The sequence below is a fragment of the Micromonospora sp. U56 genome, from assembly GCF_018070095.1.
Lineage (GTDB): Bacteria > Actinomycetota > Actinomycetes > Mycobacteriales > Micromonosporaceae > Micromonospora > Micromonospora purpureochromogenes.
This window is the reverse complement of the sequence record NZ_JAGPYL010000041.1, coordinates 1-46,525: the sequence shown is the minus strand read 5'-3', so window position 1 is coordinate 46,525 and position 46,525 is coordinate 1. Positions and strand designations below refer to the sequence as shown.

General features: G+C 73.6%; 35 protein-coding genes and 3 pseudogenes. 11 read left to right on the top strand and 27 right to left on the bottom strand.

The window, feature by feature from the left end; translation table 11 throughout:
* Positions 1-129: 129 nt before the first annotated feature.
* The gene (locus tag KBX37_RS16005; RefSeq protein WP_210776745.1) at positions 130-846 is read right to left on the bottom strand and encodes a VIT1/CCC1 transporter family protein; all 717 of its coding nucleotides are present in this window, start codon (positions 844-846) and stop codon (positions 130-132) included.
* Positions 843-1,700 (bottom strand): type I methionyl aminopeptidase, encoded by an 858-nt coding sequence (map, locus tag KBX37_RS16000; RefSeq protein WP_210776744.1) that lies wholly within the window; start codon positions 1,698-1,700, stop codon positions 843-845. The genes KBX37_RS16005 and map overlap by 4 nt, the downstream gene beginning before the upstream one ends.
* A 95-nt stretch (positions 1,701-1,795) precedes the next feature.
* Between map and KBX37_RS15995 the strand changes: the two genes are divergently transcribed.
* Positions 1,796-2,110 (top strand): STAS domain-containing protein, encoded by a 315-nt coding sequence (locus KBX37_RS15995; RefSeq protein ID WP_210776743.1) that lies wholly within the window; start codon positions 1,796-1,798, stop codon positions 2,108-2,110.
* Positions 2,111-2,137: 27 nt separating this feature from the next.
* Here the strand turns inward: KBX37_RS15995 and KBX37_RS15990 are convergent, their stop codons facing one another.
* The 6 genes from KBX37_RS15990 to KBX37_RS15965 all read right to left on the bottom strand — a co-directional run bounded on the left by KBX37_RS15990 (position 2,138) and on the right by KBX37_RS15965 (position 10,984).
* Positions 2,138-5,806 (bottom strand): SpoIIE family protein phosphatase, encoded by a 3,669-nt coding sequence (locus KBX37_RS15990; RefSeq protein ID WP_210776742.1) that lies wholly within the window; start codon positions 5,804-5,806, stop codon positions 2,138-2,140.
* Between the two features lie 187 nt (positions 5,807-5,993).
* On the bottom strand, positions 5,994-6,539 hold the full coding sequence (locus KBX37_RS15985) for a pyridoxamine 5'-phosphate oxidase family protein (protein WP_210776741.1): 546 nt from the start codon (positions 6,537-6,539) through the stop codon (positions 5,994-5,996).
* Positions 6,540-6,587: 48 nt separating this feature from the next.
* Positions 6,588-7,280: a gamma-glutamyl-gamma-aminobutyrate hydrolase family protein gene (locus tag KBX37_RS15980; RefSeq protein WP_210776740.1), complete on the bottom strand. Its 693-nt coding sequence runs from the start codon at positions 7,278-7,280 to the stop codon at positions 6,588-6,590.
* A gap of 111 nt (positions 7,281-7,391) precedes the next feature.
* A complete protein-coding gene (locus KBX37_RS15975) occupies positions 7,392-8,159 on the bottom strand; it encodes a 3-oxoacyl-ACP reductase (protein WP_210776739.1) in 768 nt (255 codons plus the stop codon).
* Between the two features lie 5 nt (positions 8,160-8,164).
* Positions 8,165-9,520 (bottom strand): aldehyde dehydrogenase, encoded by a 1,356-nt coding sequence (locus KBX37_RS15970; protein WP_210776738.1) that lies wholly within the window; start codon positions 9,518-9,520, stop codon positions 8,165-8,167.
* A gap of 99 nt (positions 9,521-9,619) precedes the next feature.
* Positions 9,620-10,984, bottom strand: a complete 1,365-nt coding sequence (locus KBX37_RS15965; RefSeq protein WP_210776737.1) for a glutamine synthetase family protein — start codon at positions 10,982-10,984, stop codon at positions 9,620-9,622.
* Between the two features lie 224 nt (positions 10,985-11,208).
* On the opposite strand from KBX37_RS15965, the pseudogene KBX37_RS15960 reads away from it, so the two are divergent.
* Positions 11,209-12,222, top strand: a pseudogene (locus tag KBX37_RS15960) (sorbosone dehydrogenase family protein); the annotation flags it as partial.
* 219 nt (positions 12,223-12,441) lie between these two features.
* On the opposite strand, the pseudogene KBX37_RS15955 reads toward KBX37_RS15960, so the two are convergent.
* Both KBX37_RS15955 and KBX37_RS15950 read right to left on the bottom strand, forming a co-directional pair.
* Positions 12,442-13,905: pseudogene (locus tag KBX37_RS15955) on the bottom strand (amino acid permease); the annotation flags it as partial.
* A 383-nt stretch (positions 13,906-14,288) separates the two neighbouring features.
* Positions 14,289-14,483, bottom strand: coding sequence for a hypothetical protein (locus KBX37_RS15950; RefSeq protein WP_210776736.1), 195 nt, complete (start codon positions 14,481-14,483; stop codon positions 14,289-14,291).
* A 192-nt stretch (positions 14,484-14,675) separates the two neighbouring features.
* Between KBX37_RS15950 and KBX37_RS15945 the strand changes: the two genes are divergently transcribed.
* Together KBX37_RS15945 and KBX37_RS15940 are read left to right on the top strand one after the other, a co-directional pair.
* Positions 14,676-15,941 carry an acyl-CoA thioesterase/bile acid-CoA:amino acid N-acyltransferase family protein gene (locus KBX37_RS15945; protein WP_307849086.1) on the top strand — a complete coding sequence of 422 codons (1,266 nt, stop codon included), beginning with the start codon at positions 14,676-14,678 and terminating at the stop codon, positions 15,939-15,941.
* 416 nt (positions 15,942-16,357) lie between these two features.
* Positions 16,358-17,269, top strand: coding sequence for a phosphotransferase (locus KBX37_RS15940; RefSeq protein ID WP_210776734.1), 912 nt, complete (start codon positions 16,358-16,360; stop codon positions 17,267-17,269).
* Between the two features lie 148 nt (positions 17,270-17,417).
* Here KBX37_RS15940 and KBX37_RS15935 read toward each other — a convergent pair whose 3' ends face one another.
* The 5 genes from KBX37_RS15935 to pcaF form a co-directional block, all read right to left on the bottom strand.
* A complete protein-coding gene (locus KBX37_RS15935; RefSeq protein ID WP_247658158.1) occupies positions 17,418-17,783 on the bottom strand; it encodes a hypothetical protein in 366 nt (121 codons plus the stop codon).
* A gap of 103 nt (positions 17,784-17,886) precedes the next feature.
* The gene (locus tag KBX37_RS15930; RefSeq protein ID WP_154943530.1) at positions 17,887-18,387 is read right to left on the bottom strand and encodes a DUF456 domain-containing protein; all 501 of its coding nucleotides are present in this window, start codon (positions 18,385-18,387) and stop codon (positions 17,887-17,889) included.
* Positions 18,388-18,463: 76 nt separating this feature from the next.
* Positions 18,464-20,632 (bottom strand): bifunctional diguanylate cyclase/phosphodiesterase, encoded by a 2,169-nt coding sequence (locus tag KBX37_RS15925; protein ID WP_210776733.1) that lies wholly within the window; start codon positions 20,630-20,632, stop codon positions 18,464-18,466.
* Positions 20,633-20,639: 7 nt separating this feature from the next.
* Entirely contained in the window at positions 20,640-21,458 is an 819-nt protein-coding gene (locus tag KBX37_RS15920; RefSeq protein WP_210776748.1) for an SAM-dependent methyltransferase, read from the bottom strand.
* 259 nt (positions 21,459-21,717) lie between these two features.
* Positions 21,718-22,923: a 3-oxoadipyl-CoA thiolase gene (gene pcaF, locus KBX37_RS15915; protein ID WP_210776732.1), complete on the bottom strand. Its 1,206-nt coding sequence runs from the start codon at positions 22,921-22,923 to the stop codon at positions 21,718-21,720.
* Positions 22,924-23,023: 100 nt separating this feature from the next.
* Between pcaF and KBX37_RS15910 the strand changes: the two are divergent.
* The 4 genes and pseudogenes from KBX37_RS15910 to KBX37_RS15895 all read left to right on the top strand — a co-directional run bounded on the left by KBX37_RS15910 (position 23,024) and on the right by KBX37_RS15895 (position 27,306).
* A pseudogene (locus KBX37_RS15910) lies at positions 23,024-24,072 on the top strand (glutathione S-transferase family protein).
* Positions 24,069-24,653 (top strand): DUF998 domain-containing protein, encoded by a 585-nt coding sequence (locus KBX37_RS15905; protein ID WP_374103755.1) that lies wholly within the window; start codon positions 24,069-24,071, stop codon positions 24,651-24,653. Before KBX37_RS15910 ends, KBX37_RS15905 begins: the two are co-directional and overlap by 4 nt.
* Before the next feature lie 205 nt (positions 24,654-24,858).
* A complete protein-coding gene (locus KBX37_RS15900; RefSeq protein ID WP_210776747.1) occupies positions 24,859-26,157 on the top strand; it encodes a dicarboxylate/amino acid:cation symporter in 1,299 nt (432 codons plus the stop codon).
* Positions 26,158-26,238: 81 nt separating this feature from the next.
* Positions 26,239-27,306, top strand: a complete 1,068-nt coding sequence (locus KBX37_RS15895) for an NADH:flavin oxidoreductase/NADH oxidase (RefSeq protein ID WP_210776730.1) — start codon at positions 26,239-26,241, stop codon at positions 27,304-27,306.
* A 111-nt stretch (positions 27,307-27,417) separates the two neighbouring features.
* Here the strand turns inward: KBX37_RS15895 and KBX37_RS15890 are convergent, their stop codons facing one another.
* The 6 genes from KBX37_RS15890 to KBX37_RS15865 all read right to left on the bottom strand — a co-directional run bounded on the left by KBX37_RS15890 (position 27,418) and on the right by KBX37_RS15865 (position 37,051).
* Positions 27,418-30,921 (bottom strand): ABC transporter ATP-binding protein, encoded by a 3,504-nt coding sequence (locus KBX37_RS15890; protein ID WP_210776729.1) that lies wholly within the window; start codon positions 30,919-30,921, stop codon positions 27,418-27,420.
* 122 nt (positions 30,922-31,043) lie between these two features.
* Entirely contained in the window at positions 31,044-31,637 is a 594-nt protein-coding gene (locus tag KBX37_RS15885) for a TetR/AcrR family transcriptional regulator (protein ID WP_179803608.1), read from the bottom strand.
* Positions 31,638-31,709: 72 nt separating this feature from the next.
* On the bottom strand, positions 31,710-33,860 hold the full coding sequence (locus KBX37_RS15880; RefSeq protein ID WP_210776728.1) for a YhgE/Pip domain-containing protein: 2,151 nt from the start codon (positions 33,858-33,860) through the stop codon (positions 31,710-31,712).
* A complete protein-coding gene (locus KBX37_RS15875) occupies positions 33,857-34,819 on the bottom strand; it encodes an ABC transporter ATP-binding protein (protein WP_247658156.1) in 963 nt (320 codons plus the stop codon). Before KBX37_RS15875 ends, KBX37_RS15880 begins: the two co-directional genes overlap by 4 nt.
* A 122-nt stretch (positions 34,820-34,941) precedes the next feature.
* Positions 34,942-35,781, bottom strand: a complete 840-nt coding sequence (locus KBX37_RS15870) for a DUF4081 domain-containing GNAT family N-acetyltransferase (RefSeq protein WP_210776727.1) — start codon at positions 35,779-35,781, stop codon at positions 34,942-34,944.
* Positions 35,782-35,827: 46 nt separating this feature from the next.
* On the bottom strand, positions 35,828-37,051 hold the full coding sequence (locus KBX37_RS15865; protein WP_210776726.1) for an MFS transporter: 1,224 nt from the start codon (positions 37,049-37,051) through the stop codon (positions 35,828-35,830).
* Positions 37,052-37,172: 121 nt separating this feature from the next.
* Between KBX37_RS15865 and KBX37_RS15860 the strand changes: the two genes are divergently transcribed.
* Positions 37,173-37,751 (top strand): PadR family transcriptional regulator, encoded by a 579-nt coding sequence (locus KBX37_RS15860; protein ID WP_210776725.1) that lies wholly within the window; start codon positions 37,173-37,175, stop codon positions 37,749-37,751.
* 148 nt (positions 37,752-37,899) lie between these two features.
* Here the strand turns inward: KBX37_RS15860 and ispG are convergent, their stop codons facing one another.
* The 5 genes from ispG to KBX37_RS15835 form a co-directional block, all read right to left on the bottom strand.
* Positions 37,900-39,072, bottom strand: a complete 1,173-nt coding sequence (gene ispG, locus KBX37_RS15855; RefSeq protein WP_210776724.1) for a flavodoxin-dependent (E)-4-hydroxy-3-methylbut-2-enyl-diphosphate synthase — start codon at positions 39,070-39,072, stop codon at positions 37,900-37,902.
* Positions 39,073-39,081: 9 nt separating this feature from the next.
* Positions 39,082-40,320, bottom strand: a complete 1,239-nt coding sequence (locus KBX37_RS15850) for an RIP metalloprotease (protein WP_210776723.1) — start codon at positions 40,318-40,320, stop codon at positions 39,082-39,084.
* The gene (dxr, locus tag KBX37_RS15845) at positions 40,320-41,531 is read right to left on the bottom strand and encodes a 1-deoxy-D-xylulose-5-phosphate reductoisomerase (protein ID WP_210776722.1); all 1,212 of its coding nucleotides are present in this window, start codon (positions 41,529-41,531) and stop codon (positions 40,320-40,322) included. Before dxr ends, KBX37_RS15850 begins: the two co-directional genes overlap by 1 nt.
* A gap of 465 nt (positions 41,532-41,996) precedes the next feature.
* A complete protein-coding gene (locus KBX37_RS15840; RefSeq protein WP_210776721.1) occupies positions 41,997-42,506 on the bottom strand; it encodes a YcxB family protein in 510 nt (169 codons plus the stop codon).
* 50 nt (positions 42,507-42,556) lie between these two features.
* Positions 42,557-43,102, bottom strand: coding sequence for a GNAT family N-acetyltransferase (locus tag KBX37_RS15835; protein ID WP_210776720.1), 546 nt, complete (start codon positions 43,100-43,102; stop codon positions 42,557-42,559).
* 51 nt (positions 43,103-43,153) lie between these two features.
* On the opposite strand from KBX37_RS15835, the gene KBX37_RS15830 reads away from it, so the two are divergent.
* Together KBX37_RS15830 and KBX37_RS15825 are read left to right on the top strand one after the other, a co-directional pair.
* Entirely contained in the window at positions 43,154-43,984 is an 831-nt protein-coding gene (locus KBX37_RS15830) for a YhjD/YihY/BrkB family envelope integrity protein (RefSeq protein WP_210776719.1), read from the top strand.
* Positions 43,985-44,060: 76 nt separating this feature from the next.
* Entirely contained in the window at positions 44,061-45,662 is a 1,602-nt protein-coding gene (locus tag KBX37_RS15825) for an NAD(P)/FAD-dependent oxidoreductase (protein ID WP_210776718.1), read from the top strand.
* On the opposite strand, the gene KBX37_RS15820 is transcribed toward KBX37_RS15825, so the two are convergent.
* Positions 45,643-46,290 (bottom strand): TMEM175 family protein, encoded by a 648-nt coding sequence (locus tag KBX37_RS15820; protein ID WP_210776746.1) that lies wholly within the window; start codon positions 46,288-46,290, stop codon positions 45,643-45,645. The genes KBX37_RS15825 and KBX37_RS15820 overlap by 20 nt on opposite strands.
* Positions 46,291-46,525: the final 235 nt, after the last annotated feature.

The following is a 46,525-nucleotide window of genomic DNA, read 5'->3' as shown; positions in this document are numbered from 1 at the left end:
GCGCCATCTCCAAACACCGCGCCAAGGGCGCCATCGACCGCACCAACTACCACCACACCATCGCCATCAAGATCCTCAACACGACGGCGTTGACAACCAACCCACCCCCTTAACTGAACGGCATTGGGGTTAGTTGAGGCCGCCCTGGATGCCGATGAGGGCGCCGACGAGGTAGGTGGCCGCGGCGGCGGCGGTGCCGAGCAGGAGTTGGCGCAGGCCGCTGGTCCACCAGGGGCGGTAGGTGAACCGGGCGACGATCGCCCCGGCCACGAAGAGCCCCACCGCGCCGACGCCGAGCGCCAGCCAGAGGCTGGTGAAACCGAGCAGGTAGGTCAGCAGCGGCACCAGCGCCCCGACCGAGAAGCAGAGGAACGACGACGTCGCCGCCGACCAGGGGCTGGGCTGCTCGTCCGGGTCGACGCCCAACTCCTCCCGGACGTGCACCCGCAGCGCCTCCTCCGGGTTGCGCCGGACCGCCTCGGCGACCTGGGTGGCGAGGTCGCGGGGCAGGCCCCGGGCGACCCACGCGTCGGCCAGCTCGCGGGCCTCCGCCTCGGGGTGCCGCTCCAGCTCGCGCCGTTCCTTGGCCACCTCGGCGGCGACCTGCTCGTTGGCCGAGCGGACGCTGGTGTACTCCCCCAGCCCCATCGAGATGGCGCCGGCGACCAGGCCGGCGGTGCCGGTGAGCACGATGCTGCGCGGCGAGACGCCACCGCCACCGACGCCCGCGATCAGGGCGATGTTGGTGACCAGCCCGTCCATCGCGCCGAAGACGGCCGGGCGCAGCCAGCCGCCGGACACGTCCGCGTGGTGCGCCTCGCGCAACGCGGCTGGAGTCTCGGTCACGGCAGGGTCAGGATCTCGTAACCGTCGTCGGTGACGACGATGGTGTGCTCGAACTGGGCCGTCCACCTGCGGTCCTTGGTGACCACCGTCCAGCCGTCGTCCCACATGTCGTACTGGTAGGTGCCGAGGGTGATCATCGGCTCGACGGTGAACGTCATCCCCGGTTCCATGATGTCGGTCGGGCGCGGGCTGTCGTAGTGCGGCACGTAGAGGCCGCTGTGGAAGGCCTCGCCGATGCCGTGACCGGTGAAGTCCCGCACCACGCCGTAGCCGAACCGCTTGGCGTACGACTCGATGACCCGGCCGATCACGTTGATCTGGCGGCCGGGCTTGACCGCCTTGATGCCGCGCATCATCGCCTCGTGGGTGCGCTCGACCAGCAGCCGGGCCTCCTCGCCGACCTCCCCGACGCAGAACGTCGCGTCGGTGTCGCCGTGCACCCCGTCGAGGTACGCCGTGACGTCGACGTTGATGATGTCGCCGTCCTGGAGCACGGTCGAGTCGGGGATGCCGTGGCAGATCACCTCGTTGAGGCTGGTGCAGCAGGACTTCGGGAAGCCCTTGTAGCCCAGGGTCGACGGGTAGGCGCCGTGGTCGACGAGGAACTCGTGCACCACCCGGTCGATCTCGTCGGTGGTCACCCCCGGCTTGCAGTGCTCGCCGGCGAGCTGGGTCGCCTGGGCGGCGAGCCGACCGGCGACCCGCATCTTCTCGATGATCTCCGGGGTCTGCACGTGCGAGCCACGCCACTCCTGCGGACGCTTCTTGCCCACGTACTCCGGACGGACGATGTGGCCAGGAACCGCTCGCCACGGGGAGAGCGTGCCTGGGGTCAGCGGCGCACGGACGGTCATGGCGACAGCCTATCGCCGAGCCCTGCGGTGACCCCCGCCACGGCCGGGCCGCGACGGTTGTTGCCGTGCGCATACGGCTGTGCCATTGTGGCTGCGTGGATCAAGGAGGAGCACCTCCCGTCTTCTCCGCGAGCGCGGAGCTCGACGGCGACCACCTCCACGTCGTGGTGACCGGCGAGGTCGACATGGCGACCGCCGACACCATGCTCCAGGCCGCCCTGCGCGAGCCCGCCGCGCGGGTCACGCTGGACCTGCGGGCCGTGACGTTCTTCGACTCGGCCGCCATCCACGCCGTCGTCCAGCTCGCCCAGCGCGTTCCCGGCCGGCTGGCCGTGCTGCCGTCCCGGCAGGTCGCCCGGGTGCTGGAGATCTCCGGCCTCGGCGAGCAGGACTGGCTGCGCCGAGACTGACCGGCGCCGGATGCCCTGGGGCCGGCCTCAGTCCCGCAGCCGCCGGGTCAGTCGCAATTCCGTCCCGTCCGCGCCCCGGCTGACCGTCAGCTCGCCCAGCGCCTGGATCAGCGCCAGCCCGCGGCCGCGGAAGCCCGCCCCGGTCGACTCGCGCCACTGGCCGCTGTCGCGCACCGTCGCCACCACCGTCCGGTCGGCGATGGCCACCTCGACGCTGATCGTCGGGTGGGTGGGCGCCACCGGGTGCTCGATCGCGTTCGCGGCGGCCTCGGAGACCGCCACGGTCAGGTCGAACACGTCGGTCTCGCCGACCCGGTGGGCGACCAGGAAGTCCTCCAGCCGCCTGCGCAGCACGCTGAGCCGGGTCGGGTCGGCCGGCAGCCGCAGCGCGAACCGGTTGAGCTCGACGGCCTCCAGCGCCAGCACCGCGACGTCGTCGTGCCGGGTCCGCTCGGCGACCCGCTCCACCACGGCGTCGACCAGGTCGGCGACGTGCTCGCCCCGGACGGCGGCGTCCCGGCGGAGCTGGGCCAACGCCTCGTCGATGCCCACCTGCCGGTCCTCGACCAGCCCGTCGGTGTAGAGCAGCAGCCGGCCGCCGGGGGCCAGTTCGCCCTCGACGGTGCGGTACGTGGTGCCGGCGATGGCGCCGATGGGCGGACCGAGCGCCGCCTCGTGCAGGAACGCCACGTCGTCTCCTCGGATCAGCAGGGGGGACGGGTGGCCGGCGCTGGCGTACCGCAGCCGGCCGGTGCGCGGGGAGAACCAGAGGCACACGACGGTGGCAAAGGACTGGCGCTCGGTCGAGCCAACCAGCCGGTTCAGCCGGGTCAGCGACTCCCCCGGGTCGTAGCCCTCCAACAGGTACGCCCGCAGCCCGTTGCGCAGCTGGCCCATCGCGGCGGCGGCCTGGACGCCCTTGCCGACCACGTCGCCGATGACCAGCACGACCTCGTCGTCGGCGACCCCGATCACGTCGTACCAGTCTCCGCCGACCTCCACGTCGGCACTGCCGGGCAGGTAGCGGCTGGCCACCACCGCGCCGGGCAGCTGGGGCAGTGTCCGGGGAAGCAGGCTGTGCTGGAGGGTGGTGGCGATGCGGTGCTCGGCCTCGTAGAGCTGGGCGTTCTCCAGGCGTACCCCGACCAGGCGGGCCAGTTCGGTGAGCGCGGCCTGCTCGGTGCCGTTGCCCTCGCAGTGCCACACCCGCAGCTCGCCGAGCTGCGCGCCGACGGTGCCGGTCAGCGGCAGCACGTGCGACGGCTCGGCCGGCACGGTCCCGCCGGCGTCGACCTCGTGGCGGGCGCCGGCGGTGGTGACGAGCACCCGGGCCGCCTCGGCGAGGCTGAGCGCGTGCCGGGCGGCGACCTGCACCACCTCGGCGGTGGACCGGGCCGTGTTGACCGCCACCGCCGCGTCCGCCAGCGCCCGGAGCCGGCGGATGATCTCGCCGCGCAGCTGGCCCAGCTCGACGTTGGCCCGGACCCGGGCGATCAGCTCCTGCCCGGAGAAGGGCTTGGTCAGGTAGTCGTCGGCGCCGACGGAGAGCCCGGCGACCGCCTCGGCGGAGCCGGCCCGGGCGGAGAGCAGCACGATCGGCACGTGCCGGGTCCGCGGGTTCGCCCGCAGCGCCGTGACCAGGCCGAAGCCGTCCAGCCGGGGCATCATCACGTCGGTCAGCACCAGGTCGAAGGAGCCCTCCATCGCCTGTTCGAGCGCTGCCACGCCATCGGGCACCGCCACCACGTCGTACGACGGGCCGAGCAGTCGGGTGACGTGTTCGCGCAGGTCGGCGTTGTCGTCGGCGAGCAGGATCCGGCCGGTGCCGGCGGTCACCGCCCGGTCGTCCGGCTTCGGCGGGTGCGCGACGTCGCCGCCGTCGCCCCAGATCGCGGTCTCCGCGACGTAGAGCCGGGCCTGCTGCGGCGCGGCCAGTGGGGCCGGCGCGCCGCTGGCGACCCGGTCGGCGGGGAGGTGCGCGGAGCCGAACGGGACCGTCACGGTGAACGTGCTGCCCTCGTCCACCCGGCTGCTCACCACCACCCGGCCGCCGTGCATCTCGACCAGCTCGCGGACCAGCGCCAGGCCGATCCCGGTGCCCTCATGGGTACGCGAGCGCACGCCGGGCACCCGGTGGAAGCGCTCGAAGACGTGCGGCAGCTCCTCGCGCACGATGCCGACGCCGGTGTCGCTGACCTCCAGCCGGGCGACGCCGTCGACCGCCCGGATCCGCACCCGGATCTCGCCGTCGAAGGTGAACTTCAGCGCGTTCGACACCAGGTTGAGGACGATCTTCTCCCACATGTCCCGGTCGACGAAGACCGGCCCGGGCAGCGGCGGGCAGTCGACCACCAGGCTCAGCCCGGCCCGCGCGGCGGCGGAGCGGAAGGTGCTCACCAGCCGGGAGGTGTAGTCGGCCAGGTCGGTGGGCTGGTAGTGGGCGGCCAGCCGGCCGGACTCCAGCCGAGAGAAGTCGAGCACCGTGTTGACCAGCTTGAGCAGGCGCAGCGCGTTGCGGTGCATCACCGTCAGCCGGTCGGTGTACGCCGGGGGCAGCGCCGGATCGGCGAGCATCTCCTCCAGCGGCCCGAGGACCAGGGTCAGCGGGGTGCGGAACTCGTGGCTGACGTTGGCGAAGAAGTTGGTCTTGGCCCGGTCGAGCGCGGCCAGCTCGGCAGCGCGGGCCCGCTCCTGGGCGTACGCCCGCTGCTGCCCGACGGCCCGGGAGATCTGCGCCGCCACCAGGTCAAAGAAGTTGCGGTACTCGTCGCCGAGGAACAGCCGCCGGGAGACGCCGACGACCAGCACCCCGGCCGGCTCGTTGGTGGCGGTCAGCGGCAGCGCCAGGGCCCGGTCGGCGGCCTCCGGCGGCACCGTGCCGAACAGGTCGGCCACGTCGATCTCCGCGGCGACGCCCTCCTCGGCGACCCGCAGCAGCGCGGGCGGCGCCTCGCCCGGGACGTTCCCGGGGCCGGTGCCGCTGCACCCGCCCAGCGCGAGCTGACCGGTGTCGTCGTGGAGCCGGAGGCGGGCGAAGGGGATGTCGGAGCGGTACCCGTCGAGCACCTCGGCGGCGATCCGGCCCACCTCCGCCACGGTGCGCGCCTCGCCGAGCCGGGAGCCCAGCTCGGCCAGCGCCCGGAGCCGGCGCTCGCCGAGCACCCGGCCGGTGGTCTCGTTCACGAAGCAGAAGACGCCGTCGACCCGCCCGTCGGCCGCCCGGATCGGGTCGTACGAGACGTCGAAGTAGACCTCCTCGACGAAGCCCTGCCGGTCGATGACGAAGGGGTGGTCCTCTCCGTGGTACGGCTCACCCGTGCGCAGCACGCCGTCCAGCACCGGGCCGAGCACGTCCCAGGTCTCGGTCCAGTGCTCGCGGGCCGGCTGACCGATGACGCCCGGGTGCTTGGTGCCGATGGTGGGCAGGTAGGCGTCGTTGTAGAAGGTCCGGTGGTCCGCACCCCAGAACATGGCGATCTGGGCGCGGGAGGCGAGCATCATGCTGACCGCGTGGCGCAGCGCCGCGGGCCAGGTGTCGGGGGTGCCGAGGGGGGTGCGGGACCAGTCGTACCCGGCCAGCCTCCGGCCCATCTCGCCACCGGCCGCGAACGCCTCGGCGAGCTGCGGAGGGAGTGAGCCGTCGCCGGACCGACCCGACGAGTTCCGCTCGCCCTCGCCCACCTGGGCCGAGCTCATGCATCCTCCCGCTCCGGCCGTGCCCCGCGACGCCTCGGCGTTCACCGGCCGTGCCCCGCCTTCTACCCAGACGGATCGGCAACGTAACGCATCGGTCCCGGTGGACGCTGGTTACCTGGGTCTCATCCTGCCGTCACCGGCGGCGGACCGCTCATCCGGAGCGGGCCCGGCCGGCCGGGCCGGCGGGTCAGAAGACCGGCAGGCCGTCGATGCTGGCGGCGTTCTTCCTGCTCCGGTAGGCCGCCAGGTCCTCGTCCGTGCGACGGGAACCCCACTCGATCAACAGGTCGCGTTCGCCGCGGTAGTCCATCAGCGGCACCGCGTACCCGCAGGAGTCGCTGACCCGGTCGACGGCGACCGTCACCACGCTGCGGACGGCGTGTGGGTCGGGCGGGTCCGGGAAGCCGGCGAGCAGGGCCGGGAAGCCCGGGTCGGTGAGCGGCGTGGCGACGCCCCGGCCGTGCAACCGGACGATCTTGGGCGGGCCGGTGAACGCGCAGAACATGACGGTGACCCGCCCGTTCTCCCGCAGGTGGGCCAGGGTCTCCGCGCCGCTGCCGTGGTAGTCCAGCCAGGCCACGGTCAGCGGGTCGACGACGAGGAAGGTGCCGCGCATCCCCTTGGGCGAGACGTTGACGTGCCCGTCCGACGGGGCGGAGGCCACGAAGAACACCGGCTGCGCCTCGATGAACTCCCGCAGCCGCCCGCCGATCTCCGGATACACCTTCCCCATGCCGGCCATCCTCGCACCCGTCGCCGAAGAGTGGGACGCCCGTTCCCATCAGTTGGAACGGGCGGCCCGGACCAGGGCGGTGACCGGGCGCGGGTCGGCCTCGTTCTCCGGGTGCCACTGCACCCCGAGCAGGAAGCGCCGGCGCGGATCCTCGACCGCCTCGACGACCCCGTCGTCCGCCCAGCCGGTGGCGACCAACCGCCCCGGGTCGGCGACCCCCTGATGGTGGTAGGAGTTGACCCGGTCCACCCCGGCCATCACCGCCCCGGCCAGGCTGCCCGGCGCGACCCGGACCGGGTGCGCGCCGTACCGGCCCGGGGCCGGGCGGTGCCGGTCGTGGCCGACCACGTCCGGCAGGTGCTGGTGCAGCACCCCGCCGTGGGCGACCACCAACAGCTGCAGGCCCCGACAGATCCCCAGCACCGGCAGGTCGGCGGCCAGCGCGCCGGCGAGCAACGCCAGCTCGCCGGCGTCCCGGTCCGGCCGGGGCTCGGTACGCGGGTCGGGCGGCTGGTCGTACCGCTCCGGGGCGACGTCGGCGCCGCCGGCCAGGACCAGCCCGTCGAGCACCCGGACCACGTCGGCGTCCACGTCGTCCGGGGGCAGCACCACGGCCCGGCCGCCGGCCGCGCTGACCGCCCGGACGTACGCCTGCGGCACCAGGGTCGCCGGCACGTCCCGCCACACCGCCCAGGCGGCGGGCTCCACGTACGCGCTGATCCCGATCAGCGGGCGGCTCACCGGGCCGGCACCGTTCGCGACCGCGGGGCTCGACCCGGCTCACTCCTCGCGCTCACCGGGCCAGCACCGTTCGCGACTGCGGGGCACGCAGACCCGGCTCACTCCTCGCGCTCACAGGGGGGTGACGTACGCGCCGGTGATACCGCCGTCCACCACGAACTGCGCGGCGGTCATGAACGACGCGTCGTCGCTGGCCAGGAAGGCGACCGCGGCGGCGATCTCCTCCGGGGCGCCGAACCGCCCCATCGGCACGTGCACCAGCCGGCGGGCGGCCCGCTCCGGATCGGCGGCGAAGAGCTCCAGCAGCAGCGGGGTGGCGACCGGGCCGGGGCAGAGCGCGTTGACCCGGATCCCCTCCCGGGCGAACTGCACGCCCAGTTCCCGGGTCATCGCCAGCACCCCGCCCTTGCTCGCCGTGTACGCGATCTGCGAGGTGGCCGCCCCCATCAGCGCGACGAAGGAGGCGGTGTTGATGATCGAGCCCCTGCCCTGCCGGCGCATGTGCGGGATGACGTACTTGCAGCAGAGGTAGACGCTGGTGGTGTTGACCCGCAGCACCCGCTCCCAGGCGTCCAGGCCGGTCTCCAGGATGGAGTCGTCGTCGGGCGGGGAGATGCCCGCGTTGTTGAACGCCACGTCGACCCGGCCGTGCCGCTGCACCACGCCGTCGAAGAGGTCCCGGACGGACGCCTCGTCGGCCACGTCGCAGGCGACGAACTCGCCGCCGACCTCGTCGGCCGCCCGCTTGCCGGCCTCGGCGTCGATGTCGACGCAGACCACCCGCGCGCCCTCGGCGGCGAAGCGCCGCACCGTGGCCAGCCCGATCCCGCTGCCCGCCCCGGTCACCACGGCCACCCGGTCCTGAAGTCGTCCCTGCACGCTGGTCACTCCTCTGTGCTGATGAACACGTTCTTGACGTCGGTGAAGGCGTGCAGCGCGTCCGGGCCCAGCTCACGGCCGAGGCCGGAGCGCTTCATCCCGCCGAACGGGGTCCAGTAGCGCACCGAGGAGTGCGAGTTGACGCTCAGGTTGCCCGCCTCGACGGCGCGGGCCACCCGCAGCGCCCGGCCGACGTCCCGGGTCCAGACCGACCCGGACAGGCCGTACTCGGTGTCGTTGGCCAGCCGCACGGCGTCGGCCTCGTCGTCGAACGGGAGCACCGACACCACCGGCCCGAAGACCTCCTCCCGCCAGTGCCGGTCGGCCGGCGACTCGGCGAGCAGCACGGTCGGGGCGTGCCAGTAGCCGGGGCCGTCGGGGCACGAGCCGGTGAAGGCGACCTTCGCGCCGTCGACGTACCCGGCGACCCGGTCCCGGTGCGCGGCCGAGATCAGCGGCCCCATCTCGGTGCTCTCGGCGGCCGGGTCGGCCACCCGGAAGGCGCGCACGGCCGGTTCGAGGAGTTCGAGGAAGCGGTCGTACACGCTGCGCTGGACCAGGATGCGGGAGCGGGCGCAGCAGTCCTGGCCGGCGTTGTCGAAGACCGCGTACGGCGCGGTGGCCGCCGCCTTCGCCAGGTCCGCGTCGGCGAAGACCAGGTTGGCGCTCTTGCCGCCCAGCTCCAGGGTCACCCGCTTCACCTGTTCGGCGCAGCCGGCCATGATCCGGGTGCCGACCTCGGTGGAGCCGGTGAAGCAGACCTTGCGCACGGCCGGGTGGGTGACGAACCGCTCCCCCACCACGCCGCCCTGCCCCGGCAGGACGGTGAACACCCCCTCGGGCAGGCCCGCCTCGACCGCCAGCTCGCCCAGCCGCAGCGCGGTCAGCGGGGTCAGCTCGGCGGGCTTGAGCACCACCGTGTTGCCGGCGGCGAGCGCCGGGGCGAAGCCCCAGCCGGCGATCGGCATGGGGAAGTTCCACGGCACGATCACCCCGACCACGCCGAGCGGCTCGTGGAAGGTGACGTCCAGCCCGCCCGGCACCGGGATCTGCCGGCCGGTCAACCGCTCCGGGGCGCCGGCGTAGTAGTCGAGCACGTCCCGGACGTTGCCCGCCTCCCAGCGGGCGTTGCCGATGGTGTGCCCGGCGTTGTGCACCTCCAGCCGGGCCAGCTCCTCCAGGTGCGCGTCGACCACGGCGGCGAACCGGCGCAGCAGCCGCGCCCGGTCGCCCGGCGCCATGCCCCGCCACCTCTCGTACGCCCGCGCGGCCCGCCCGATCGCCGCGTCCCCCTCCGCCGGCGAGCTGGCCGGCACCTTTCGCAGGATCTCCCCGGTCGCCGGGTTACGCACGTCGGTCACCCGTCCCACCCTGCCCTCTCCGCGGTGTCTGCGCAGCTGTCGTCCCGGCGCGTCGCGCCCGTCCCGCGCCGGCCCGACGGGCGGCCGAGGCGGGCGGCCTCAGAGGCGTTCGAAGCCACGGACGAGTTCCCAGTCCGTCACGGCGGCGTCGAAGGCGGCCAGTTCGACCTTCGCCTGGTTGGCGTAGTGGGCGACCACCTCGTCCCCGAAGGCGTCCTTCGCGACGGCCGAGGACTCCCACCGGGTGAGGGCGTCGCGGAGGGTGGCGGGGACCCGCTCGGCGGCCGGGTCGTCGTACGCGTTGCCGCTGCACTCCTCGCCCAACTCCAGCTCCCGTTCGATGCCGTGCACCGCCCCGGCCACCAGGGCGGCGATCGCCAGGTACGGGTTGACGTCCGCGCCGGGCACCCGGTTCTCCACCCGCATCCCCTGCCCGTGCCCCACCAGCCGCAGCGCGCAGGTGCGGTTGTCGGTGCCCCAGCGCAGCGCGGTCGGGGCGAACGAGCCGGGCTGGTAGCGCTTGTAGGAGTTGACGTTCGGGGCGAAGAAGAGGCTCAGCTCGCGCATGGTGTCGAGCAGCCCGGCCAGCACTCGCTGCCCGGTCACCGACAGGTGCGCGGGCCCGTCGCCGAGCATCGCGGAGCGGCCGTCGGCGTCGCGCAGCGAGAAGTGGATGTGGCAGGAGTTGCCCTCGCGGGCGTTCGGCTTGGCCATGAAGGTGATCGACATGCCCTCCTGGGCGGCGATCTCCTTGGCCCCGTTCTTGTAGATGACGTGGTGGTCGGCGCAGGCCACCACCTCGTCGTACCGGAAGGCGATCTCGTGCTGGCCGAGGTTGCACTCGCCCTTGGCGCTCTCCGGGGTCAGCCCCGCGCCGGCCATCTCGGTGCGGATGCGGCGCAGCAGCGGCTCCACCCGGGCGGTGCCGAGCAGCGAGTAGTCCACGTTGTACTGGTTGGCCGGGGTCAGCTCGCGGTAGCCGCGCCGCCAGGCGTCCTCGTACGAGTCGCGGAAGAGCACGAACTCCAGCTCGGTGCCGGCGTACGCGGTCAGCCCGTGCGCGGCCAGCCGGTCGAGCTGGCGGCGCAGGATCTGCCGGGGCGAGGCGACCACCGGGCCGGAGCCGTCCAGCCACTCCAGGTCGGCCAGCAGCATCGCGGTGCCCGGCTGCCAGGGCACCCGGCGCAGGGTGGCCAGGTCCGGCCGCATGGCGAAGTCGCCGTAGCCGCGTTCCCAGCTCGACATGGCGTACCCGTCGACGGTGTTCATGTCGACGTCGACCGCGAGCAGGTAGTTGCAGCCCTCGCTGCCGTGCCGGACCACCTCGTCCAGGAAGAAGGGGGCGTGGAACCGCTTGCCCTGCAACCGGCCCTGCATGTCGGTCAGGGCCAGCACCACCGTGTCGATCTCGCCGCCCCGGATGGCGACCCGCAGTTCTTCCAGCGTGAGCGGAGCTTTCCTCATCGGCGAGCCTCCATCACCAAGGTCTACCGGCCTGGCGGATCACCGTCAATGCCCCGGGCCGGCCCCCCCGGCAAACCAGGTCGACCGGCCGATCGGGCCGGACCGGCTGATCCCCGCCATCCGGGGCACACCTGCTCCCCAGCCGGCGCGGGTGACCCGCAACTATTCCCAGGTCAGGGGCGTTCTGCTCAGCAGCGGGCCGTCATCATCCAGGCCTACCGGCAATGCCCCGGCGCGGTCGGGGACGAAACCGAGGAGTTCACATGCGTCGGATCGTCGCCGCCGTCGCCGCCGTCGTGCTCGCCGTCGGGCTGGGCGGCACGGACGCCCGGGCGGATCGGCAGCCGCCGGTCGGGACCGGACGGCCGCCGGTCCCGGCCGGCTTCGATTTCACGAACCCGCAGGTGGTCGCCGCCGGCCTGGCGGCGCCCTGGGGGCTCGACTTCCTGCCCGACGGCAGCGCGCTGGTGGCCCAGCGCGACCTGGGCACCGTCGTGCGGGTCCGGCCCGGTGCCCCGCCACGTCAGGTCGCCCGGATCGCCGGCGTGGTCGCCGGTGGGGAGGCGGGCCTGCTCGGGCTGGCCGTCTCCCCCACGTTCCGGCGGGACCGGCTGGTCTACGTCTGCTACACCACCGCCTCCGACATCCGGATCGCGCGGTTCCGGCTCCACGCGCCACAGTCCCTCCAGGTGATCCTCAGCGGTGTCACCCGGGCGGCCGCCCATGACGGCGGCCGGATCGCGTTCGGCCCCGACGGCATGCTCTACGCCGGCATCGGTGACGCCGTCGTCCCCGCCAACGCGCAGAACCTGGCCAGCCGGAACGGCAAGATCCTGCGGATGCGGCCGGACGGCGGGGTGCCGGCGGACAACCCGTTCCCCGGTTCGCTGGTCTACAGCTACGGTCACCGCAACGTGCAGGGTCTCGCCTGGGACCGGCGGGGGCGGCTGTTCGCCACCGAGTTCGGCCAGAGCACCTGGGACGAGGTGAACCGGATCGTGCCGGGCGCCAACTACGGCTGGCCGGTCGTCGAGGGCAGCAGCGGCGATCCCCGGTTCCGCGACCCGGTCGTCGTCTGGTCACCCGCGGAGGCGTCACCGAGCGGGGCGGCCTTCGCCGCTGGCACGCTGTTCGTCGCGGCGCTGCGGGGAGCGCGGCTCTGGGCCGTACCCGTTGACGCCGCCGGTCGGGTCGGCACGCCGACCGCCGTGCTGCAGGGGGCCTACGGCCGCCTGCGTACCGTCGAGGTGGCCCCGGACGGCGCGCTCTGGGTGACCACCAGCAACCGGGACGGCCGGGGCAGCCCGGCGGCGGACGACGACCGCGTCCTCCGCTTCCCGGCCGGGGCGCGGCAGCCGCAACCCCCGGCGCTCCTCGTCGGCCCGCGCGGCGTCGGTGGCCGCTCGCGGCGCCGGCAGGTCGACGGTACGGCGGGGGCCGGTGAACCACTTCCGGGCCGAGGCGTACCACCAGACGGCGACCAGCAGCAGCAACCCGCCCACGGCGAGCGGCGCGTAGTTCACCGCCGACCAGCTGAAGTCGGCGTTGCCGGGCACCCCGGCGGGGACGATCGGCAGCACGAAGTAGACCGAGATGACGGCGATCTCGATCACCGCGATCCAGCCGAGCAGCTTGTACTTCGGGCCCAGCGTCCACGGCCCGGGCTGGAACCGGTCCCCCATTCGCAGCCGCAGCGCGATCGGGATGACGAACGACAGGTAGAGCCCGAGCACCGCCACCGAGACCACGGCGTAGAAGGCGACCGGGATGCCGGACGGGCTCTCGTAGAGGGCGGGCAGGGTGAGCACCAGCCCGGCCAGGGTGGCGCCGATGATCGCGTTGACCGGGGTGCCGTTGCGGTCCACCTTCGACCAGAACCGCCAGCCGGGCACCGCGCGGTCCCGGCTGAACGCGTACGTCATCCGGCTCATCGAGGTCACGCAGCTCATCCCGCAGAAGAACTGGCCGATGGTGGAGATGATGATGACGGCCTTGAAGAAGAACGGCGTCAGCGCGGTCTCGAAGATCGCCCCGGAGAACCCGCCGGCCTCGTTGATCGCGTCGACGTCGGTGGCGGCGAAGAGGAAGGCCAGCAGCAGGATCCAGCCACCGACCGCGGAATAGAAGATCGACCGCCAGAGTCCCTTGGCGGCGGCCTGCGACGCGCCCCGGGTCTCCTCGGAGACGTGCGCGCAGGCGTCGAAGCCGGTGATCGTGTACTGGGTGAGCAGGAAGCCCAGTGGGAGCACGTAGAACCAGAAGGTCAGCCCGCCGGTGTCGCCGTCGCCGAAGCCGGAGTTGTTGAACCGCTCGGTGAAGACGAACTTGAAGCTCTGGTGGTCGTCCGGCACCAGCAGCAGGATCGCCACCACGGCCGCCGCGCCGGCCACGTGCCACCAGACGGAGACGTTCTGGAGCACGTCGATGATCCGGTGCCCGAAGATGTTGATCAACCCGTGCAGCACCAGGATGACCACGAACAGCAGGAACGCCTGGCGCAGCGTCCCCGCCCAGCCGTCGAAGAGCGCCGACAGGGTCAGGTTGAGGAAGGTCGCGCAGCCGTAGTCCACCGAGGCGGTGACGGCGACCAGCCCGATCAGGTTGAGCCAGCCGGTGAACCAGCCGTGCACCGGGCGGCCCATCTTCGCCGCCCACCAGTAGATGCCGCCCGCCGTCGGGTACGCCGAGACCAGCTCGGCCAGGCAGAAGCCGATGATCAGGATGAACAGCGAGATCAGCGGCCAGCCCCAGGAGATGGCGACCGGGCCGCCGTTGTTCCACGCCTGGCCGAAGGTGGTGAAGCAGCCGGCCAGGATCGAAATGATCGAGAACGAGATGGCGAAGTTGGAGAAGCCGCTCCACTTGCGGCGCAACTCCTGCTGGTAACCGAGTTCGGCGAGCCGTCGGGCGTCGTCGTCCATCGGTTGCTCGGCGGTCGGCGAGGGCGTCGTGGCCACTTCGCACCTCCCTGAGGTGATCCCCGGTACGAGTGCGCCCGAGTCTCGTCCCGTGGGATCACCGCGGTCAATCCGTCGCAGGTTCCGAACTCGCAAATTGCATTGCCGACCGGGGTGGCCCGGCGGCATGCTTGAGCCCGTGACCAGGCCCGATCGCGACGGGCCTTCCGCCGGGCGCTCGGCAACGCCCGGTCCGCGGCGGCGCGGGGCGCTCACCTCTCTCTCACTCGTACGGCGATCCGCCGTACCCGACGGGTACCCCGCGCCGCCGCCCCTTCGTCCGGGCGGTTCCGCTTTGGCAAGAAGGGAGCGACCCCATGATCAACGCGGGCTCCGTGGCGCCCCACCTATGGCGTCGTTCCTTCCGATCCAAGGCGAACCCACGCTACGAAGGCGACGTTCTTCTTGAACGACTTTTTCCATGAACGATTCAGTCTCCGCAGCGGCAGGCGGCCGTCCGCCAACAGGACTTCGGCTTCACCGGCATCGGCATCGGCATCGGCATCGTCCACGAGGCACGTCGGACAGGTGGCGCTGAGCACGCGGAGGGCTCCCATGGTTGTTTTAGCCTCCGGCGAGACGAGGCCGGGCAATGCCGTGGGGGCGCTCGGTCTCGTGGCCGCCGCGCGACTCGCCGCCGTAGCCGTGGTGGTGCGAGGAGAGTCGGCGCTGCGGCGACGCTGGCGGCTGGGCAAGGCGTTCGCGCGAGACGGCTTAGCTTTACCCTTTACGGCGTGACCCTTTACGGCGTGGGCGTTCGCCATTGGCTCGTCGGCCTGACCGCCGCCGTGGTCGTGTCTGGTGGTGCCGCGGCGTGCTCAGCGCGGCATTCGACGCACGCCACGATCAGAGTGGACGCCGAGACTGCCCTGGCTGATCAGCCCGTTCGTGTATGGGTGTCGGGCCTGCTGGCCCGGGAGACCGTCACCGTCGCGTCGCAGGCCGCCGACGCCCAGGGCCGGCACTGGCGCGGGGAGGCGACCTTCACGGCGAACGGCGACGGCGCCGTCGACCTCGATCAGTCCGCGCCCGTGTCGGGCTCGTACGGCGGCGCCGACGGCATGGGTCTGTTCTGGTCGATGCGGCCGCCTACCGGCGATCCGGACCAGGCATGGTTCAGTCCCGGGTCCCCTGAGGTGGCCGGGGCGTTCGAGGTCCGGTTGACCGTGACCGCGGCCGGCCGGGAGATCGCGGCGCGCACCTTGACCCGGCAGTGGACCGCGACCGGTGTGACCCACCGCACCCTGACGCTCGGCGCTGACGGAGCGGCCGGAGTCCTGTTCCTGCCGCCCCGGGGTGCCGTGAGCCGTCCCGGCGTGCTGCTCCTCGGCGGGTCCGAGGGCGGTGTGGGGCGGAAGTACGACGCGGCGCTGCTCGCCTCGCACGGCCACCCGGCGCTGGCGCTGGGCTACTTCGGCGTACCCGGTCTGCCCGAAACCCTGCGCGAAATACCGCTGGAGTACTTCGTGACGGCGGCGCGGCTCCTGCGCGCGCAGCCGGGGGCCGATCCCGGTGGGGTGGTTGTCAACGGCTACTCCCGCGGCTCTGAGGCGGCGCTGCTGCTGGCCGAGTCCTACCCCGACCTCGTCCGCGGCGCCATCTTGTACGCGCCCAATGACACCGTCTGGCCGGGCTTTCCCAACGGTGGCAGCGCCTGGACCATCGGCGGCGCCCCAGTGCCGCGGACCGCCATCCCGGTCACCCATGTGGCCGGTCCGGTCCTCGCCATCGGCGGCGGCGAGGACCGGGTCTGGCGGTCCACCGCGCAGGCGCAGCGAATCATGCAACGCCTCGACGACGCCCAGGTCACCACCGCGCACCAGGCCCTGATCTATCCGGACGCCGGCCATGGTGTCGGCAGCTTCCCGTACCTCGCCGCGGGCACGTCGCAGATCTCTCCGGGCACTGACGTAGCCAGGACGCTGGGCGGCACCCGCGACGCCGACGCCGCGGCCCGCAGCGACGGCTGGCCGAAGGTCCTCGCCTTCCTGGCTGCCTGATCCAGCCCGCCGATCGTCTAGCTCTAGCTGGCGTCCGACGACGCCTCCGGCGTGCACGCCCCGCCCCAGGATCCGCCAACTGGTGCCTCGCACGCGACGTTGACTGGGTGATGCATCGATCCTGGCGGCGGGTCGGGCAGGGTGTCTCCAACGGTTGCTGACGGAGGAGGTGGTCGATGGGCCGCAAGCCTGAGGTGCTCGTCCGGGACGTGTCGATGCCGGAGAGTCAGAAGCTGCAGCGGATCACTCGGACAGCGAAGGATCCGGTGAAGCTGCGGCGGCGATCGTGGTGTTGGGTGTCCGCTCAAGGCCAGCCGGCGGGGTGGGGTGTCCGCACCGGAGGTAGCCGATGAGCGGACGTTGTGCAGCAGGCTGGCCGGGATCCGGGTGTCGGGTCACCGGCGTAGGTTTGGCGCATGACGTTCGACGTGGGTCGCTGGTGCAAGCATCACCTCGGCTCCGCAGTCGAGGATGTCCGGTTGATCTCAGGCCACCTGTCGCGGGTCTTCTGTGTGCGGTTGCCCGAAGGGCGCGAGGTGATCGTCAAGGTACGGCCGTACTCACCACGCCTCGCTGGGTGTGCGACTGTGCAGCGAGCGCTGTGGCGCGCTGGCTTTCCCGCTCCTGAGCCACTGGCTGGCCCGGTGGTCGAGGAGGGCCTTGCGGTAAGCGCTGAGGCGTGCGTGCCCGGAGGATCGCTGGCGCCGGAGACCGACCCCGTCAGCCGGTTCGCCGGGTTGCTGGCGCGATTCATCACTCTCGCACCCCGGCCGGCAACGGTCGGCACCTTTGAACCGGATCTGCCGTGGACAGCGTGGAATCATGCGCTGCCAGGCGTCTGGCCGGTCGCCGACGATCGTGACGACGACCTGAACGCAGCCGAGCACGCGACGGCTTGGCTCGACGAGACTGGGGCGCGACTCCGTCGTCGGCTGAGCCGGTTCGTGCGTACCCCGGCCGGAGTCCGCGTCGTGATCGGACACGGCGACTGGGAAGCGCAGAACCTCCGCTGGAATGGTGACGAGCCGCTGGTGGTCCACGACTGGGACAGCGTCACAGCCGCGCCGGAGGCTGTGGTGGTCGGGCTGGCCGCGTCCGTGTGGCCGTGCGGGATGGCGCCCAGGGCCGCGACGGTTCCCGAGTCAGCAGCGTTCCTGGATGCCTACCAGCGCGCTGCCGGCCGCGCCTGGTCGGCAGGTGAGATCCAAGCGAGTTGGGCCGCAGGCCTTTGGGTGTACGCGTTCAACACGAAGAAGGCCAGCCTGGACGGAGCATCGTGGCTGGCACCGGACGAGGCCGAGCAGAGGCTCGCACTGGCCGGTGCCTGAATCGGCCAACACTGAGCAAGAAGGGTGGGCCGCCGAACGCCGTGAGGAACCAGGCGTGTCCGGTCCGCATACCGGCCGACCTCCAGGCCGTTGGAGAGGTTCCCGGAATGCCGCTGCGGGATCGTGTCGACGTAGGTGGCCTCGGCGATCAACAGGTCGACGTCCCGGGCCAGTTCGACGAGGTCGGGGCTGGCACCGGTGTCCCCGGTGTAGCCGAGCACCGTGTCCCGGGCGGCGAAGCGGGCCCCGGCGTTCGGTACCCAGTGCGGCAGCGGCCAGTGTCCACGGCGTACGGCGCGAGTCCGAAGCTCTCACCCGCGGCGAACTCACGAAGCCGGTACGCCCCGTCGACCAGGCCCGGCTCGTCGATCGCGAGCAGCCGCTCCAGGCCGCCGGCGGGGGCGTACACCGGCAGCGGCGGACCGGTCCGGTCGGCGAGCACCCGGGCCCGCAGCAGCGGCTGGAGGGTCGCGTAACCGGGGCCGACCAACAACCGGAACCGCTTGTGCTCCACCAGGAAGCCGGAACATGCCTGCCGGGGCGGTGGGCCACGCGCCGAGCCCTCCGAGAATGATCCGCATGGTGCCCGACGTTAGTCGGCGCGCCGGCGCGACGGCTCAGGCGAACAGCAGGCCGGCGACCCAGAGGGCGGCGACGACCAGCCCGGCCAGGAACTCCACCATCATCGACAGCCCGGCCGCCTTGAGCGCCTGCACGGTCGCCGGCCAGGCGAGCTGGTTGCTGCCCAGGCGCAGCCGCTCGGCGCCGAACACCCCGCCGACGAAGCCGAGCACCAGCCCCACCACCGGGATCACGAAGAACCCCACCAGCCCGAGCAGGCCGCCGGCGAGCAGCGACGAGGTGGGCACCCCGGTCCGCTTCAGGTTCCGCCCCGGCCAGGCGTACTTGACGACGGTGCCGCCGGCGGCGACCACGGTGGCCGCGGCGAGCACCGCCCACCGGCCCGGGCCCGCGCCGCCGAAGAGCGCCCAGACCAGCACGCCGCCCCAGCACAGCGGCAGCGCCGGCAGCCCGGGCACCACCACGCCGGCCAGTCCGGCCAGGATGGCCAGCGCGGCCACCACCGACACGGCCGCCTGTGAATCGGTCAGGCCCACGCCGCCTCCGCCCGTCGCGCACGGCCCCCGGCGGGACCACCATCCGGGTACGCCCCGCCGCGCCCGACCCGAGCGCTCACGCCGCCGCCTCCCCGCCGCGCAGCCGGGCGGTGATCTCCTGCGCCGGCATCGGCGGGCCGAACCAGCGCCCCTGACCGGTGTCGCACCGCAGCGCCCGCAGCCGTTCGGCCTGGGCGCCGGTCTCCACGGCCTCGGCGGTCACGGACAGCTCCAGCGCGTGCGCGAGCCGGACCAGGGCGTCCACGATGCGCTCGTCCCGGTGGTCGACGGGGGTGTCCGGTTCCTCGGCCCGGATCCCCTCGACGAACGGGCCGGCCAGCTTCAGGCAGTGGATCGGCAGCCGCCGCAGGTACGCCAGGTTGGAGTAGCCGGTGCCGAAGTCGTCGATGGCGAGCCGGACGCCCAGCCCGGCGAGCCGGCGCAGCGAGCGCAGCGGCTCCCCGGCGGTGCCCATCACCGCGCTCTCGGTCAGCTCCAGCTGCAACAGCTCCGCCGGCAGGCCCGTCCGGCTCAGCGCGCCCGCCACGGTGTCGACGATGGCCGGGTCGTCGGCCTGCCGGGCGGCCAGGTTGACGCTGACCACCAGCGGCTGCGCGGGGAACTCGCGGTGCCAGGCCCGGGCGTCCCGGCAGGCCTGCCCCAGCACCCACTCGCCGAGCCGGACGATCAGGCCGGTCTCCTCGGCCAGCCCGATGAACCGGTCCGGCCCGACCAGGCCCAGCTCGGGGTGCCGCCAGCGCACCAGCGCCTCCACCGCCAGCATCTCCCCGTCCAGCAGCGAGACGATCGGCTGGTAGTGGACCACGAACTCGTCCCGGTCCAGGGCGGCCGGCAGCCCGGCGGCGAGCGCCGACCGGGCGATGTCGGCGGCGCTGCGCTCCGGGTCGTACACCGCCCAGCGGCCCCGGCCCTCCGCCTTCGCCCAGTACAGGGTGGTGTCGGCGGCCTTCATCAGCTCGGAGGCGCTGGTCTCGGCAGCCGGGCACTCCACCACGCCGACGCTGGCGGAGACCGCGAGCTGCTGGTCGCCGACCAGCACCGGGGCGGAGACGGCGGCCAGGGCCAGTTCGGCGACGCCGACGGCGTCGTCCAGCCCGTCGCCGCCGTCGACCAGGATGACGAACTCGTCGCCGCCCATCCGGGCGACCAGGTGGCCCTGCCCGGCCACGCAGTCGGCCAGCCGGCGGGCGATGGTGATCAGCAGCCGGTCGCCGAGATCGTGGCCGAGGCTGTCGTTGACCGCCTTGAAGCCGTCCAGGTCCAGGAAGCAGACGGCGATCCGCTGCTCCGGACCGGCCCGCTCGAAGCACCGCCCCAGGGTCTCGAAGAACAGCGTCCGGTTGGGCAGGCCGGTCAGCGGGTCGTGCAGGGCCTGGAACCGCAGTCGCTGCTGGAGTTCGTACCGCTCGGTGATGTCCTCGATCATCGCCACCGTGAACCGGGGGCGTCCGTCGTCGTGCCGGATCAGCGAGACCGCCAGGTCGGTCCAGACGACGGTGCCGTCCTTGCGGTGGTAGCGCTTCTCCACCCGGGCGTGGTCGTGCTTGCCCTCGATCAGCTCCTGGTACAGCTCCCACATGCCGGCGGCGTCGTCGGCGTGGAACAGCGACGCCACGTTGATCTGCCGCAGCTCGTCGACGGGGTAGCCGAGCATGTCGGCGAAGGACTGGTTGACCTCGATGATCTGCCCGTCGATGCCGGCGATGCCGATGCCGATCGCCGCGCCGGTGAAGACCGCGCGGAAGCGGGCCTCGCTGTCGCGCAGCGCCCGCTCCACCGCGTCCCGGGCCTGCCAGGCCGAGCGGGCGATGCGTTCCTGCTGGCTGAAGGTCCGGTTGCGCAGGGCGCGGGCGAACCCGGCCGCGAGCGCCCCCTGCAACGCCGCCACCCGGTCGGCGACGTCGGCGGGGTGGACCCGGTCCGGCAGCACCTGCGCCAGGAACCGGTGGCCGAGGGCGTGCACCGACCAGTCCAGCACCCGGGGCTCGGTGAGGTGCGCCTCCACCAGCGCCCGGCCCACGTCCTCCGCCGGGGTGGCGGAGAACTGCCGGGCCAGCACGGCCTGGCCCAGCCGTACGGTGTGGACGAGCAGCAGCCGCTCGGTCTCGTCCGCGCTCAGCGGCACGAAACCGAGTCGGCGCACCGCCCGGGCCCAGTCGGCGGCGTACCGCTGGGCGCCGGGGCGGTGGAGATCGTCCCCGCCGGAGTCCGGGACGGCGGCCATGTCGGGCTCAGCCGGCGGCGCGGTCGTACCGGGCGACGCCGCCGAAGGCGCCGAACCGCTCGGGGTGCTCGTCCACGTCGGAGGGTGAGTCCGGTCGCCACAGCGGCATGTGCACCACGCCCGGCTCCAGGATCGTCCAGTCGCCGAAGAAGCCGGTGATCTCGGCCCGGGAGCGCAGCGTGATCTCGGTGGCGGTACGCGCCGACAGCCGCTGCGCGTCGAGCATCTCCTGCGGCTGGTCCTCGAAGGTCGAGTGGGAGATGACCAGGAAGCTGCCGGGCACCGCGGCGGCCCGCAGGGCGGCGAGGATGTCGGCCGGGCGGTCGACGTCGGGGATGAAGTGCACCACCCCGGCGAGCAGGATGCCGACCGGGCGGCTGAAGTCGATCAGGCCGCTGGCCCGGGCCTCGTCCAGGATCAGCTTCGGCTCCCGCAGGTCGGCGTGGATCGCGGTGGCCCGGTCGTTGCCGGCGAGCAGTTCCAGGCTGTGCGCCACGGCCACCGGGTCGATGTCGACGTAGACGATCCGGGCCTGCGGGTTTGCGGCCTGCGCCACCTCGTGCACGTTGCCGACGGTGGGGATGCCCGAGCCGATGTCGAGGAACTGGTCGATGCCGGCGTCGAGCAGCACCCGGACGGCCCGGCGCAGGAACTCCCGCCCGGAGCGCATGGTGGCCGCCAGGTTCGGCGTCATGCTGGCGATCTGCTCGGCGAGCTGCCGGTCGATCTCGAAGTTGTGCGCGCCGCCGAGGAAGTAGTCGTAGACGCGGGCCGCGCTCGGCCGGCTCAGGTCTATCTCGGCGGGAGTTCCGTCCGGCATCTGCATCGGTTCGCCCCAGTTCGTCGCCGCGGTGCGGGAGGGCACCGGTGTCCGCACGCGCGCAGGCACGCGGAGGCGACACCGGCCGACCCGCGGAAGGTGTGGTGCTGACCACTCTAGGCGCGTACGCCCGAGCGCGGGAGATCCACATTTGGGCGGTGATCACCTGTCCGCCCGACAGCGTCCCGGCGGCGGTACCTGCCGGCGCCCCGGGGCCCGCGACACCGGCGGCCGCCCGATCTCGCGCCGCCGACCGGCGCGACGGTCAGGCGGCGGACTCCAGCATCAGCGCGATGCCCTGCCCGACGCCGATGCACATGGTGGCCAGCGCCCGCCGGCCGCCCCGGCGGCGCAGCTCCAGCGCGGCGGTCAGCGCCAGCCGGGCGCCGCTGGCGCCGAGCGGGTGGCCGAGCGCGATGGCGCCGCCGTTGGGGTTGACGTGCTCGGCGTCCTCCGGCAGGCCCAGCTCGCGCAGCACCGCCACGCCCTGCGCGGCGAACGCCTCGTTCAGCTCGACCACGTCGACGTCGCCGAGGCCGAGGCCGAGCCGGTCGAGCAGCTTACGGGTGGCCGGCACCGGCCCGATGCCCATGATCCGGGGCGGTACGCCGGCCGCGGCGGCCCCGCCGATCCGGGCCAGCGGGGTCAGGCCGTACCGGGCGACCGCGGCCTCGGAGGCGACCAGCAGCGCCACCGCGCCGTCGTTGACCCCGGAGGAGTTGCCGGCGGTCACCGTGCCGCCCTCGCGGAACGGGGTGGGCAGCGCGGCGAGCTTCTCCAGCGACGTCTCCCGGGGGTGCTCGTCGACCTCGACCAGCTTCGTCTCGCGCCGCCCGGCCGGCACGGTCACCGGCACGATCTCCTCGGCGAACCGGCCGTCGGCCTGCGCCTTGGCGGCCCGCTGCTGGGAGCGCAGCGCGAACTTGTCCTGCGCGACCCGGTCGACGCCGAACTCGGCGGCCACGTTCTCCGCCGTCTCGGGCATCGAGTCGATGCCCCAGCCGGCCTTCATCAGCGGGTTGACCAGCCGCCAGCCGATGGTGGTGTCGTACACCTCGGCGGTGCGGGCGAACGGCGTCGCCGCCTTCGGCATGACGAACGGCGCGCGGCTCATGCTCTCCACCCCGCCGGCGACCACCAGGTCGGCCTCGCCGGCCACGATGGACCGGGCGGCGGTGGCCAGCGCGTCCAGGCCGGAGCCGCAGAGCCGGTTGACCGTGCTGCCGGGGACCTCCTCGGGCAGCCCGCCGAGCAGCGCCGCCATCCGGGCGACGTTGCGGTTGTCCTCGCCGGCCTGGTTGGCGCAGCCGAGCACCACGTCGTCGGTGCGGGCCCAGTCCACCGACGGGTGGCGGGCGACCAGCTCGCGGATCACGTGGGCGGCGAGGTCGTCGGGGCGTACCCCGGCGAGGGCGCCGGCGTACCGGCCGATCGGCGTGCGGACTCCGGCCACGAGGTATGCCACGGTCATCGGCGCTGTCCTTCGGGGGTGGAAGGGGTTCGGCGTCGCCCCGGTCGCGGGGACGCCCGAGCGCCAGGATATCCGCGGGCCGAGCCGATAGGTTGACGGCATGGCCCGGGCCCAGTTCAGCGCAGAGACCGCCGGCGGCGGCGCGTTCGTCCGCCAGCCCAACCGGTTCACCGGTCGGGTCACCCCGCACTCCACCTCGCCGCCCGGTGGCGGGCCGGACGAGCAGGACCGCTGGCCGCTGGAGCCGGGCCGCTACCGGCTGATCTGGTGCCGCGCCTGCCCGTGGGCGCACCGGGCGAGGATCGTGCGCGGCCTGCTCGGCCTGGATGAGGTCGTCTCGCTGGGCACGGTCGACCCGATCCGCGACGAGCGGGGCTGGCGGTTCAACCTCGACCCGGACGGCTTCGACCCGGTGCTGGGCATCGGCTTCCTCTCCGACGCGTACCTGGCCACCGACCCGGACTACACCGGGCGGGTGACCGTGCCGGCGCTGGTCGACACGCTCACCGGGCGGGTGGTCACCAACGACTACCCCCAACTCACCCTGGACTTCTCCACCGAGTGGCGGCGGTTTCACGCCCCGGGGGCGCCGGACCTCTATCCGGTCGAGCTGCGCCCGGAGATGGACGCGTTGATGGCCGAGATCCACCGGGACGTCAACAACGGCGTCTACCGGTGCGGCTTCGCCACCTCCCAGGAGGCGTACGACGAGGCGTACAGCGCGCTCTTCGCCCGGCTGGACGCGCTGTCGGAGCGGCTGGCCGGGCGCCGCTACCTGATGGGCGAGCAGATCACCGAGGCGGACGTCCGGCTGTTCACCACCCTGGTCCGCTTCGACGTGGCGTACCACGGGCACTTCAAGTGCAACCGGCAGAAGCTGACCGAGATGCCGGTGCTCTGGGCGTACGCGCGGGACCTGTTCCAGACGCCGGGCTTCGGCGAGACGGTCGACTTCGACCAGATCAAGCGGCACTACTACGCCACCCACGAGATGATCAACCCGACCCGCATCGTGCCGCTCGGCCCGGACCTGCACGGCTGGACCACGCCGCACGGGCGTGGCTGAGCCGGACCGGGCCGTCGGCCCCGCCCGGGCCGCCGCCGCGTCCGCCGCCGCCGGCTGCGTCCTGGCCGGCACCGTCGCGGTGATCGTCGCCGTGGTCGCCGGTCCCGGTCCGGGCCTGACCGGGTACGTCAGCGAGGCCGGCGTCGCCGAGAGCGCGTACGCCCCGACGTACCGGATCGGGGTCCTCGCCCTGGCCGCGGCGCTGCTGCTGCTCGCCGCCGCGCTGCCGGCGCCGCTGCGCCTCGCCGCGGCGCTGCTCGGCGCGGGCGGCGCGTTCACCCTGCTCTCCGCGGTGGTGACGTGCAGCACCGGCTGTCCGCTGCCGCCGTTCGAGGCGGCGACGGTGGCGGACCTGGTGCACGGCGGGTCGAGCATCGCGGCGGTCGCGGCGGTGGTCTTCGCGATGCTCGCGCTGGCCTGGTCCCCGGCGACGACGCCCGCGTTGCGCCGGATCTCGGCCCTGGGCGGGGCGCTGGCGCTGCCGCTGTCCGGCGTGATCGCGCTGGCCATGCTGATCGCCGGTCGGGGCGGGTTGGTGGGCGGCCTGGAGCGGGTGCTGCTGGCGGTGACCTTCGGCTGGGGCCTGGCGGCGGCGACGGCGCTGGGCCTGTGCCGGGACCCGACCGTGACGAAGCGGTCAACGGACGGCAGACCCGCCCTGTAAGGAGCCTCACGCCCTTCGGTCCTTCCTGTTGCGCGGTGGCCGGGAGTAGCGTCGCCAGGCGATGACCAATGTCTGGCACCTCACCGTGCGCCTGTACGTCGATCTCCGACTGCAGGCCAGCGGCGTCTGTCCGGCGCGGCCCGCTCTCTGACGCCGCCCGCACCGACCTCCGACAGACCTTGGACGCATCGTCATGGCTTCCGCCCTGCGCAAGATTCCCTTTTCCGCACAGATCCTGCTCGGCCTCGTCCTCGGCGTGACGCTGGGCTTCCTCGCCCGCGCCAATGACCTGAGCTGGCTGGCCAGCACCCTCGACACCGTCGGCGGCCTCTTCGTCCAGCTGCTCAAGCTGGCCGTCCCGCCGCTGGTCTTCACCGCCATCGTGGTCAGCGTGGTCAGCCTGCGCGGGGTGGCCAACGCCGCCCGGCTGGCGCTGAAGACGCTGCTCTGGTTCGGCGCCACCGCGCTGATCGCGGTCGGCGTCGGCATCGGCCTCGGCCTGCTGACCGACCCGGGTCGCGGTGTCTCGCTCGACACCGGCGCGGCGAGCGCCCCGAAGAAGACCGGCTCCTGGACCGACTTCCTCACCGGCATCGTGCCGACCAACCCGGTCGGCGCGTTCGTCGAGGGCAACGTGCTCCAGATCGTCTTCCTCGCCCTGGTGGTGGGCGCCGCCGCGCTGCTCGTCGGCGAGGCCGCCGAACCGTTCGTGGCGCTCAACCGCTCGCTGCTGGAGATCGTGCAGAAGGCGCTCTGGTGGGTGATCCGGCTCGCCCCGATCGGCACCCTCGGCCTGATCGGCAACGCCGTCGCCTCGTACGGCTGGGACCTGATCGCCCCGCTCGCGAAGTTCACCACCGCCGTCTACGTCGGCTGCGCGATCGTGCTGTTCGTGGTCTACCCGCTGCTGCTGGTGGCGGCCGGCCGGCTCAACCCGCTGCGCTTCTTCGCCGGCGCGTGGCCCGCCATCGAGCTGGCCTTCGTCTCCCGCTCCTCGGTGGGCACCATGCCGGTGACCCAGCGTTCCGTCGAGCGCCTCGGCGTCCCCCGCGAGTACGCCTCGTTCGCGGTGCCGTTCGGCGCCACCACGAAGATGGACGGCTGCGCGGCGATCTACCCGGCCCTGGCGGCGATCTTCGTCGCGCAGGTCTTCGGGGTGGACCTGGGCGTCACCGACTACCTGCTGATCGCCTTCGTCTCGGTGGTCGGCTCGGCGGCCACCGCCGGCCTGACCGGCGCGATCGTGATGCTCACCCTGACCCTGAGCACGCTGGGTCTGCCGCTGGCCGGCGCCGGCCTGCTGCTGGCCATCGACCCGATCCTGGACATGATCCGCACCGCCACCAACGTGGCCGGGCAGGCGCTGGTGCCGACCATCGTCGCCGCGCGGGAGGGCACCCTGGACCGGGCCGCGTACGACTCCGCCGGCCGGCGTGAGCTGACCGACGCCGAGGAGATCGAGCGGCCGACCCGGCAGGACGGGCTGACCCCGGTCCCCGCCTGAGCCCGCCCGGCTCGACCGCCGATCGAGGAGGGCCCTGCCCCGCAGGGCCCTCCTCGCCACCGCTGACGGAGGATCACCGACATGAGTGCCCTGTTCACCCCGCTGACCCTGCGCGCGGTCACCCTGCCCAACCGGGTCGCCCTCGCCCCGATGTGCCAGTACAGCGCCGGCCCCGACGGCCTGCCCACCGACTGGCACCGGGTCCACCTCGGCTCCCGGGCCGTCGGCGGCGCCGGCCTGATCCTCACCGAGGCCACCGCCGTCGTGCCCGAGGGGCGGATCAGCCCGCAGGACACCGGCCTCTGGTCCGACGCGCACGTCGACGCCTGGCGCCCGGTCACCGGATTCGTCGCCGCCCAGGGCGCGGTGCCGGCGGTGCAGCTCGCGCACGCCGGGTTCAAGGCGTCGACGTACCGGCCGTGGGCCGAGCGACGCGGCGGCGTGCCGGACGCCGAGGGCGGTTGGACCCCGGTCGGCCCCGGCGCCGAGCCGTTCCTGCCCGACCACCGCGAGCCGACCGCGCTCGACGAGGCGGGGATCGCCCGCGTGGTGTCCGCCTTCGCCACCGCTGCCGGCCGGGCGGTGGACGCCGGCTTCCGCGCGGTGGAGATCCACGCCGCGCACGGCTACCTGCTGCACGAGTTCCTGTCCCCGCTGACCAACCACCGCACCGACGGCTACGGCGGCGACCGGACCGCCCGGATGCGGCTCACCCTGGAGGTGGCTCGCGCGGTGCGCGCCACCGTCGGCGAGCGGGTGCCGGTGCTCACCCGGATCTCGGCCACCGACTGGGTCGAGGGCGGCTGGACCGTCGAGGACAGCATCGTGCTCGCCGGCGAACTCGCCGCCGCCGGGGTCGACCTGGTCGACGCCTCCTCCGGCGGCGCGGCGGCCCGGGCGAGCATCCCGATCGGGCCCGGCTACCAGGTGCCCCTCGCCGCGCGGATCCGCCGCGACGCCGGGGTGCTCACCGGCGCGGTCGGCCTGATCGTCGAGCCGGAGCAGGCCGAGCAGATCGTCGCGGGCGGCGAGGCCGACCTGGTGCTGCTCGGCCGGGAACTGCTCCGGGACCCGTACTGGCCCCGCCGCGCCGCCGCCAAGCTCGGCGCCCACCCCGGCTGGCCCGACCAGTACGCCCGCGCCTTCTGACCGTGCCCGGCCGGCCGGCCCAACCTTGATCCACTCCGGTTGCGGCGTGTCGCCGTGTCCCCTTCCAGGGACACCGCGACACGCCGCCAACCGTGGACCACCCCGCCGGGGTCAGCCGGCCAGGTGACCCCAGTCGTCCTCCAGGTCGCGCCAGGGGCCCTGCGCGGCGACCGCCCCGTCGCGAAGCACCACCACGTGGTCGGCCCGCACCAACGCCGCACGTTTCGACGTCGAGCCGACCACGGTCACACCGTGCTCGCGCAGCGCCGCCCAGAGCGCCAGCTCGGTGGTGACGTCCAGTGCCGACGAGACGTCGTCGGCCACCAGCAGCTCGGTACGCGGCGCCAGCGCCCGGGCCAGCGCCAGCCGCTGCAACTGGCCGCCGGAGAGCCGGGTCCCCTTGTGGCCGATGAGCAGCCCCAACCCGCCCCCGGCGGCGGCCAGGTCGTGGTCGAGCTGCGCGGTCGACACCGCCCCGGCCGCGTCCACCTCGTGGCCGAGCGCGATGTTGTCGGCCACCGTGCCGGAGAGCACCCGGGGCAGCTGCCCGACGTACCCCACCTGCTGCGGACGCAGGAACAGCTCCGGCTCGGTCACCGGTTCGCCGTTCCAGCGCAGCGTGCCGATGTGGTGCACGATCCCGGCCAGCGCGCGCAGCAGCGAGGACTTGCCGGAGCCGACCGGCCCGACGATCAGCACCAGCTGCCCCCGGTCGACGGTCAGGTCGACGTCCCGCACGGCCAGGGTGCCGTCGGAGTGCAGGGCCCCGAAGCCGGCCAGCTCCAGCCGGCGCAGCGGACGCCGGGCCGGCGGCACGGGCGCGGGCGCGGTGCCGGCGGCCAGGTCGACCCCGGGAACCGCCGCCGAGTACGTCCCGACCCCGCACATCGCCGCCGTCCGCCGGGTCCAGACCCGCGCCGACGGGTAGTGCGAGACCAGTGACGCGGTGGTCCAGGCGAACCAGCGGGCCGCCCCGAGCGTGGAGACCGCCACCAGGGTCGCCCCGGCGGAGAGCCCACCGGCCAGGTAGAGCGCCCACGCGCCGATCGGCAGCAGGCCGCTGACCAGTGACGGCGTGGACCGTGCCCACACCTGCGCGGAGATCTCCCGGCGCTGCCGGTCGCTGCGCACGGTGTCCAGGGCGGCCAGATGGGTCAGCACCGGCCGGGTGGCGCCGGCCAGCTTCACCGTGCGGGCCGCGGAGAGCGCGGAGACCAGCGCGGTGGCGAAGGCCGCCCGCGCCGCCACCGTGCCCCGGGCGGACCGCTCCAGCCGGGGCCCGAACAGCGTCGCCGCCAGCCCGGAGACCACCATCGTCCCGGCGAAGAAGAGCGCCGGTACGAAACTGCCGGTCACCGCCGTCATGGTGGCCACGATCGCCAGGGCGATGAACTGGTCCATCAGGTTGTCGGCGAGCTGCACCACCCGCTCGGTGTCACCGCTCTGGGCGACCACCTCCGCCGGGGTGTGCCCGCTGACCCGGCGAGCCCCGGTCTGCCCGTGCACCAGGCGCAGGCTGATCCGCAGCATCTGGCGTACCCACCACTGCGGGAACCACAGGTTGGTGTAGAACGGCAGCGGCAGGACGACCAGCAGCGCGGCGGCGATGCCGAACGCGGGCAGCCACGGGCTGCCGCCGTCGACCACGTCGGCCCAGAGCCAGGGCAGCACCGCGCCGTCCAGGCCGAGCAGCGTCATCACCACGAACAGGGCGACGGACACCAGGCCGTACCTCGGGTCGTTGGTGCCCAGCCGGAGGATCTCCCGCATGGTGCGCGCGGGCGGCGGCGCGGGCAGCGGCGGCGGGTCGGTCTTCGGCACCGCCACGGTGACCGGCCGCTCGACCGGCGCCGGTGCCGACGCCGACGGCTCCACCTCCCACGGGTCGCGCGGCCCGGGCAGCAGGTCCACCCCGCCCCGGCCCGCGCCGGCCGGGGCGTACGCGGCGGCGTGGCTGCTGGCCAGCAGCTCGGCGAAGCGTTCCGACTCGCGCAGCGGGCCGGCCTCCAGCACCGCGCCGTCGGCCATCACCACCACCTCGTCGCAGCGGCGCACCGAGGAGAGGCGGTGCGCGATGACGATGCCGATCCGGTCGGTGAGCAGCCGCTCGGTGGCCTGGCGCACCCGGGTCTCGGTGACCGGGTCCAACCGGGCGGTGGCCTCGTCGAGGATCACCACGTGCGGGTCGCGGACCAGGATCCGGGCGAACGCGACCAGCTGTTCCTGCCCGGCGGAGAGGACGTGCCCGCCCTCGCCCAGCCGGGTCCGGACGCCGTCGGGCAGCTCGGCGATCCAGCCGGCCAGCCCCAGCTCCTCCAGCGCCCGGGTGGCGTCGTCGAGCAGGTCGGGGTCGAAGAGCGCGACGTTCTCGGCCAGCGTCCCGGCCAGGATCTCGGTGCGCTGCGGGACCACGGCGACCCACCGGCGCAACTGCTCGACGTCCAGGTCCACCAGGTCGGTGTCGCCGAGGAAGACCGTGCCGCGCGGCAGGTCGACCGCGCGGGTGAGCACCTTGGCCAGCGTCGACTTGCCCGACCCGGTCCGCCCGACCAGGGCGTACGACCGGCCGCGGGCGAAGGTGAGCCGGATGTCGCGCAGCGCCGGCCCCCGCTCCCCGTCGGCGGTGTCCGGGTACTGGAAGGTGAGCCCGCGGACGCTCAGGTCGCCCTCGGCCGGGCTCGCGCCGCCCGCCGGCTCCTGCCGGGCGTCGGAGAGCAGCTGCACCCGGGCCCACGCGCCGAGCGCGTACTGCAGGTGGGGCACCCAGCGGGCGAGGTGCTCGACGGTGGCCCCGAAGGCGATGGCGAGCAGCCAGATCGCGGTCAGCCGGGCGCCGTCGATCCGGCCGGTGGCCAGCGCCCAGGCCCCGCCGAGCACCACGGCGGCGATGCCGGCGCGGATCGCGCCGGCGGCGATCGTGGTGACCCGGGCGGACATCAGGAACACCCGCCGGCACCGGGCCAGCACCTCGGCGGCGCGCCCGGCGTAGAGGCGCAGCACGTACGGCCGGGCCAGGCTGGTCCGCACGTCGTCCTGGCCGTGCACCGCCTCCTCCATCACCGCGGCGAGGTCCGACCAGGCCTCCTCCTCGGCCATCCGGGCCGGGGCGATGCGTGCGGTGGGGCGGCGCAGCACGACGCCGAGCAGGGCGGTGAGCACGAGCATGCCGACACCGGCCGGCCACCAGACGAACAGGGCGCTGACCGTGGCCAGCAGGCAGACCGCCAGGCCCTGGACGAGCCGTACGCCGGTGTTCCGCAGCTCGGAGGCGACCTGGTAGACGTCGTTGTCGATCCGGTCGAGCAGCTCGCCGACCGGCGTGGTCTCCAGGGTGGTCAGGTCCTGCCCGAGCGCCACCCGGCAGAGCCGGCGGCGGACGTCGGCGGACCAGTCGGCGGTGAGCCCGGCCATCAGCAGGCCGATGACGAGGTCGCTGAGGACGGCGGCGACCAGCGCCAGCACCAGCAGGGCGAAGAAGGTGGCGGAGCGGTGCACCAGGACCGGGCCGGCCAGGGCCGAGGCGGCGGCCTGCCCGGCGGCGCCGAGCACGATCAGGACGACCACGACCGCCATCCGGCGTGGTGCGGTGGCCCAGAGATCACGGAGCAGGCGCATGGGAGGGTCCCTCCGGACTCGGGTTGGTGGTGGCGGTAGGTCCAGCCTGGCCCTCGGGCCGCGACCATTCAACGCATTTACCGCGCCCCCGCCGCCTCCGACCTGCCCGGATGTGTCGCAGGTCAGGTCTGGGCGACCCGCCGGACGATGCCGAGCAGCGCCTCCTGCACGTCCTCGATCGGCCGGTCCGGCTGGAAGACCAGCCAGTCCACGGCCACCACCAGGCCGACGCCGAACAGCGCCGAGGAGGCGGTCCGCACGTCCAGGTCGGCGGGGAGGTCGCCGCTGGCCACCCCGGCCCGGACGGTGTCGGCGATCACCTCGATCGCCTCGCCGCGCAGCAGGCGCAGGGTCTGCTGCCACTCGCGGTTGGTCCGCCACATCTCCGAGAGCAGCAGCTGGGCGAAGGCCCGGTAGCGCCGGATGTACTCCAGCTCGGCGCGGACCAGGGCGGCGAGCGCCTCGCGCGGTGGCAGGCCGGCCACCGCGGCCCGGAAGTCGGCGGTGAGCAGGCCGATGCCGTGCCGCAGCAGCTCCTCGAAGAGGACGGTCTTGGACTCGAAGTTGTAGTAGACGGTGCCCTTGGCCACTCCGGCGCGGGCCGCGATGTCGTCCACGGTGGTGGCGGAGAAGCCCTGCTCGGCGATGAGTTCCACCGCCGCCACGAAGAGGCGCTGCCGGGTGTCCTCCCGCCGCCGCGACCGTCCGTCCGTCACTCGCCCTCCCCGTCCGCCCGACCGGCCCGTGGCGGACCGGGCTGCTCCCGTACCCCCGGCCCAGGAGCATCCTCACATGGTCAGTTCGGGGTGCAGCCTCGCCGGGGTCAGTCGCCGGGACCGGCGCGCCGCGCCGACGGTGAGTACCAGCGCCGCCGCGCCGAAGGCGGCGATGACCAGCGCGGCGGTGACCACGGTCGCCGACGACCCGCCGTTGATGGTGTGCCGCAGCCCCTGCACCACGTACGTCATCGGCAGCCAGGGGTGGACGGCCTGGAAGAAGTCGGGCGAGGTCTGCACCGGGTAGGTGCCGCCGGAGGAGGTGAGCTGGAGCATCAGCAGGGCCAGCGAGGCGAGCCGGCCGGCCGGGCCGAGCTGCGCGCCGAGCCACTGCATGATCGCGGTGAACGCCAGCGAGGTCAGCGCGAGCAGCCCGAACGTCGCCGCGGGGTACTCCGGGTCGAGGCCGAGCACCAGGGTGACCACGGTGAAGAGGACCCCGGCCTGGGCCAGTCCGATCGCCACGGCGGGCAGCCAGCCGGCGAGCGCGACCCGCCAGGCGGACGCGTCGGACATCACGTGCCGCCGGTTCACCGGCCGCAGCAGCATGTACGTGATCATCGCGCCGACCCAGAGCGCCAGCCCGAGGAAGTACGGGGCGAACCCGACGCCGTACGAGCCGGCGGGGTGCTCGGACGTGCGGTCCAGCGAGACCGGGTCGCCGAGGATGCCGGCCCGGTCGGCCGCGTCGTCGTACCCGGGGATCTTCTTCTCCCCCGCGGCCAGCCCGTCGGCGAGCTGGCCGGCGCCGCCCTCCAGCTTGGTCAGGCCGGCGGCGAGCCGGTCGCCGCCCCCGCTGAGCCGGGCGAGCCCGCCGTCGAGGTCCCGGGCCCCGGTGGAGAGCCGGAACAGCCCGCCCCGCAGCTGGTCGGCGCCGGTGGCGGCGGTGCCGAGCCCGTCCCGCAGCTCGGCGTTGCCCTTCGCGATCCGGTCGATGGCGTCCGCGAGCCGGTGCACCTTGGTCTTGGCCCCGGCCACGTCGTCGGCGAGGTGCGGCGCGGCGGCGGCCACCTCGCGGGCGGCGGCGGCGACCTCCCGCATCTTCTTCTGCAGCGCGGCCAGGTCGGTCCGGTCGATGGTGGCGGCCAGGCTCTCGGCCTCGGCGACGGCCTTGTCGGCGGCGGCGCGGGCGGCGGTGACGGTCGGGTCGTCGGCGAGTTCGGGATGCGCCGCGACGAGCGCGTCGAGGCGGTCGGCGACCTTGCGCGCCTGGGTCAGCACGACGTCGGCCTGCTCGGGCAGCGTGTCGAGCCCGTCGGCCAGCGCGTTGGCGCCCTCGGCGATGACGGTGGCGGCCGTGCCGATCTCGTCGGCGTTCTCGCGCAGGAACGGCTCGGCCCGGTCCGCGAGGGCGTCCACCTTGTCGGCGGCGGCCCGGGTGGCGGTGGCCGCCTGGGCGCTGCCGTCGGCGAGCTGGGTCGCGCCGGTGCGGAGTTCGTCGAGGCCGGAGGAGAGCTGGTCGGCGCCCTGGGCGCTGCGGTCCACCCCGGCGGCGAGCTGCCCGGCGCCCGCTTCCGAGCGGCCCAGCCCGTCGGCGAGCTGCCCGGCGCCGTCCTGGGAGGTGCCGAGCCCGTCGGCGAGCTGGCCGGCGCCGTCGGCGGCCTTGCCGGTCTCGGCCTTCAGGTCGGTGAAGCCGACCAGCATCTTGTCGAAGTAGCCGCTGGCGGTGCTCTCCGCGGCGGCGGCCCGGATCTCGCTGAAGGCGGAGCGGGCGAGCAGGCCGGAGAGGTAGTTGGTGGCATCGTCGTTGACCACCCGCAGCTCGCCGCGGCGGGCCGGCTGGTCGGGCTCGGGGCTGGCGACGAGGGTGGCGGAGAAGTCCGCCGGGATGGAGAAGATTAGGTGGTAGCGGCCGCTGCGCAGGCCGGCCGTGGCGTCGTCGGCGTCGGTTACGTGCCAGCCGAAGACCTTGCGGTCGAGCAGCTCGTCGGTGAGGTCCTGCCCGGCGTGCACCACCCTGCCGTCGCCGGCGGTGGCGGGCCGGTCGGCGTTGACCAGCGCCACCGGGATCCGGTCCATGTGCCCGTACGGGTCCCAGAAGGCGTAGAGGTAGAGGGCCCCGTAGAGCAGCGGGATCACGGTCAGCACGGCGAGCGCGGCGCGCGGCAGCCGGCCCCGGGTCATCCGGCGCAGCTCGAAGCGGGCGAGGCGGAAGACGCTCATCGGTTCACCTCGGGGTCGACGATGTCGGGGGTGGCGGGGCCGCCGGCCGGCCCGCCGGCGCCCTCCGGGTCGGCGGTCGCGTCCGGGTCGGCGGTCGCGTCCGGGTCGGCGGTCGCGTCCGGGTCGGCGGTCGCGTCCGGGTCGGCGGTCGCGTCCGGGTCGGCGGTCGCGTCCGGGTCGGCGGTCACGTCGGGGTCGGTGACGTCCGTCGGGACGGCCTGGGCGGGGACGGCGACGGTGCGCGCCGGGGCGGTGGTGGCCGGTGCGGTGGGGGCCGGCAGGCTCAGGTCGGGCCGGACCGGCAGCGACGGGTCGCCGAGCCGGTGCACGACGGCCCGGGCGCCGGGCTCGACCGCGCGGGCACTGGCGACCACCGCGTAGCCCTGGTCGGCGAGGCGGGCCAGGGCGTCCCAGAGCCAGGCCCGCTCGGGGGCGTCGGAGCCGGCGTCCACGTCGTCGGCGACGATCAGGCTGGGACCGCTCAGGGTGGCCAGCACCAGGCCGAGGACCTGCCGCTGCTGCGGGGTGAGGTCACGGCCGCGCACCTCCGGATCGAGGGGTACGTCGGTGAAGCCCGCGCCGGCGATCGCGGCGGCGAAGGCGTCCCGCCGGTACGCCCGGCGGGCCCGGACGGCGGCCACCGGCACCAGTTGGCGTCGTCGGCGCGGAACGGGCCCGAGCAGCAGCAGCCGCTCCTGGATGTGCTCGGCGACGGTGAGCGCGGGGTCGGGCTCGTGCACCCCGGCGACCTGGCCGAGCGCGGCCGGCCCCCGGGTGCGCAGCGTGCCCTGGTTGTGCGGGAAGCGGCCGGCCAGAGCGAGCAGCAGCGAGGTACGCCCGCTGCCGGGCGGCCCGGTGACGACGTGCAGCTCACCCGCCTCGGCGGTCAGGTCGACGTCCCGGTACACCCAGCCCCGCCGGGTGCGCAGCCCCAGCCCGTGCGCCTCGACGATCCTCATCCGACATCCCGACATGCTTGAACTGACTGGTCAGTATAAAAACATGCCCAGCATAGCGCCGTACGTCCGGTTCCCCGACCGGGGCGGGCGTGATCCCCGCCATGGCCGGCGGGCGGGACGGGTCAGAACAGCACGGTGGCGAGGGTGCCGACCGGCTGGAAGCCGCAGCGCTCGTAGACCCGGCGGGCAGGCAGGTTGAAGTCGTTGACGTAGAGGCTCACGGTCGGGGCGACCCGCAGCAGCGCGTCGCGCACCACCGCCGCCATCGCCGCGGTGGCGATCCCCCGCCCGCGCCACTCGGGGGCCACCCAGACCCCCTGGACCTGGGCGGTACGCCGGGTCACCACGGCCAGCTCGGCCTTGAAGACCACCCGGCCGTCGACGAAGCGGGCGTACGCCCGACCGGCCCGCACCAGGTCGGTGACCCGCCGCCGGTAGGCCCGTCCACCGTCCTCGGCCAGCGGCGAGACGCCGACCTCCTCGGTGTACATCGCCACCGCCGCCGGAAAGAGCCGGTCGATCTCAGCGGCGCGCACCCGGCACACCTGCGGGTCGGCGGAGACCGGGGGCAGCGCGTCGGTGGCCAGCAGCGGCTGGTTGGGGCGGACGTCCCGGGCCGGACCCCAGTGGGTGGAGAGCCGGTCCCAGAGGCCGAGCACGGCGTCGGCCCGCCCGACGATCGAGGAGCAGAGGCGCTCCTCGGCGGCGAGCTGCTCGGCGAAGGCGGCGACGGCCGGCTCCGAGGCGAGCACCGGGGTGAGGTTGCCCCCCAGCCAGCAGATCGACTCCAGGTTGCGGCGCGCCCCGTACCCGAGGATCCGCCCCTCGGCCCGCCACCAGGCCAGGCCACGGGCGGCGACCCGCTCGGCGACCTGCGCGCCCGCGAACGGGTCGAGATCGAGCAGCCGCTCGACCGCGCGGCGCTCCGACTCCCCCAGTTGGCGTACCGGCACCGTCAGCACGGCTACCAGCCTGCCAGATGTGGGCGGCCACTCGCCGGCCGACCGGTCAGACGGTGACAGGTTCGGCCACCGGCTCGGCCGGCCGGGTCCGCGCCGCCCACCGCACCACCGGCGGCACCAGCGCGCCGAGCACCAGGAACAACCCGCCGAGCACCAGCCAGCCGGGCGCGCCCCAGCCGACCGCGAGACTGGTCACCACCACCGGGGCCACCATCCCGCCGAGCTGCATGCCCATCCCGTACGCCCCCTGGTACTGGCCCTGCGCTTGGGCCGGGGCGAGGCCGAAGGAGATGCCCCAGCCCGCCGCCGCGTGCCACAGCTCGCCGACCACGTGCACGAGCGCCCCGGCCAGCAGGAGCGCCACCGCGACCGGGGTCGGCACGCCGGCGCTGGCGGCGAAGAGCGCGCAGGCCACCGCGATGACCACGCCCGCCCGCCGGGCGGCCCGCGCGGCCCCGGGCAGCTCCTCGGTCCCCCGGGAGGCGCGCACCTGGAAGAGCACCACCGTCACCGTGTTGACCAGCATGCAGGCCGAGACGAGCCAGTGCGGCGCCGTGGTGTGGTCGGCGATCCAGAGCGGCAGGGCGATGTTGAGCAGCCCGAAGTGCATCGACATCAGCCCGTCGAGCACGGTGAACGCCAGGAAGGGGCGGTCCCGCAACGCGATCAGCCGCGGCCCGTGCGCGGGTGCCGGCACGGGCGGGACCGGCGCCAGCCGGAGCAGCACCACCGCCGCCAGCAGGTAGGTGACGCAGTCGAGCAGGATCAGCGCGACGTACGCGCCGCGGGTGTCGGCGGCGAGCCCGACGCCGGCGACCACGGCGCCGACCGAGATCCCGACGTTGGTGACGGCGCGCAGCCAGGCCCGGGTGCGGACCCGGTGGTCGGCGGGGACGGCTCCGGCGATCAGCGCGCCCCGGGCACCCCGGCTGGCGGCGTCGGCGACCGCCATCAGCACCCCGACGACCAGGAACGTCGGGAACGACCGGACGGTCACCAGGGCGGCGGTGAAGACGCCGGAGGCGACCAGCGCGGCGAGCTGGATGCCGCGCGGGCCGTGCCGGTCGGCCAGGTACCCCATCGGCGTGCTGGCGATCAGGCTGACCAGCGCGGTGACGGTGAGGCCGACGCCGACCTCGCGCACCGAGAGGCCGACCGAGCGGGTGAGGAAGAGCGCGCTGACGGTCAGCCAGGTGCCCCGGCCGATCGTGTTGACCAGGGTGGAGAGGGCGAGGGTCCGGGCCGGACCCGGTTCGGGAAGCAGGCGCACGCGGACGACTTTAGCAAGACGTACGTACGGTTTGCTCTCCACCTCGGTCAATTTCCTTGTCGCCGACACGTTGCCGATATATCGTCGATGCATCAACGACAGTCCGAGAAGGGATCGTGGCATGGGATTCCATCAGCACTTCCAGGCGATGCACGAGGCCCGTCGACGCGGGTTCGGCTTCCCGCCCGTCCCGCCCGGCCCGCACGGGCACGGCGGCTGGGGTGGGGGCCGGGGCGGCCGGGGTCGGGGCCGGGGTCGCCGGCCGAACGTCCGCGGTGCCGTGCTGGCGCTGCTCACCGAGCGGCCGATGCACGGGTACGAGATGATCCAGGAGATCGACTCCCGCACCGGCGGGGCCTGGCGGCCCAGCCCCGGCTCGATCTACCCAACCCTCCAACTGCTGGAGGACGAGGGGGTCATCGAGGCCAGCACGGACTCCTCCACCGGTGGACGGAAGCGGTTCGGCCTCACCGACGCCGGCCGCGAGGAGGCCGCCGCCGCGGCGCAGACCCCACCCTGGGCGGAGTTCGCCGAGAACACCGTCAACAGCTGGCACGACATCCGCGACGCCGGCGCGCAGGCGATGCACGCGCTGCGCCAGGTGATGATGACCGGCACCGACGACCAGCGGGAACGCGCCGCGCAGGTCCTCGACGAGACCCGCCGCAAGCTCTACGCCATCCTCGCCGAATCCGACTGACCCCGCCCCTCCCCCGCCCCGCACGCGGAGGCGTGGGCCGGCAGATACAGAGAAAGAGTGGCTATTCCAGAGGGAATAGCCACTCTTTCTCTGAAAGTGCAGCCGCGGCGCGTGGGGCGTCGGGGCGTGCGGGGTGGGGTGGGGTGGGTCAGTGGACGGTGACGGTGGCGCCGGGGACCAGGTCGCGGAGTTCCTCGGGGATCTCGGCGCCCATCTCGTCGGCGAGGCGCAGCGCCTCCTCGATCAGCGTCTCCACGATCTGCCCCTCGGGCACGGTCTTGATGACCTGGCCCTTGACGAAGATCTGGCCCTTGCCGTTGCCGGAGGCGACGCCGAGGTCGGCCTCGCGGGCCTCACCCGGGCCGTTCACCACGCAACCCATCACGGCGACGCGCAGCGGCACCGGCAGCCCCTCCAGGCCGGCGGTGACCTCCTCGGCCAGCTTGTAGACGTCGACCTGGGCTCGGCCGCAGGACGGGCAGGAGACGATCTCCAGGCCGCGCTCGCGCAGGCCCAGCGACTCCAGGATCTGGTTGCCGACCTTGATCTCCTCGACCGGCGGCGCGGAGAGCGAGACCCGGATGGTGTCGCCGATCCCCTCGGCCAGCAGCGCGCCGAAGGCGACCGCCGACTTGATGGTGCCCTGGAACGCCGGGCCGGCCTCGGTGACGCCCAGGTGCAGCGGGTAGTCGCACTGCTCGGCGAGCTGCCGGTACGCCCGGATCATGACCACCGGGTCGTTGTGCTTGACCGAGATCTTGATGTCCCGGAACCCGTGCTCCTCGAAGAGCGAGCACTCCCAGAGCGCCGACTCGACCAGCGCCTCGGCGGTGGCCTTGCCGTACTTGGCGAGCAGCCGCTTGTCCAGCGAGCCGGCGTTCACGCCGATCCGGATCGGCACGCCGGCCGCGCCGGCCGCCTTGGCGATCTCCTTGACCTTGTCGTCGAACTGCCGGATGTTGCCCGGGTTGACCCGGACGGCGGCGCAGCCGGCGTCGATCGCGGCGAAGACGTACTTCGGCTGGAAGTGGATGTCGGCGATGACCGGGATCTGCGACTTGCGGGCGATCGCCGGCAGCGCCTCGACGTCGTCCTGGCTGGGCACGGCGACCCGGACGATCTGGCAGCCGGACGCGGTCAGCTCGGCGATCTGCTGGAGGGTGGCGTTGACGTCGGAGGTGAGGGTGGTGGTCATCGACTGCACCGAGACCGGCGCACCGCCACCGACCGGCACCGAGCCGACCATGATCTGGCGGCTGGCCCGGCGCGGGGCCAGCGGCGGGGGCGGCATGGCGGGGATACCGAGACTGACAGCGGTCACTTCAGGCACTCACCTTGAGAAGAGCGTGATCGGATTGACGACGTCCGCGGTGACGGTCAGCAGCGTGAACGCGCCACCGACCAGGATCACCGCGTACGTGAGCGGCATGAGCTTCATGTAGTCCACCCGGCCCGGGTCGCGGCGGCCGATCCGGGCGTACAGCCAGGAGCGGACCCGTTCAAACCAGGCGATGGCGATGTGGCCGCCGTCCAGGGGCAGCAGCGGCAGCAGGTTGAACACGCCGACGAAGAAGTTCAGCGAGATGAACAGGAAGGGCAGCATCTGCCAGAAGCCGTTCGCCAACGCCTCGCCGCCGAGCCGGCTGGCGCCGACCACGCTGATCGGGGTGTCCTTGTCCCGCTCGCCGCCGGTGACGGCGGTCCAGAGGGCGGGCACCTTCTCCGGAATCCGCTTCATCGCCTCGTAGGTGCCGACGGCGAGGTCCTTGGTGTAGCCGGCGGTGGCCGGGATCGCCTCGACCGGGCCGTACGTGACGGTGGCCGGCACGCCCGGCGGCAGGGACGGGCCGGCGACGCCGAGGGCGGAGACGGTCTTCGGGGCGCCGTTCGGGTCGTCCAGCGGCTTGCGCTGCACGGCGGCCAGCGTCACCTGGGCGTCGTTCTGCACGCCGTCGCGCTCGTAGCGGATGGTGGCCTTGCCCGGTGGCAGGTCGCGGACCTTCTTGACCAGGTCGGTGTAGTCGGCCACCGGCGTCCCGTTCACCGCGAGGATCTTGTCGTCGTCGCGCAGCCCGGCCTGCCTGGCGGGGCTGACCGGATCGCCGGGGGCGCACTCGCGCTGGGGGTCGGTGGGGATGACGCAGTCCACGACCTTGACGTGCGTCGGCAGCGGGTTCGGCAGGTCCCTGTTCGGCATCCCCACGAACATCGCGACGAGCCAGATGGCGACGATCGCGAGGGCGAAGTGGGTCACCGAGCCGGCGGACATCACGATCGTCCGCTTCCAGACCGGGTAGCGCCACATGGCCCGGTGCTCGTCGCCCGGCTCGACGTCGTCGTCCTGCGGCGTCATCCCGACGATCTTGCAGAAGCCGCCGAGCGGGATGGCCTTGATGCCGTACTCGGTCTCACCGCGGCGGAAGGACCAGAGGGTCGGGCCGAAGCCGACGAAGTAGCGGGTGACCTTCATCCCGAACGCCTTGGCGGTCAGCATGTGACCCGCCTCGTGCAGGCTCACCGAGATGAGAATCCCCAGGGCGATCGCGACCACCCCGAGCAGATAGAGCATCAAGCTTCCTTCCCCGACCCCGAGATGATCTCCTGCGCGTGCGCGCGTGCCCACGACTCGGCCGCGAGCACGTCCTCGACGGTACCTGGTTCGCCGAAATCGGGTGCCTCCTCCAACACCCGGCGCAGGGTGTCGACGATGCCGAGGAAGGGCAGCCGGCCGGCGACGAAGGCGGCGACGCACTCCTCGTTCGCCGCGTTGTAGATCGCCGGGCGGCAGCGGCCGGTCTCGCCGGCGGCCTTGGCCAGGGCGACCGCCGGGAACGCCTCGTCGTCCAGCGGGGCGAACTCCCAGGTGTGGGCCTTCGTCCAGTCCACCGCGGCGGCGGCCTCGGACACCCGGTCCGGCCAGCCCAGCGCGACCGCGATCGGCAGCCGCATGTCCGGCGGGCTGGCCTGCGCGATGGTGGAGCCGTCGACGAACTCGACCATGGAATGGATCACCGACGTCGGATGCACCATCACGGTGATGTCGGCATAGGGCACGTCGAAGAGTTCGTGCGCCTCGATCACTTCGAGGGCCTTGTTGACCATGGTGGCCGAGTTGATCGTGATGACCTTCCCCATGTTCCAGGTGGGGTGCGCGAGGGCCTGCTCGGGGGTGACCTGCGTCAACTCGTCGCGGCTGCGGCCCCGGAACGGGCCACCGCTGGCGGTGACGATCAGCCGGCGCACCTCGGAGCGCGAGCCGGAGCGCAGGCACTGGGCCAACGCGGTGTGCTCGGAGTCGACGGGAACGATCTGCCCCGGCCGCGTCACCGCGGCCTTCACCAGCGGGCCGCCGGCGACGAGGGACTCCTTGTTGGCCAGCGCGAGGGTACGACCGGCGCGCAGCGCGGCCAGCGTCGGCGCCAGCCCCAGCGAGCCGACCACCCCGTTGAGCACGATGTCGCACGGCCACTGGGCCAGCTCGGTCATGGCGTCCGGGCCGGCGACGATCTTCGGCAACCGGAAGTCCCCGGTGGCCCAGCCGCGCCGGCTCGCCTCGGCGTAGAAGGCGAGCTGGAGGTCCTGCGCGGCGGAGGACTTCGCCACCCCGACCGCGTCCACGCCCAGCTCCAGGGCCTGCGCGGCGAGCAGCTCCACGTTGCCGCCGCCGGCCCCGAGCGCCACCACCCGGAACCGGTCCGGGTTGCGCCGCACGATGTCGATGGCCTGGGTACCGATCGAGCCGGTGGAGCCGAGCAGAACGAGGTCGCGGGGAGTTGTCACGCGGCCATTCTGCCCCGCGGTCGCTGTGCGCCCGCTGGGAGCCTCAGCCCTCGCCGTCCGGGTCCTCGGCCGGCGCCTCCTCGTCGAGGAGTTCGGCGCGCCCCCACCCGCCGCCTGCTGCGGGCGGAAGCCTGCCACCCGACAGTCGGCAGGAGAGCCAGTCCGAACGCCCCCACCAGGCCCAGCACCGCCGCCGGCACCTGGACCACGAGCATGGGCGGCAGGGACGACCGCAGCGCGGCGGCGAGCCGGTCCCGGTCGGGGACGGCGTCGAACGTGATCATCACGACGGCACACGACACGACCGGCGCCGCGCCTCCGCTGCCCCATGGCGGGTCGCGGTGGGACGACGTATGCCTGGTGAGCGATATGCCTGAGAGGCATAAATATGCCTCTCAGGCATATCGCTCACCAGCATGTCCGGGGGGTGGGCACTACAGTCCGTGACGATCCGGCGGGGGCGACCTACCGCCGGACGGCCGGCGGCCCCAGCTCGACCGCATCGCCGGTGAGCAGGTTCCGGCCGCGCAGGTAGGAGTACAGCTCGGCCTGCTGTTCCACGCTCAGACCGTCGATCGGCACCGGGAACACCTGGTACCGGCTGAGCCGGAACAGCAACTGGCCGGGGATCGGTTCCACCCCGGTCAGCGCCTCCCAGCGCACGACGCTGTCGGAGAGGGCGTTCGCGCCGCGCACGCCGTCGTCCGAGATCGTCCAGGTGATGGGGATGCCGTGCATCTTCCAGCTGGCCCGGACCAGCGCCCGCAGGACCAGCGGCGACAGCACTGCGGCGGTCACCGCGGCGGCGACCCAGGGCACCCCCTCCAGCGGATCTCCGAGGAGCACGGCGACCAGGGCCGGCAGGAGCAGCACCACCGGGCAGAGCCAGTACAACAGCAGCGTGTGCCGGTAGGCGCGGCGCAGGGCGGCGGTGAGTCGCCGCCGGTCCGGCTGCGTCTCGAAACTGATCATCACGGCGGAGGACGATACGGCCTGGGCAACGCCCCCCGCTGTCCCGGCAGGCGTCAGGCGTCGGCCCGCCGGACGAAGGTCTCCAGCACCTCGCCGCCGTACCAGTCGGTGCGCCGGCCCAGGTGGACCATGCCGAGCCGGCTGGCCACCGCCATCGACGGGTCGTTGCCGGGCGAGATCACCGCGTACACCTGCGGGGTGCCGGCGGCGAACTCGCGGGCCAGCACCGCGCGGGCCGCCTCGGTGGCGTACCCGTGCCCCCAGGAGTCCGGATGCAGGTGCCAGCCCACCTCGATGTCGTCGGTCTCCGTCACGCCGTCCGCCCCGGGCAGCGGCTTGAGGATCAGAGTGCCGGCGACCCGGCCGGTGTCCCGGACCTCCATCGCCCAGGTGCCGTAGCGGCCACCCTGGCCGGCGTGCCGTTTCCGCCAGCTGGCCAGCCGGTCCAGGGCCTGGGCCGGGTCGGTCAGCGGCAGGCCGGACGCGGCCAGCCAACGGGTGATCTCGGTACGCGAGTAGATGTCGAAGATCCGATCCAGGTCCGCCGGGGCGTCGGTCCAGTCCCGCAGCACCAGGCGTTCCGTGGTGAGCACCGTCATGACGCGCGATCGTAATGCGTGCCCCGGCCCAGGAGGGGGAAGGAGATCGCGATGGGCCACGCATGGCAGCGCACGAAGCGGATCACCAGCGCCGCCTTCCGGCCGGTACGCGGCCGGGACATCTCGCTGCACGCCGCCGCGATCACCTTCTACGGCGGGATCGCCGTGGTGCCGGTGGCGCTGCTGGCGATCTGGCTGACCTCGCTTCTCGCCGGCGGGGAGCGGGTCCGCCGGCTCACCTCGTACGCGGTGAACACGCTGCCGGACGCGATCGGGGCGCCCCGGGCGGTGGAGGCGCTGGTCGCGGCCGGGGTGGAATTGACCCCGCTGCTCGCGCTGGCCTCCCTGCTGCCGGCGTCGCTCTACGGCGAGGGGCTGCGTCGGGCGTTCGTCTCGGTCGCCACGCCGCCGAACCCCGACGAGTCGCTGGTGGGCTGGCGCGGTCGGCTGCTGCTGCTGCCACTGCTCGCCCCGGCCCCGGCGCTGCTGCTGTCGATCCTGATCGCCCTGCCCACCACCACCCACCTGGTCCGCAAGGGCGGCTGGGTCGGCGCGCTCGGCGTGGTGCTGTCGTTCCTGGGGGTGTGGCTGGTGCTCACCCCGGTGGTGATGTGGGTGTTCCGGGTGGTCGGACCGGCCTCCCCGGACTGGCTCTCCACCCTCGCCGTCGGCTCGTTCACCGCGGCGAACCTCTCCGGGTTCCTGCACGGGTTCGTGCTGTTCGCCTCGCTCCCGATCGACCTGGGGGCGCCCTTCGGCGGCTTCGACGAGGTCGGCGGCGGCGTGGCGGTGCTGCTCTGGCTCTACCTGTTCCACGTGATCGTGCTGGCCGGCTACTCCGCCACCCTGGCCCTCAGCCGCTGGCGCGCCCAGCGCTGCTGAAACCCTCCGGCCGCAGAAGCCCTCCGGCCGCTGAACCCCTCCCGCCACGGGCCGCGCCGCACTAGGCTGCCCGGGCATGAGCGAAGCGAGTGAGCTGCCGGCCCGCGCCGACGTCGTGATCGTCGGATCCGGGCACAACGGGCTGGTCTCGGCCGTCCTGCTGGCCCGGGCCGGGCTGGACGTGCTGGTGCTGGAGGCGGCGGAGGAGATCGGCGGGGCCACCCGCACCGAGAACCCGTTCCCCAAGGTCCCCGGGCTGCGCCACTCCACCGGGTCGTACCTGCTCGGGCTGATGCCGCCGGAGCTGCTCGCCACGCTCGACGTGCGGATCCCGGTGCTGCGCCGCGACCCGCACTACTTCCTGCCCACGCCCGGCGGCATCGGCTCGCCGTACCTGCTCTTCGGCAGCGACACCGCGGCGACCCGCAAGCAGCTCGCGGAGTTCTTCTCCCCCGCCGACGCGGCCGCCGACGACGCGTTGCAGGCCGAACTGGCCCAGCTGCGCGAGGACCTGGCGCCCGCCTGGCTGGCCGAGCCGCTGCCGGTGGAGGAGACCGCCGAGCGGTACGTCCGCCCGGCGCTGCGGCAGGTCTTCGTCGACCTGGTGCGCGGCTCGGTCGCCGACCACCTGGCCCGCTTCGACTTCCGCTCGGAACTGCTGGTCAGCATGTACGCGGTCACCGACGGCCTCTCCGGCCTCAACGCCGGCCCGGACGACCCCGGTACCGGGCACAACTTCCTGGTGCACAACATGTGCCGGCTGCCCGGCGCGGACGGCACCTGGATGATCGCCCGAGGTGGCATGGGCACCGTCTCGCGGACCTTCGCGGAGGCCGCCCGCGCCGCCGGAGCCAGCATCCGCACGGGTACGCCGGTGACCGGGGTGACCCTGGACGGCGGCGCGGCCAGCGGGGTGACGCTCGCCGACGGCCGGCACGTCGCCGCCCCGGTGGTGCTCGGCGCCTGCGACCCGTACCGGCTGATGGACCTGCTGCCCGACGGCGCGCTCCCGGCGCCGCTGCATCAGCGGATGACGGCGGTCCGCCGACCCGGCACCACCCTGAAGCTGAACCTGGCGCTGACCGGGCTGCCCCGCTTCGCCTGCCTGCCGGCCGGGGCGCCGAGCCCGTTCGGCTCCACCATCCACCTGCTCCCCGGCTCGGCCTCGCTGGTGGGCGGGGGCGGCGAGGCGCCGATGGCCGCGCTGCGCGCGATGTGGGCGGACGTGCAGGCCGGTCGGCTGCCCGAGGAGCCGACCATCGAGTGGTACCTGCACACCACCGTCGACCCGTCGCTCTCCGACGAGGCCGGCCACCACTCCTCGGCCCTGTTCGTGCAGTCGGTCCCCTACGAGCTGGCCGGCACCACCTGGGACGAGGCCATGCCCGGGTACGTCGAGAAGCTGATCGCCATCTGCGAGCGGTACGCCCCCAGCGCCGGCGACCTGATCGCCGACGCGGTACCGCTGCCCCCGCCCGGCATCGAGGCGCACTTCGGCATCACCGGCGGGCACATCCACCACGTGGACAACACCGTCTCGTTCACCGACCGCATGCCGTACGCGACCGGCGTCGACGGCGTCTACGCGGGCAGCGCCGGCTGCCACCCGGCGGGCAGCGTGATCGGCGCCGCCGGCCACAACGCCGCCCGCCGCATCCTCAGCGACCTCGGTCGCTGACCGCACCGTCGACGTCGGCAGGGGGCAGATCGCCGGGGCGGCGGATGAGGGAGAGACCGACGAGCAGCAGGTAGAGGACGAGGCTGAGGATCGGGTCGACGAAGACGAAGGCGAAGGCGATCAGGTAGAGCAGTGGGCGCAGCAGCAGTCGCCGCGAGACCGCCCGGGCCAGTTGGGGATCCAGGTCGGGGTGGAGCAGCCGCCGCCTCCGAGCCCACCACCAGCTCAGGTTGAAGAAGAGCGACTCGCCGAGCACGGTGCCGAGGTAAAGGGCGGCGGTCAGCCGCTGCTCGGTCGCGTTGCCGCGCAGGTTGTCCGACAGCAGGTCAGCGGTGAACGGGATGGCGGCCACGAAGAGCAGCACGAGCAGGTTGAACACCAGCAGCAGCTGGTCGACCCGGACCACGTACCGCCACATGTTGTGATGGCCGAGCCAGATCTGGCCGGCGATCCCGAAGGTGATCACGTACGCCAGGTAGGTCGGCCAGGCGTGGGCGAGGGCGTCGGGAAGCTCCCTCCCGGTGGCCCTGGCCGGACCGTACTGGAGCAGTTCGACGGCCATCACCGTCAGCACGACCGCGAAGACGCCGTCGCTGAACGTCTCCACCCGGGAGGCGTCCCGGGCCATCTCCCGGTCACGCCTGAACCGGTACCCGCTCCTGCCCGCGCCGTCGGCCACGCCGCCCCCCTTCCGACCTGATGGTCACCCGGCGGGGGCGGCGGGCGCGGAGAAACCGCTAGTGCGGTGTCCACTAACGTTCACCGGGTTTCCGATGCACCGTTGTGGATCCTCGCCGTGGGGGCGAGCGACTCCCCACCTGGTGGTGGGGCGGGCCTCCGCGGGCCAACTGATCCTCGCGCCG

Coding starts and splice junctions, on each gene's coding strand:
- map (WP_210776744.1), bottom strand. CDS start 1,700: ATGACCGTCCGTGCGCCGCTGACCCCAGGCACGCTCTCCCCGTGGCGA.
- KBX37_RS15990 (WP_210776742.1), bottom strand. CDS start 5,806: ATGAGCTCGGCCCAGGTGGGCGAGGGCGAGCGGAACTCGTCGGGTCGG.
- KBX37_RS15985 (WP_210776741.1), bottom strand. CDS start 6,539: ATGGGGAAGGTGTATCCGGAGATCGGCGGGCGGCTGCGGGAGTTCATC.
- KBX37_RS15965 (WP_210776737.1), bottom strand. CDS start 10,984: ATGAGGAAAGCTCCGCTCACGCTGGAAGAACTGCGGGTCGCCATCCGG.
- KBX37_RS15940 (WP_210776734.1), top strand. CDS start 16,358: ATGACGTTCGACGTGGGTCGCTGGTGCAAGCATCACCTCGGCTCCGCA.
- KBX37_RS15925 (WP_210776733.1), bottom strand. CDS start 20,632: ATGGCCGCCGTCCCGGACTCCGGCGGGGACGATCTCCACCGCCCCGGC.
- KBX37_RS15920 (WP_210776748.1), bottom strand. CDS start 21,458: ATGCAGATGCCGGACGGAACTCCCGCCGAGATAGACCTGAGCCGGCCG.
- pcaF (WP_210776732.1), bottom strand. CDS start 22,923: ATGACCGTGGCATACCTCGTGGCCGGAGTCCGCACGCCGATCGGCCGG.
- KBX37_RS15895 (WP_210776730.1), top strand. CDS start 26,239: ATGAGTGCCCTGTTCACCCCGCTGACCCTGCGCGCGGTCACCCTGCCC.
- KBX37_RS15890 (WP_210776729.1), bottom strand. CDS start 30,921: ATGCGCCTGCTCCGTGATCTCTGGGCCACCGCACCACGCCGGATGGCG.
- KBX37_RS15880 (WP_210776728.1), bottom strand. CDS start 33,860: ATGAGCGTCTTCCGCCTCGCCCGCTTCGAGCTGCGCCGGATGACCCGG.
- KBX37_RS15875 (WP_247658156.1), bottom strand. CDS start 34,819: ATGAGGATCGTCGAGGCGCACGGGCTGGGGCTGCGCACCCGGCGGGGC.
- KBX37_RS15860 (WP_210776725.1), top strand. CDS start 37,173: ATGGGATTCCATCAGCACTTCCAGGCGATGCACGAGGCCCGTCGACGC.
- KBX37_RS15850 (WP_210776723.1), bottom strand. CDS start 40,320: ATGCTCTATCTGCTCGGGGTGGTCGCGATCGCCCTGGGGATTCTCATC.
- KBX37_RS15835 (WP_210776720.1), bottom strand. CDS start 43,102: ATGACGGTGCTCACCACGGAACGCCTGGTGCTGCGGGACTGGACCGAC.
- KBX37_RS15830 (WP_210776719.1), top strand. CDS start 43,154: ATGGGCCACGCATGGCAGCGCACGAAGCGGATCACCAGCGCCGCCTTC.
- KBX37_RS15825 (WP_210776718.1), top strand. CDS start 44,061: ATGAGCGAAGCGAGTGAGCTGCCGGCCCGCGCCGACGTCGTGATCGTC.
- KBX37_RS15820 (WP_210776746.1), bottom strand. CDS start 46,290: ATGGCCCGGGACGCCTCCCGGGTGGAGACGTTCAGCGACGGCGTCTTC.